The 51,428-nt window shown below is 42.2% G+C and carries 59 protein-coding genes and 1 rRNA gene (1 of these 60 running past the window's edge); 38 read left to right on the forward strand and 22 right to left on the reverse strand.

Features of this window, described 5'->3' with window-relative positions; genetic code table 11:
• On the forward strand, window positions 1-272 hold the 3' portion of the coding sequence (locus ACQKFO_RS11735; RefSeq protein ID WP_427598826.1) for a tripartite tricarboxylate transporter permease. 1,243 nt of this gene lie to the left of the window's left edge; 272 of the gene's 1,515 nt are visible here — the last part of the coding sequence; the start codon falls outside the window, past its left edge; its stop codon occupies window positions 270-272.
• Between the two features lie 47 nt (window positions 273-319).
• On the opposite strand, the gene ACQKFO_RS11740 is transcribed toward ACQKFO_RS11735, so the two are convergent.
• Window positions 320-1,009, reverse strand: coding sequence for a response regulator (locus tag ACQKFO_RS11740; RefSeq protein WP_427598828.1), 690 nt, complete (start codon window positions 1,007-1,009; stop codon window positions 320-322).
• 12 nt (window positions 1,010-1,021) lie between these two features.
• Entirely contained in the window at window positions 1,022-2,605 is a 1,584-nt protein-coding gene (locus ACQKFO_RS11745) for an ATP-binding protein (protein WP_427598829.1), read from the reverse strand.
• A gap of 157 nt (window positions 2,606-2,762) precedes the next feature.
• Between ACQKFO_RS11745 and ACQKFO_RS11750 the strand changes: the two genes are divergently transcribed.
• Both ACQKFO_RS11750 and ACQKFO_RS11755 read left to right on the forward strand, forming a co-directional pair.
• Window positions 2,763-3,176 (forward strand): ion channel, encoded by a 414-nt coding sequence (locus tag ACQKFO_RS11750; RefSeq protein WP_427598831.1) that lies wholly within the window; start codon window positions 2,763-2,765, stop codon window positions 3,174-3,176.
• 117 nt (window positions 3,177-3,293) lie between these two features.
• On the forward strand, window positions 3,294-3,701 hold the full coding sequence (locus tag ACQKFO_RS11755; RefSeq protein ID WP_427598833.1) for a YbaN family protein: 408 nt from the start codon (window positions 3,294-3,296) through the stop codon (window positions 3,699-3,701).
• Window positions 3,702-3,799: 98 nt separating this feature from the next.
• On the opposite strand, the gene ACQKFO_RS11760 is transcribed toward ACQKFO_RS11755, so the two are convergent.
• A complete protein-coding gene (locus ACQKFO_RS11760) occupies window positions 3,800-4,246 on the reverse strand; it encodes a hypothetical protein (RefSeq protein ID WP_427598834.1) in 447 nt (148 codons plus the stop codon).
• Between the two features lie 10 nt (window positions 4,247-4,256).
• On the reverse strand, window positions 4,257-4,595 hold the full coding sequence (locus ACQKFO_RS11765) for an ASCH domain-containing protein (protein ID WP_148968086.1): 339 nt from the start codon (window positions 4,593-4,595) through the stop codon (window positions 4,257-4,259).
• Between the two features lie 163 nt (window positions 4,596-4,758).
• Between ACQKFO_RS11765 and ACQKFO_RS11770 the strand changes: the two genes are divergently transcribed.
• The 4 genes from ACQKFO_RS11770 to ACQKFO_RS11785 all read left to right on the forward strand — a co-directional run bounded on the left by ACQKFO_RS11770 (window position 4,759) and on the right by ACQKFO_RS11785 (window position 7,421).
• Window positions 4,759-5,697, forward strand: a complete 939-nt coding sequence (locus tag ACQKFO_RS11770; RefSeq protein ID WP_427598835.1) for a DMT family transporter — start codon at window positions 4,759-4,761, stop codon at window positions 5,695-5,697.
• Between the two features lie 145 nt (window positions 5,698-5,842).
• On the forward strand, window positions 5,843-6,388 hold the full coding sequence (locus ACQKFO_RS11775) for a DUF3189 family protein (protein WP_427598836.1): 546 nt from the start codon (window positions 5,843-5,845) through the stop codon (window positions 6,386-6,388).
• A gap of 114 nt (window positions 6,389-6,502) precedes the next feature.
• Window positions 6,503-6,646 carry a hypothetical protein gene (locus ACQKFO_RS11780; protein WP_427598837.1) on the forward strand — a complete coding sequence of 48 codons (144 nt, stop codon included), beginning with the start codon at window positions 6,503-6,505 and terminating at the stop codon, window positions 6,644-6,646.
• Window positions 6,647-6,785: 139 nt separating this feature from the next.
• Window positions 6,786-7,421 carry an FMN-dependent NADH-azoreductase gene (locus tag ACQKFO_RS11785; RefSeq protein ID WP_427598838.1) on the forward strand — a complete coding sequence of 212 codons (636 nt, stop codon included), beginning with the start codon at window positions 6,786-6,788 and terminating at the stop codon, window positions 7,419-7,421.
• 41 nt (window positions 7,422-7,462) lie between these two features.
• On the opposite strand, the gene ACQKFO_RS11790 is transcribed toward ACQKFO_RS11785, so the two are convergent.
• The 4 genes from ACQKFO_RS11790 to ACQKFO_RS11805 form a co-directional block, all read right to left on the reverse strand.
• Complete coding sequence (locus ACQKFO_RS11790) at window positions 7,463-8,737, reverse strand: MFS transporter (protein WP_427598839.1); 1,275 nt, start codon at window positions 8,735-8,737, stop codon at window positions 7,463-7,465.
• Window positions 8,738-8,770: 33 nt separating this feature from the next.
• Window positions 8,771-10,069 carry an alkaline phosphatase family protein gene (locus tag ACQKFO_RS11795; RefSeq protein WP_427598914.1) on the reverse strand — a complete coding sequence of 433 codons (1,299 nt, stop codon included), beginning with the start codon at window positions 10,067-10,069 and terminating at the stop codon, window positions 8,771-8,773.
• Window positions 10,070-10,235: 166 nt separating this feature from the next.
• Window positions 10,236-11,027, reverse strand: coding sequence for a polymer-forming cytoskeletal protein (locus tag ACQKFO_RS11800; protein WP_427598841.1), 792 nt, complete (start codon window positions 11,025-11,027; stop codon window positions 10,236-10,238).
• Window positions 11,028-11,052: 25 nt separating this feature from the next.
• Window positions 11,053-11,688, reverse strand: a complete 636-nt coding sequence (locus tag ACQKFO_RS11805; protein WP_427598842.1) for a DUF4004 family protein — start codon at window positions 11,686-11,688, stop codon at window positions 11,053-11,055.
• A 219-nt stretch (window positions 11,689-11,907) separates the two neighbouring features.
• On the opposite strand from ACQKFO_RS11805, the gene ACQKFO_RS11810 reads away from it, so the two are divergent.
• Entirely contained in the window at window positions 11,908-13,959 is a 2,052-nt protein-coding gene (locus tag ACQKFO_RS11810; protein WP_427598843.1) for a catalase, read from the forward strand.
• A 369-nt stretch (window positions 13,960-14,328) separates the two neighbouring features.
• Complete coding sequence (locus ACQKFO_RS11815; protein WP_427598844.1) at window positions 14,329-16,458, forward strand: AAA family ATPase; 2,130 nt, start codon at window positions 14,329-14,331, stop codon at window positions 16,456-16,458.
• Window positions 16,459-16,597: 139 nt separating this feature from the next.
• Here the strand turns inward: ACQKFO_RS11815 and ACQKFO_RS11820 are convergent, their stop codons facing one another.
• Window positions 16,598-17,110, reverse strand: coding sequence for a CBO0543 family protein (locus ACQKFO_RS11820; RefSeq protein WP_427598845.1), 513 nt, complete (start codon window positions 17,108-17,110; stop codon window positions 16,598-16,600).
• Between the two features lie 115 nt (window positions 17,111-17,225).
• Entirely contained in the window at window positions 17,226-17,969 is a 744-nt protein-coding gene (locus tag ACQKFO_RS11825) for a Cof-type HAD-IIB family hydrolase (protein WP_427598846.1), read from the reverse strand.
• Between the two features lie 151 nt (window positions 17,970-18,120).
• Between ACQKFO_RS11825 and ACQKFO_RS11830 the strand changes: the two genes are divergently transcribed.
• Together ACQKFO_RS11830 and ACQKFO_RS11835 are read left to right on the forward strand one after the other, a co-directional pair.
• Window positions 18,121-19,890 (forward strand): ABC transporter ATP-binding protein, encoded by a 1,770-nt coding sequence (locus ACQKFO_RS11830; RefSeq protein WP_427598847.1) that lies wholly within the window; start codon window positions 18,121-18,123, stop codon window positions 19,888-19,890.
• Entirely contained in the window at window positions 19,887-20,204 is a 318-nt protein-coding gene (locus ACQKFO_RS11835) for an MGMT family protein (RefSeq protein ID WP_427598848.1), read from the forward strand. Before ACQKFO_RS11830 ends, ACQKFO_RS11835 begins: the two co-directional genes overlap by 4 nt.
• A 40-nt stretch (window positions 20,205-20,244) precedes the next feature.
• Here the strand turns inward: ACQKFO_RS11835 and ACQKFO_RS11840 are convergent, their stop codons facing one another.
• Window positions 20,245-21,867 carry an ABC1 kinase family protein gene (locus ACQKFO_RS11840; protein WP_427598850.1) on the reverse strand — a complete coding sequence of 541 codons (1,623 nt, stop codon included), beginning with the start codon at window positions 21,865-21,867 and terminating at the stop codon, window positions 20,245-20,247.
• A 497-nt stretch (window positions 21,868-22,364) separates the two neighbouring features.
• Here ACQKFO_RS11840 and ACQKFO_RS11845 point away from each other — a divergent pair, with 497 nt between their 5' ends.
• Window positions 22,365-22,865 carry a DoxX family protein gene (locus ACQKFO_RS11845; protein WP_427598851.1) on the forward strand — a complete coding sequence of 167 codons (501 nt, stop codon included), beginning with the start codon at window positions 22,365-22,367 and terminating at the stop codon, window positions 22,863-22,865.
• A 95-nt stretch (window positions 22,866-22,960) separates the two neighbouring features.
• Here the strand turns inward: ACQKFO_RS11845 and ACQKFO_RS11850 are convergent, their stop codons facing one another.
• The 3 genes from ACQKFO_RS11850 to ACQKFO_RS11860 all read right to left on the reverse strand — a co-directional run bounded on the left by ACQKFO_RS11850 (window position 22,961) and on the right by ACQKFO_RS11860 (window position 24,354).
• Window positions 22,961-23,146: a YfhD family protein gene (locus ACQKFO_RS11850; protein WP_044339722.1), complete on the reverse strand. Its 186-nt coding sequence runs from the start codon at window positions 23,144-23,146 to the stop codon at window positions 22,961-22,963.
• Window positions 23,147-23,251: 105 nt separating this feature from the next.
• Window positions 23,252-23,377: a YfhE family protein gene (locus tag ACQKFO_RS11855; RefSeq protein WP_079531092.1), complete on the reverse strand. Its 126-nt coding sequence runs from the start codon at window positions 23,375-23,377 to the stop codon at window positions 23,252-23,254.
• A gap of 71 nt (window positions 23,378-23,448) precedes the next feature.
• Window positions 23,449-24,354 (reverse strand): TIGR01777 family oxidoreductase, encoded by a 906-nt coding sequence (locus ACQKFO_RS11860; protein WP_427598852.1) that lies wholly within the window; start codon window positions 24,352-24,354, stop codon window positions 23,449-23,451.
• A gap of 90 nt (window positions 24,355-24,444) precedes the next feature.
• Here ACQKFO_RS11860 and recX point away from each other — a divergent pair, with 90 nt between their 5' ends.
• Both recX and ACQKFO_RS11870 read left to right on the forward strand, forming a co-directional pair.
• Entirely contained in the window at window positions 24,445-25,251 is an 807-nt protein-coding gene (gene recX / locus ACQKFO_RS11865; RefSeq protein WP_427598853.1) for a recombination regulator RecX, read from the forward strand.
• Window positions 25,252-25,305: 54 nt separating this feature from the next.
• Window positions 25,306-25,719, forward strand: a complete 414-nt coding sequence (locus tag ACQKFO_RS11870) for a hypothetical protein (RefSeq protein ID WP_427598854.1) — start codon at window positions 25,306-25,308, stop codon at window positions 25,717-25,719.
• A 43-nt stretch (window positions 25,720-25,762) separates the two neighbouring features.
• Here ACQKFO_RS11870 and ACQKFO_RS11875 read toward each other — a convergent pair whose 3' ends face one another.
• On the reverse strand, window positions 25,763-26,434 hold the full coding sequence (locus tag ACQKFO_RS11875) for an SDR family NAD(P)-dependent oxidoreductase (protein WP_427598855.1): 672 nt from the start codon (window positions 26,432-26,434) through the stop codon (window positions 25,763-25,765).
• 145 nt (window positions 26,435-26,579) lie between these two features.
• Here ACQKFO_RS11875 and ACQKFO_RS11880 point away from each other — a divergent pair, with 145 nt between their 5' ends.
• A complete protein-coding gene (locus ACQKFO_RS11880; protein ID WP_044339717.1) occupies window positions 26,580-26,906 on the forward strand; it encodes a YfhH family protein in 327 nt (108 codons plus the stop codon).
• A 38-nt stretch (window positions 26,907-26,944) separates the two neighbouring features.
• On the opposite strand, the gene ACQKFO_RS11885 is transcribed toward ACQKFO_RS11880, so the two are convergent.
• Window positions 26,945-27,103 carry a YpzG family protein gene (locus ACQKFO_RS11885; protein WP_082051311.1) on the reverse strand — a complete coding sequence of 53 codons (159 nt, stop codon included), beginning with the start codon at window positions 27,101-27,103 and terminating at the stop codon, window positions 26,945-26,947.
• A gap of 31 nt (window positions 27,104-27,134) precedes the next feature.
• Entirely contained in the window at window positions 27,135-27,299 is a 165-nt protein-coding gene (locus tag ACQKFO_RS11890; RefSeq protein ID WP_044339716.1) for a small, acid-soluble spore protein K, read from the reverse strand.
• Window positions 27,300-27,449: 150 nt separating this feature from the next.
• Here ACQKFO_RS11890 and ACQKFO_RS11895 point away from each other — a divergent pair, with 150 nt between their 5' ends.
• Entirely contained in the window at window positions 27,450-27,725 is a 276-nt protein-coding gene (locus tag ACQKFO_RS11895) for a YfhJ family protein (protein ID WP_034762572.1), read from the forward strand.
• 43 nt (window positions 27,726-27,768) lie between these two features.
• Here the strand turns inward: ACQKFO_RS11895 and ACQKFO_RS11900 are convergent, their stop codons facing one another.
• Complete coding sequence (locus ACQKFO_RS11900) at window positions 27,769-28,755, reverse strand: metal-dependent hydrolase (protein ID WP_427598856.1); 987 nt, start codon at window positions 28,753-28,755, stop codon at window positions 27,769-27,771.
• Between the two features lie 90 nt (window positions 28,756-28,845).
• Between ACQKFO_RS11900 and ACQKFO_RS11905 the strand changes: the two genes are divergently transcribed.
• Both ACQKFO_RS11905 and mutY read left to right on the forward strand, forming a co-directional pair.
• Window positions 28,846-29,154 (forward strand): hypothetical protein, encoded by a 309-nt coding sequence (locus ACQKFO_RS11905; RefSeq protein ID WP_427598857.1) that lies wholly within the window; start codon window positions 28,846-28,848, stop codon window positions 29,152-29,154.
• Between the two features lie 49 nt (window positions 29,155-29,203).
• A complete protein-coding gene (mutY, locus tag ACQKFO_RS11910) occupies window positions 29,204-30,310 on the forward strand; it encodes an A/G-specific adenine glycosylase (RefSeq protein ID WP_427598858.1) in 1,107 nt (368 codons plus the stop codon).
• A gap of 40 nt (window positions 30,311-30,350) precedes the next feature.
• Here mutY and ACQKFO_RS11915 read toward each other — a convergent pair whose 3' ends face one another.
• Window positions 30,351-30,575, reverse strand: a complete 225-nt coding sequence (locus ACQKFO_RS11915; protein ID WP_427598859.1) for a hypothetical protein — start codon at window positions 30,573-30,575, stop codon at window positions 30,351-30,353.
• Window positions 30,576-30,679: 104 nt separating this feature from the next.
• Here ACQKFO_RS11915 and fabL point away from each other — a divergent pair, with 104 nt between their 5' ends.
• From fabL to nikC, 10 genes are all read left to right on the forward strand, one after another.
• Window positions 30,680-31,423 (forward strand): enoyl-[acyl-carrier-protein] reductase FabL, encoded by a 744-nt coding sequence (gene fabL / locus ACQKFO_RS11920; RefSeq protein WP_427598860.1) that lies wholly within the window; start codon window positions 30,680-30,682, stop codon window positions 31,421-31,423.
• Between the two features lie 76 nt (window positions 31,424-31,499).
• Window positions 31,500-31,709: a gamma-type small acid-soluble spore protein gene (locus ACQKFO_RS11925; protein ID WP_324747581.1), complete on the forward strand. Its 210-nt coding sequence runs from the start codon at window positions 31,500-31,502 to the stop codon at window positions 31,707-31,709.
• 234 nt (window positions 31,710-31,943) lie between these two features.
• Window positions 31,944-32,204 (forward strand): YgaB family protein, encoded by a 261-nt coding sequence (locus tag ACQKFO_RS11930; RefSeq protein ID WP_427598915.1) that lies wholly within the window; start codon window positions 31,944-31,946, stop codon window positions 32,202-32,204.
• Between the two features lie 166 nt (window positions 32,205-32,370).
• Window positions 32,371-32,901 (forward strand): nucleoside tri-diphosphate phosphatase, encoded by a 531-nt coding sequence (gene ntdP / locus ACQKFO_RS11935; protein ID WP_113970149.1) that lies wholly within the window; start codon window positions 32,371-32,373, stop codon window positions 32,899-32,901.
• Between the two features lie 163 nt (window positions 32,902-33,064).
• Window positions 33,065-34,813: an ABC transporter ATP-binding protein gene (locus ACQKFO_RS11940; RefSeq protein WP_427598861.1), complete on the forward strand. Its 1,749-nt coding sequence runs from the start codon at window positions 33,065-33,067 to the stop codon at window positions 34,811-34,813.
• 316 nt (window positions 34,814-35,129) lie between these two features.
• A complete protein-coding gene (locus tag ACQKFO_RS11945; RefSeq protein WP_148968114.1) occupies window positions 35,130-36,146 on the forward strand; it encodes an ABC transporter ATP-binding protein in 1,017 nt (338 codons plus the stop codon).
• Window positions 36,121-37,086: an ABC transporter ATP-binding protein gene (locus ACQKFO_RS11950; RefSeq protein WP_427598862.1), complete on the forward strand. Its 966-nt coding sequence runs from the start codon at window positions 36,121-36,123 to the stop codon at window positions 37,084-37,086. The genes ACQKFO_RS11945 and ACQKFO_RS11950 overlap by 26 nt, the downstream gene beginning before the upstream one ends.
• 74 nt (window positions 37,087-37,160) lie before the next feature.
• On the forward strand, window positions 37,161-38,750 hold the full coding sequence (locus ACQKFO_RS11955) for an ABC transporter substrate-binding protein (protein WP_427598917.1): 1,590 nt from the start codon (window positions 37,161-37,163) through the stop codon (window positions 38,748-38,750).
• Between the two features lie 150 nt (window positions 38,751-38,900).
• Complete coding sequence (locus tag ACQKFO_RS11960; RefSeq protein ID WP_427598863.1) at window positions 38,901-39,905, forward strand: ABC transporter permease; 1,005 nt, start codon at window positions 38,901-38,903, stop codon at window positions 39,903-39,905.
• 28 nt (window positions 39,906-39,933) lie between these two features.
• Window positions 39,934-40,830 (forward strand): nickel transporter permease, encoded by an 897-nt coding sequence (gene nikC, locus ACQKFO_RS11965; RefSeq protein WP_044339707.1) that lies wholly within the window; start codon window positions 39,934-39,936, stop codon window positions 40,828-40,830.
• A gap of 49 nt (window positions 40,831-40,879) precedes the next feature.
• Here nikC and ACQKFO_RS11970 read toward each other — a convergent pair whose 3' ends face one another.
• Both ACQKFO_RS11970 and ACQKFO_RS11975 read right to left on the reverse strand, forming a co-directional pair.
• Entirely contained in the window at window positions 40,880-41,962 is a 1,083-nt protein-coding gene (locus tag ACQKFO_RS11970) for an FUSC family protein (protein ID WP_427598864.1), read from the reverse strand.
• Between the two features lie 274 nt (window positions 41,963-42,236).
• On the reverse strand, window positions 42,237-43,523 hold the full coding sequence (locus ACQKFO_RS11975; protein ID WP_427598866.1) for a glutamate-1-semialdehyde 2,1-aminomutase: 1,287 nt from the start codon (window positions 43,521-43,523) through the stop codon (window positions 42,237-42,239).
• A gap of 200 nt (window positions 43,524-43,723) precedes the next feature.
• Here ACQKFO_RS11975 and ACQKFO_RS11980 point away from each other — a divergent pair, with 200 nt between their 5' ends.
• The 8 genes from ACQKFO_RS11980 to perR all read left to right on the forward strand — a co-directional run bounded on the left by ACQKFO_RS11980 (window position 43,724) and on the right by perR (window position 49,641).
• Entirely contained in the window at window positions 43,724-44,734 is a 1,011-nt protein-coding gene (locus ACQKFO_RS11980; RefSeq protein WP_427598867.1) for an ABC transporter ATP-binding protein, read from the forward strand.
• Window positions 44,735-44,785: 51 nt separating this feature from the next.
• Window positions 44,786-45,577 carry an ABC transporter permease gene (locus ACQKFO_RS11985; protein WP_427598868.1) on the forward strand — a complete coding sequence of 264 codons (792 nt, stop codon included), beginning with the start codon at window positions 44,786-44,788 and terminating at the stop codon, window positions 45,575-45,577.
• A 3-nt stretch (window positions 45,578-45,580) separates the two neighbouring features.
• On the forward strand, window positions 45,581-46,366 hold the full coding sequence (locus ACQKFO_RS11990) for an ABC transporter permease (protein ID WP_427598870.1): 786 nt from the start codon (window positions 45,581-45,583) through the stop codon (window positions 46,364-46,366).
• 62 nt (window positions 46,367-46,428) lie between these two features.
• Entirely contained in the window at window positions 46,429-46,833 is a 405-nt protein-coding gene (locus ACQKFO_RS11995) for an ion channel (protein ID WP_148968122.1), read from the forward strand.
• A 71-nt stretch (window positions 46,834-46,904) separates the two neighbouring features.
• Window positions 46,905-47,369 (forward strand): thioredoxin-dependent thiol peroxidase, encoded by a 465-nt coding sequence (gene bcp / locus ACQKFO_RS12000; protein ID WP_427598871.1) that lies wholly within the window; start codon window positions 46,905-46,907, stop codon window positions 47,367-47,369.
• Between the two features lie 237 nt (window positions 47,370-47,606).
• A complete protein-coding gene (locus ACQKFO_RS12005) occupies window positions 47,607-48,557 on the forward strand; it encodes a D-2-hydroxyacid dehydrogenase (protein WP_427598872.1) in 951 nt (316 codons plus the stop codon).
• Window position 48,558: 1 nt separating this feature from the next.
• Window positions 48,559-49,107, forward strand: coding sequence for a cob(I)yrinic acid a,c-diamide adenosyltransferase (locus tag ACQKFO_RS12010; RefSeq protein ID WP_149157430.1), 549 nt, complete (start codon window positions 48,559-48,561; stop codon window positions 49,105-49,107).
• A gap of 93 nt (window positions 49,108-49,200) precedes the next feature.
• On the forward strand, window positions 49,201-49,641 hold the full coding sequence (gene perR, locus ACQKFO_RS12015) for a peroxide-responsive transcriptional repressor PerR (protein WP_425383239.1): 441 nt from the start codon (window positions 49,201-49,203) through the stop codon (window positions 49,639-49,641).
• Between the two features lie 81 nt (window positions 49,642-49,722).
• Here the strand turns inward: perR and ACQKFO_RS12020 are convergent, their stop codons facing one another.
• Entirely contained in the window at window positions 49,723-50,070 is a 348-nt protein-coding gene (locus ACQKFO_RS12020) for a YgzB family protein (RefSeq protein ID WP_148968126.1), read from the reverse strand.
• A gap of 154 nt (window positions 50,071-50,224) precedes the next feature.
• Here ACQKFO_RS12020 and ACQKFO_RS12025 point away from each other — a divergent pair, with 154 nt between their 5' ends.
• Together ACQKFO_RS12025 and ACQKFO_RS12030 are read left to right on the forward strand one after the other, a co-directional pair.
• Window positions 50,225-51,091 carry a nucleotidyltransferase-like protein gene (locus tag ACQKFO_RS12025; protein WP_427598873.1) on the forward strand — a complete coding sequence of 289 codons (867 nt, stop codon included), beginning with the start codon at window positions 50,225-50,227 and terminating at the stop codon, window positions 51,089-51,091.
• Between the two features lie 260 nt (window positions 51,092-51,351).
• Window positions 51,352-51,428, forward strand: a 16S ribosomal RNA gene (locus tag ACQKFO_RS12030); the annotation flags it as partial.

The following is a 51,428-nucleotide window of genomic DNA, read 5'->3' on the forward strand; positions in this document are numbered from 1 at the left end:
TTGTAGGATTTGGCGTGTTAGGCTATTTGTTGAAAATGTTCAAATTCCCTGCACCGCCATTTATTCTGGCGTTTATATTGGGGGGGATGATGGAGCAATCCTTCAGACAGGCGATGACGATCTCAAATGGATCTTATAGTGTGTTTTTTCAAAGTAATATCACCATCGGATTACTGATCGTTTCATTCCTTTCACTGGTTCTCCCTACCATTTTAGGATTTATGAGAAGAGGGAAGGCCATGGGAAGTCAGGATCTGAAGAAAGAAGCGTGATCAATAGAAAAGTAGTGAAGCCTCAATGCCTCACTGCTTTTCTCTTATTATTGAAAGAAATATTTTCTCTGAGGTCTCCCGACACCTCCATAGGTAAGCTCCACTTTGATTTTCTTTTGGGAAACAAGATACTCCAGATAGCGCCTGGCCGTTGTACGGGTCACGCCGACTTCCCCTGCCATTTCCTCAGCCGTATACCCCCGGTTGTGATCGGCTCCTATCCTTTTGAGTATGGATTCCAATGTAATCGTATCGATCCCTTTTGGGGGTTGTTGGACGGTTTGAATGTTACTCGTACTTTTCTTTCTATTAAATAAAGTGTCCACTTCATGTTGATTTTCTACTTGAGAATCATTCATTCTCTCTTTATACTGTTGATATTTTAATAGAGTATCCTGAAATCGGTTAAAGATAATGGGTTTCAGGATATAATCGAATGCCCCGCCACGGATGGCATTGGAGATATGCTCGGTTTCCTTTGCTGCTGTTACGAGAATGACATCTGTGCTGCGATAATGTTTTCTGATCTCCCATAGAAACTCACTGCCGGTTCCATCAGGAAAGTAGACGTCAAGTAAGATTAAATCAGGATTAACAACAGGTAAGACTTTCTTGGCTTCTGCGATGGTAGTGGCAATCCCGGCTACCTGAAAACTTTCCATTTGAGCGATGTACTGGCTGTTGATTTCTGCTGTTTGAATATCATCTTCTATAATGAATACGTTCCACTTACGCAATACTTTCTCCCCCTAATGTTGCTTTGGAATACTAATCGTAAACCAAGTGCCCCCAAGCTCACTATCTTCTACTGTAATGTAACCGTTCAGATGCTCCACACTTCTTTGCACCAGATGAAGACCGATGCCCCTGTCTTTACCGGCTTTTGTGGAATAGCCTCTTTCAAATACTGAGTTTATATCCTGAATTCCCGCACCACTGTCTTCTATTTCGAAAATGAAATCATCACCTAAATCAGTCATAAACAATTGAACCCGCCTGTTGTGTAGTGGCTGGGATAAGACTTCTTCAAAGGCATTATCAAGAATGTTCCCAATGATGGTAATCAATTTTTCCTGCTGCACATCTATAAGTGGCGTTGTGATTGAGCTATCAGGATGGATCGAGAACAAGACCTTCAACTCTTGAGACCGATTATACTTTCCAATGATCAGGCCTGCCAAGACAGGGTCAGGTACCGCTTTCAACAGAAATTGAATCAAGTCTTCATATCCAGAGGATTCCTCCTGTATGAGGGCTAATGCCTCTTCATGATGGTGAAGTTGAATGAGACCTGCAATCGTATTCAGTTTGTTTCTGTATTCATGTGTCTGTGAGCGCAATATGCCTGCATATTCTTGAACCTGAGAAAGTTCATTAGTGAGCTGATCGATTTCATCTTTTCTCCTGAAACTGGCTACCACCCCGACGATTTTTTCCTCTTCAAAAATAGGGAGCCTGTTGACGATGAGGTCATGATGATTTAATGAAATCTCATCATCGAGCTGGCTTTCCCGCGTTTTTAGAACATCCATCATTTTCGTATCGGGAATGACTTCTAGAATATGTCTCCCCCTATTGGAGGATTGATGATCAAGGGCCAGGATACTGTGGGCTTTAGCATTGATTTCCGTAATCGATCCATGTTGATCGATTGCAATGATTCCTTCCCGGACCGATTCGATGATGGCCCGCTTTTCCTTGAACTGCATGGCAATTTCAGCAGGTTCCAAACCGAAGATCGCTTTTTTGATTCCTTTCCCAATGAAAAATGAACCTATGACTCCAATTAATAGGATGACGGTGACGAGTATCAGTACCTTCGTACGATAGGGAATGACGATGTCACGGATACTGTCTTCAAGAAACCCGACTGACACTACCCCAATGATTTCGTTTTGGGCGTTTCTTATGGGGACCTTTCCTCTAACAGATGGTCCTAATGATCCCCTTGCATGAGAAACATATGATTCACCCCTTATCAGGGCTCTTTCATTGTCTCCACCGACCATCTTTTTCCCGAGACGTTCAGGCATGGGGTGAGAGTAGCGAACAGAGTCTCTATTGCCGACAACGATAAAGGTGGCCCCTGTTTCTTTTCGAATATCTTCTACAAGGGGCTGGATGATCTCTTCCGGCTGATTTGCATGAAAGGCCTCGATGACAGCCGGCATCTTGGATACAGATTGTGCCACCGCCAGTGCTTGTTTCCCTTTCAAGTCCGTTAATGTTTCGGACAACATCCTGAAAAAGATGATTGATAGGGATAAAATCAATAATGAAAGAAGTGCTAATACAATAATGATAATCTTGGATTGAAGTGAGAACTTTTTCATTGCAGGTTCCTTCTTTTCGGAAAATTCTATTATTACTAGAATAAAAGAGTTGATGGGTTTGCACAAGGGGAGATGAGAATCTACTATAGATGAGTTTTAAACATACAACACGTGGTATATGAAACATAGTACTTTTAAGAGGAGGATTCATAACGTTTTGGCAAGCATCGTTACAATCGGAGCCATCATTTTCATCCTGGTAAACTTGATCTATTTCTTTAAGGATAAGCATTTCAAATACAGTTATTTTAGTACAACTCTTTTTTATAAGTTGTTTTTCGTACTTTTCAGTATCATGATTGCATTTGCTGTACTCTATTATGTCCTGTCATTTGAGAATCCGATGCTGCGAGTCAGTTCACCCAGTGGCAAGCCGGTAGAGCATACGTTTCTCAATTATCTATATTATAGCGGGGTGACCATCCTGTCAGTAGGATACGGAGATTATATCCCGACAGGCCACATCCGGTTCTTTGCACTGCTTGAGGCAGCCATAGGATTGCTGCTTCCGACAGCCTATTTCATGAAGGTTTTGGAGTCGAAGGGAAAAGAGAATAAGGAGAATGAATAGAAGAGAGGATCTGACTTTGGTGTGAGCGTATACTTCACAAATGTCAGGTTCTTTTTGTTCCTTGCCAGCTTCTTTCCTCATGAATAGAATAGAGAGGAAATGAAAGGTTAAAAAGGAGTGGCCGTAATAAAGAAAATAAAGAAAATAAAGAAAATGCTTTATATATTATTAGGTATGTTATTTATGGGAATCGGGATTGTAGGCATCGTACTTCCTCTAATACCAACGACTCCACTTTTGTTGTTAGCATCCTTTTTCTTTGTAAGGGGATCCGAACGATTTGAGGTTTGGTTTAAAAGTACCAGTGTATATAAGAAGCATTTAGAAGGTTTTATTCGTCATAAATCCATGACACTGCGCCAGAAGGTTACGCTGCTGATTTTTTCAGACATCATGATTCTCATACCGTTGATTTTATCAGATAGTCTGATAGTGAAAGTAATCCTGAGTTTGATCATTGTGTATAAGTATTATTATTTTATTTTTAAGATAAGGACTGTAGCAGTTCGGGGGGATGGACGGTGATGTGGTCATGGAGACTAGTTAATTTATCTCCAAAAAATAGCGTGTATCAGGTACAAATGACATCCATTGTACCTGGTACACGCTATGAGTCAACTCCATTACATCCACAAATTCGGCTTCACGACCATAAACCATAGCATAGCCAGTAGAAGGATTAGATAAATCCAAACGGTCCGATTCAATTTCCCCACCAGCCATTCCCGGTCAGCGTCATCTTCTCCAAATTTCCGTAGTGTCGGTGAGAACGCTCTTGCGAGAAAGAACAGGGAGCAGAACATAATGACGAGGGTCATGATGATCCACGGTGTACTCCACATCCAAGGTCCGAGTAGCACCAGGAGGATTCCCGTTCCGACGAGCACATGTCCCGAATGCTTGGAAAGTTGGACCGTGAATCGGAACGTGTCCAAGTACGAAGGTAACACGGAATCAGAAGCGGTCCGTAGTTTTTTCATCATCGGCAATAGAATGAAAAATGGGCCGATGGAAGCCACGACGCTGATCACATGCAGGTAGATGAGCGTTCTGTATAATAAATAATCCATCCGTTGTACTCTATTCGTTCACTAATGTGAATTCGTGCACCCAGACTTTCATGCTCGGGTGCCATGGCATGCCTGGGTGATAAGAGAGAATGGCTTCTTTATATTCCTCAACAGTATTAAACCCTTCCTGCTTGGCATGATCATCTGTCAGCTCACCAAGTGATTGGGAGTAGACGCTTTCTACTATGTATTTCTTTCCTTGAAGCTCCATGATTTCTCCAATATCAGCGTATCGTCCGTTTCTGCGGGTCGCCGTTTTCTCACCCTTAATCACTTTCTCAACGTCCTCAGCTTTAGTTACCAGACGGTCGATCGTACACGTTTTTGGCGGTAGTTGTTGATTTGTCATTTTACAAAACCCCTTTCGACCTTTAACTATAGCATAGTCTGGGTTCAGGAAGATGGTCGATTACAAAAATTGTTTCACGATTCGAAGTTATTTCCTGGCAGGGAACTTCATGGGGTGCTATGATGGGTGAATACTAAATACAGAAAGAAGGCCTCAGGGAGAAGTGAAAAAGTGGCAAATATATTTGATACTTGTGTTCATCATGTTGATTTGGGGCTTTAATGTTCCTGCACTAAAGGTTTTGGTGAGTGAATTTACGCCGGTAACGATTACATCTCTTCGCATTTTCACGGCAGGGATTACGGTATTTATCGTTCTTGGTATCATGAGGAAAATAAGAAAACCAACGGCTAAAGAGTTCTTGTTCATTATCTCGGGTGGCTTGTTGAATGTGGTCAGTCATCATTACTTCTTATCGGTTGGTTTAACAGGGACGTCGTCGACAAACGGTGGTCTCATATTGGGAACCGGTCCTTTGTTGACGGCTTTAATGGCAACCATCATCCTGCGAAACCGGCCTACAGTGATTAAAATCATCGGGTTTCTGTCAGGAAGTGTCGGAGTTGCGATCATTGTGTTGTCAGGCGGAGAGGGATTAGGCGGACTGAAGACCGGGGATCTGTTTATCTTTATCTCCATCTTTTCTCAGGCCTTAAGCTTCATTATCATCAGCCGGGCAGCCAAAACACTGGACCCCCGATTACTTACGGGTTATATGATGGTGTTCGGTTCCATTGTCTTATTTGCCATTAGTCTGGTAACAGAGCCGGGAGCACTGAAAGAGTTAGGGAATGCCTCAAGCTCGATTTGGCTTCTATTCTTTGCGTCTGCCATTTTGGCAACGGCAGTAGGGCATATGATTTACAACCATTCAATCGGGAAAATCGGAGCCGCTGAAACATCGATTTTCCTGAATCTCAATACCTTTTTCTCCCTCGTAGGAGCAGCCATTTTTCTTAATGAAACAGTGACGATTTATCACCTGATCGGATTGGTGTTCATCGTGCTTGGAGTAGTATGCGGTTCAGGTACGCTTGAAGAGATCGTCATCAGAAGAAAACAAAAGAGATTCTTAAAAGAAAAACAGAGACATCAGATGTAGATGCCTCTGTTTTTTTGTTTTTCACCAAAGGATAATCGATCGGTAAACACAACGGAATTTAAAACTACGTGCAAACGGCATTGCGGATAGTCCTCTTTCTTTCTGCCCATACTGAAGAAAAAGTAATCTCCTGTGGGGTGGTTCGATGATTTACATTTACAATGACTTTGGCGGGACTCATACAACGTCTCTTGCAGCAGCATATCATCTGCATATTCTAAAGCCTTCAAACAGCCCATTAACTAAGAACGAAATCCTCAATATTCCTTACTTTAACCAGCTAACGAAAAAAGAGGCCGGACAAATCCTTTTTCGTGGGATGGACGAAGAGAATAACCCCGTGTATACGATAGGAAGGAGATCTTCAAAATACGTCGTTCCTGCACTAACTGATTTATGTACCATCCTCCTTAGAAGATATGGAGAAAGGGAGAAAGTCATCATTTCCAACACTTCGCCGACAGTACCTCCCCTCATGACAGCTGGTGGCTTCCTATCAAGGGAGCTGGGAATCGATTCGATAGGTGTGCCCCTTCTCGTGAAAGGGGCACAGCAATGCCATGATCTAATCTACCATCTCGTTGAGGAAACCAAACAAGTTTCCAAAGCTTCTCATGAGCAGGTAGTTGTGTTGGAAAATAAAGAATATCAATATAAAATTGGAAAAAAGCATATCTTATGGAAGATATAAATAATATAATAAGTAAATACTACTAGGTAAAAGGTTTGTCTTGGTGAAGTACAGGACGAACCGGTTAGAATCATACATAAAGGTTATACTACAGAAAAAACGGAGGTGTCGACATTGGAAGGTAAACCATTTCACTATGATGGCAGTCACCATTTCGCAACAGGGGAAGCACAAGAAAACACTCCATTTGAACTAACAGATGAAATGAGAAAGAATATCGGGGGAAACCCTTTTGAAACAGGCGGGGAAGATGAGTGAAAAATCACATGCCCCCGCCAAAAATCGGATGTTGTCTATCAGACAGCATTCTTTTTTTTATATGACCAAACCTGGGATAATTCCTTCTTTTTCACACAAAATAATAGAGTGGAAAATATGAGTAAAGGATGGATGAAGAATGGCAAAAGTACTTTATATTACGGCGCATCCCCATGATGATACTCAATCGTACAGCATGGCAGTAGCGAAAGCATTTGTGGATACATACAGAGAAGTGAATCCTGACGATCAAGTAGTCCACATTGATCTGTACCGTGAACATATTCCCCATATTGACGCTGATGTGTTTAGTGGATGGGGGAAGCTTCAAACAGGAAAAGGGTTTGAGGAGCTTTCATCAGAAGAAAAGTCGAAAGTGAATCGTCTGAATGAGTTATCAGAACAGTTTATTTCTGCAGATAAATATGTGTTCGTTACACCATTATGGAACTTCTCATTCCCACCGGTGATGAAAGCGTATATTGACTCTGTAGCGGTTGCCGGTAAATCGTTTAAGTATACGGAACAGGGACCGGTCGGATTACTGACAGATAAAAAAGCTATTCATATCCAGGCACGAGGTGGCATTTACTCAGAGGGACCTGCAGCCGGTATGGAAATGGGGCATCGTTATCTGGACATCATCATGCAGTTTTTCGGCGTACCTTCCTTCGAGGGGGTATTTGTGGAGGGGCATGCGGCGATGCCTGATAAAGCCCAAGAGATCAAAGAGAGTGCCATTGCAAGAGCGAAGGATGCCGCTCATACATTTTAAACAAAGGGAAGAGCCTGAACATATGCGTTCAGGCTCTTTTATTATACAATTGTAGGCTTCTCGATCTCATTTCCTTTTGGCTCAGGGACGAAGGCAAGAATCACAAGTCCTATGATAAAGAGGACGACGAGACTGAATACGCCGCTATTGGATTCACCTGTCACTTGGGCGGTGACGGCAACTAACAATGGTCCGAGGATCGAGGCGAATTTACCAAAGATATTATAGAAGCCAAAGAATTCATTGGCATTTTTCTTCGGAATTAATTTTGCAAAGTATGCCCGGCTCAATGCCTGGATTCCACCCTGAGAAGAAGCAACGAGCATAGCAAGGATCCAGAAATCCATTGTGGTCTCTAAGAAGTAAGCGTAAATGCAAACGATGATATAAACGAAAATCCCTACATACAACATCTTTTTCCCTGTGAATTTCTCTGCCAGCCTACCGTAAAGAATGGCAAAAGGTCCAGCCACCACCTGAGTCACAAACAGGATGATCAAGAGATTAGTGGATGTGATCCCTAGATCCGTTCCGTATGCAGTTGACATCGTGATGATGGTGCCGACTCCATCAATATAAAAGAAATAAGCAAGAAGAAAAAGAAATAGTGCACGGTATTTCCTGATTTCTTTCATCGTTTTACCGAGACGTTTAAAGCTATTGGCAACGGGGTTCTCTTCACGCTCGATAAAGAAGCGCTGATGGACATTTTTTATTAAGGGGATGGCAAAGAGTCCCCACCATAAAGCAGTAATGATGAACGCGATTTTACTGGCGATGGTAACGGAGAAAGGGAGTACCCCATTTTGAGATAATATGATGATGGCGATACTTATGATAAACGGAATCGTGCTCCCGATGTACCCGAATCCAAATCCACGGGATGACACCCTGTTCATTCGCTCTTCTGTCGTTACGTCGGTTAAAAAAGCATCATAGAAAACATTGGAGCCAGCTGAACCGACCGCTGCCACTGTATAAAAAATTAACAGAAGCAGCCACTGATCGCTTGGAACGAAAGCAAGCAGGGCAGTAAATGTAACACCGAGGGCAAAGAAGAAGGTAAAGAACTTCTTCTTGTAGCCTTCATAATCGGCAATCGTTCCAAGAATCGGGCCAATCATAGCGAGGATAAAGGTGGCGATCGCGATGGTGTACCCTAAATAAGCAGTGGAATTTGCCGCACTGACACCTGCGTTAGAAGCAGCAGCCTTATAAAATAGCGGAAATACGGCTGTCGAAATGATAATGGAATACGCTGAGTTTGCCCAATCATAAAAGATCCAGCTGCTTTCTTCTCTTGAGAAACGTTTCATTGTTTTTCCCCCTAAGGAAACAAAATCTCTTCTTTATATATCCAGCAAACCTTCAATCACTTTTCCATCTGTTGACCCCAGATTAAGGCCGAGCATGCGTGCCAGTGTTGGGCCTTCATCCACTAAATGCATATAAGGAATTTCAACATTTGACCGGATCCCTTTTCCGGAAGCCATGAAGATGGTGGAGTAGTCTTCTTTTTTAGGAGAGTATCCATGAGATCCATACGTATAACGCTTTTCCTTCACATCTTCCGGGGTGATGGTATGAATGAAGGATCCTGTTGAAGAGTCTTTAAAGTAAAAGCCGTGTCGTGCTTCAAGCATAAACGAACAATGTTCATCTGCTCCTATTCTACCTGCTTCTTCACCGGTGAGTATGTCTTCAATTCCGTTCGAAGGATTTCTTTGGAGTTCGTAAACAAGGGATCTGACAACCTCCATCGTTTTCTCATCCTTTGTGTACACGTAAGCCGATCCATCACATCCTTTGCAATATGCTTTCCAGTCGGTTACCTTTCCCCTGGCATTCACTGTGATTAACCCATGTTCCTTGAAAAGGACGTTCAATTGAATAGCCTTCGATTCATCCAATGCACTATGATCTCCAAGAGCGACAATGGTTGACTGTTCATAGATGCCGTTTTCCTTTAATGCCCGGATGATTTTCCCTAAACGGGCATCATGACGACGAATGGCAGCATGTGCTTCTTCTGAAGAAAAACCATGGTAATGACGTTGTGTATCAAGGTCGGTAAAGTGGACAAGCATTAGGTTGGGATTCTTTTTGATCGTTTCTACCGCCGATTCCAGAACGAAATCATCAAGCTCCGGTTGATTAAGGCCATTACGGATATGACCAAAGAGACGGTTCATGTGTAATTGATAGAGAGGACTGCCATTGAAAAGGGAAACAAGAATTTGGTTATGCCACGAGCGATTGGCGAAAACCTCCGGCATATTATAATCAATATCCCCTTTGGCTGTAACAGGCCAAAGAAGAGCGGCCGTGGTCATCCGGGCTTTCTTTGCTTCGTCATATAAGGTGGTACCCTTAATAGCGCTTCGATGCCAATGCCAATCAGGAGAAACACGACCCGGTTGAAGGAGAGTATTGTTTATAACCCCATGCCGATTAGGGTACTTACCTGTGACGATTGTTGCATGACAAGGATATGTCACAGAAGGGTAAATGGTCTCGACATTTTTGCAGAAGGACCCGTGAGAAAGTAATTCTTGAAAGTGGGGAAGACCTTTTAGAATCGGGTAATCCAAAGCAGACATGCAATCGAAAGAAATGACAATCAGGTGATCCGTAAGACGAGTCATAATGGCCTCCAGCTTTCGCGTAGGATTGTACTATATACCTATTAATATAGCAGAACATTCAGAATAAAAATATGAAATTTCGATTATGCATGTTAATGAATCGTAAAGACGGAGATTTAAATAAAAAACAGAGATGGTGAAACTCATCCCTGCTAAGAAATAATTTATATTAAATCTTCACTTTTTCATGGATTCTACTATTCTGCTTCACATCAAGAATTCCTGAATATTCAACCGTATCAATGTCACAATTCTCCCCGATCACAACATTTTTACCGCGGACCAGTTTTGCCTTTGTGTTCTCAAGGTACACCTCGTCACCTTCGATCAGTTCTGAAAATAAGTAATCTTCCTTTTGGAGAAAGAAGTTCACCACTTGTTTAATCAGTCCGTTCGAGTTTTGGTGTTTCACCGAAATCGTTTCGCCACCGATTTCTTTAATGGAGGATTCGTGATTGATTTCGATTTGAACCCGGTCAGCGTTGAGCAGCCCCTCGATATGGACAGAGCCGGAGGATGAGAAGGTTTCGACTTCACAATCCTTTTCTACACTCAAAGAACCGCTTGCTTTAATCGATCCCCCTTGAATCTTTCCTCCAACCTTGCATGAACCGCTCACCTTGAAAGTCTTAAAGATAAGGTCTTTCACTATTTTACTTGAACCACTTGTGTTCATTTCAACAGCCATCACCGAGCCTTCATATTTGGAGCTTCCACTTGTTGTGATCGTTTCTGCTTTTGTATCACCTTTTATGATAGAAGAACCACTCGTTTTAATGTATCCAGCTTTAACGTCACCTGAAATCGTCCCGGAACCTGAAATTTTAAGCTCGTGGCAGTCGATGTCGCCAGCGATTTTTCCACTTCCACTGATCTTTACTGCATCAAATCTTCCTCCGGCGGACGTTCCGGATCCACTGATCTTCAAGTCATGCAGTTCTTTCTTTTCCACTGTATTCATTCTTTTTTCCTCCATTTCAGGGAAGTTAAATCCCTTTTGTATTCGTCAACGTGATTTTCAATTCTTCCATTATCTGTTGTAGATCGAATCTCAATACGGTCTGTGCTGAATGGTCAACAAGCAATTCGGAATGAAGAGGAAGGAGAATCCATACATACTCCTCTTTTTTACGAAGTCCGACAAGTTCAAGGGAAGAATCTTTTAGTGGAGTGAACTTCTCATGAAGAAAAAGAAATAAGGTTTGCAGTTCTTCTCTTGGGACTTGTATCCTTTTCGCCTTCTCAATGATCAACATATTTAATAGATCAGGAAACTCAAATCCCTTTCTTGCCGGTAGAAGTGCTGTGCAGAAGGATAAGGTATGTTCCGACAGTATGTTGTACGTTGGTAATTCATCTGCACGGACTTCCATCCTGGTGGGATTTGGTGAAAAGAAATCGGATAGTTCATCCAGTGAATAGTCATCCTTCATCTCTTTGATTGTATCGATGCGTGAGAGCATTTTTTCCCTGGGAAAGAACGTTTCCTGACCAGTGAAGCTGGATTTCTTAATAAACCAACTCTCCGGAATAATGTTCTTTCGCTTCCAACGGTAAAGCTGGCCATACGAGATCCCGGTGAGTTCCAACAATTCCTTTTTAGAAATAAGATTCGTTTCCAATGAGGGATCACCTCTTTTCTGTAACAAAACATTGTTACGTTACTTGATGATTAGTTTAACAGAACATTGTTACGTTCGTAAAGAATAATTTGGAATATTTTCAAAAAAGGGCTTACTCGAAACTATCCAATATATGTTTAATTAAGAGGATCAAGGGTACTAAAGAAAGAGAAATGTTTTACATAGTAAACATTAATAACCGTTGAGAGGGATGAAAGAATGGGAGACGACCGTCGTACGAAAGTGAATGAGAAAAGCAAGGATGAACAGCTTGAGCAGTATCGCGTGGAGGACGAAGGTAAGCATCTTACAACCAATCAAGGATTGAAGGTATCAGAAGATGAGTTTTCTTTGAAGGCAGGAGAGCGCGGACCTACTTTAATGGAGGATTTCCACTTCCGTGAGAAGATGACTCACTTCGACCATGAGCGCATACCGGAACGGATTGTTCATGCACGGGGCTTCGCTGCACACGGAGAATTCGAACTCTATGACTCTATGAAAGAATACACCCGGGCTAAATTTCTTCAGGACACTTCAACGAAAACCCCTGTCTTTGTACGTTTTTCAACTGTGGCCGGATCTAAGGGTTCCGCAGAAACCGTACGTGATGCGCGTGGGTTTGCTACGAAATTTTATACGGAAGAAGGCAATTATGATCTTGTAGGAAACAATATTCCTGTGTTCTTCATTCAAGATGCGATTAAATTCCCGGATCTTGTTCATGCACTTAAACCGGAACCACATAATGAAATGCCTCAGGCAGCTTCTGCCCATGATACGTTCTGGGATTTTGTAGCGAATAACCAGGAGTCCGCTCATATGGTCATGTGGGCCATGTCAGATCGGGCGATTCCCCGCAGCCTGCGGATGATGGAAGGCTTCGGTGTTCATACATTCCGACTGGTGAACGCGGAGGGGAAGGCTCATTTTGTGAAATTCCATTGGAAGCCGGTACTTGGAACGCACTCTCTCGTTTGGGATGAGGCTCAGAAGATCAACGGTAAAGACCCGGATTTCCACCGCCGTGATTTGTTTGAATCAATCGAAAATGGCGATTATCCAGAGTACGAGCTGGGAGTTCAGCTCATTAAGGAAGAAGATGAGTTTAACTTTGACTTTGATGTTCTTGATCCTACCAAGCTATGGCCTGAAGAAGAAGTTCCTGTGAAAATCGTTGGGAAAATGACCCTTAATCGGAATGTGGACAATGTGTTTGCAGAAACGGAGCAAGCAGCTTTCCATCCTGGTTCCGTTGTTCCCGGGATTGATTTCTCTAATGATCCGTTATTACAGGGACGCTTATTCTCCTATACCGATACACAATTGATCAGACTCGGTGGACCTAACTTCCATGAGCTTCCTATTAACCGACCTGTGTGCCCATTCCACAATAATCAGCGTGATGGATATGGCCGTCAAACGATTAACAAGGGTCAGGTGAGCTACCATAACAACTCACTTGCTAAAAATACACCAGCACCTGCCAGTCAGGAAGAAGGAGGCTACACTCATTATCAGGAGAAGATGGAAGGGCGTAAAGTCCGGGCAAGAAGTGAAAGCTTCAAAGATCACTTCTCACAAGCCACCATGTTCTGGAATAGCATGAGTGAGCCTGAGAAAGAGCATATCATTCAAGCCTTCAGTTTCGAGCTTGGAAAAGTGAAGAGCAAATCGGTTCAACAGCAGGTAGTCGACATGTTTGCCAATGTAAGCATGGATCTGGCAAAAGGGTTTGCAGAAGCGATAAGCGCAAAAGTTCCTAGCGGAGAAGGTACAAAAGTAACCAAATCCTCTCCAGCTTTAAGCCAGGAAAATACGATCAAGAAACCTGCTACCCGTAAAGTAGGGGTCATCTTAGGAAACGGCTTTAAAGGGGAAGAGGTAAAAATGGTACTATCCGCTCTTAAAGAAGACGGCATCCAGCCTGAAATCATCAGTGACAAGCTGGGGACGAGAAAAGGGGATGACGGTACGGAGCTTGAAGTGGACCATACCTTCTTAACAGGGGAATCTGTATTATTTGATAGCCTTTACGTAGTAGGCGGAGAGAATGTAGATAAAAAGTTCTCTCAAGATACAACCTATTTTGTCAAAGAAGCGTATTCTCACTTCAAACCGATTGGTGCAACGCATGAAGGGATACACTGGTTGGAAGAAGCGGGTGTCAGCGGATCTGGTGTGGTAACTGGGGAAGACATGAAGTCATTTGCAAAAGAGTTCACAGTAGCCATTGCCGAACATCGTCATTGGGATCGCGAATTAGTATAATGTTTTAATAGGAAGATAGGGGAGTGATTCTCTCCCTTCTATTTGAGAAGTGTCAGATCTGAATATTCAGGTCTGGCTCTTTTTATATAATCCCAAGGTAAATCCTGCTATATATTCCAGATCAATCACTTGATCTACTTCGATACACCTACTATACTCTTCAATCAACAGGCAAGTCATTGAAAATGAAAAAATTCCAATAAGCAAAAATGTTGAAAGTCAAAAAAGGTCAAAGTATACTATGTTTGTAAGGTCAAAGAAAGTCAAAGTCAAACTTAGTGTAATCGAATATTTAAGACATTGACCTTATCCATAAAACAATCGAAAAAAATAATTTATATAAAAACAAACCATAGGAGGTCATGTTAAATGAAATGCCAAGTATGTCAACACAACCAAGCAACAGTTGAAGTGTATAAGCAAGTGAATGGTCGCAAGTCCAGTATGAAGATGTGTTCAGTTTGCTTTCAAAAGCAGCAAACACCTTCTGCAATCCATGGAGGATTTCCGTTTGATGAGTTGTTTAAAGGGATGAGCATGAGTGGAAACCCAAATCATGGCTTCCACAATCAGCAATCACCTCCACAAACCCAAGGTGGAAATGGAGGAAATGGCGTTCTCGATCAGTTTGGACGCAATGTGACAGGAGCAGCCAAAGCTGGATTGATTGATCCTGTTATCGGCCGGGACAAAGAAGTGGACCGCGTCATTGAAATATTAAATCGCCGTAATAAGAATAACCCGGTACTCATCGGTGAGCCCGGGGTTGGTAAAACGGCTATCGCTGAAGGGTTGGCCCTTAAAATCGTGGCAGGTGATGTTCCATCCAAATTACTAAATAAAGAAGTGTATGTAATGGATGTTGCTTCATTAACGGCGGGTACAGGCGTTCGTGGTTCTTTCGAAGAACGTTTAAAAGCCATCATCAGCGAACTTCAGAATCGACAAAATGTGATGTTATTTATTGATGAGATTCACCAATTAGTTGGCGCAGGTTCCGCAGAAGGCTCCATGGACGCAGGAAACATTCTAAAACCTGCTTTAGCCAGGGGGGAATTGCAAGTAATCGGGGCTACAACATTGAAGGAGTACCGCCAAATTGAAAAAGACGCAGCACTTGAGCGTCGTTTCCAGCCGGTCTTGGTAAATGAGCCGACACCTGAAGAAGCAATCGAGATCCTTAGAGGGTTAAAAGATAAATATGAAGACTATCATAGAGTCCAGTTTACAGACGAGGCCATCGAGGCTTGTGTGAAACTATCCCATCGATATATTCAGGATCGATTTTTACCGGATAAGGCCATTGATTTAATGGATGAAGCAGGTTCTAAAGTAAACCTTCAGTCCGAGGGTAAAGACAAGACTGCCCTTCTTAAAAAGTTGAACGATGTAAGAGAGAAGAAGGATCTGGCGACAAAAGAAGAGAACTATGAACAAGCTGCCATCCTTCGCGATCAAGAATCAGAATTAGAAAGACAGGTTAGTGAAGGTGGGTCAGACTCTAAAGCACTTGTAGAAAGAGAACTGATCCAGACGATCGTTGAATCGAAAACGGGTATTCCAGTTGGGAAGCTGCAAAGTGATGATCGGAAACGAATGAAAGCACTGGAAGAAAACCTGGCGGGTAAAGTAATCGGACAGGAAGAAGCAGTAAAGAAAGTGGCAAAAGCGATCCGCCGCAGCCGTGCAGGATTGAAAGCGAAGCATCGTCCAATCGGCACTTTCCTCTTTGTAGGACCAACAGGTGTAGGTAAAACAGAATTAACGAAAACACTGGCAGAAGAGTTATTCGGATCTAAAGATTCAATGCTTCGATTAGACATGAGTGAGTATATGGAAAAACACTCTGTTTCAAAACTGATCGGTTCACCTCCAGGCTATGTAGGCCATGAGGAATCCGGTCAATTGACTGAAAAGGTAAGAAGAAACCCTTATTCAATCATTCTCCTGGATGAAATCGAGAAAGCCCATCCGGATGTTCAGCACATGTTCCTGCAAATTCTTGAAGATGGACGCCTTACAGACAGTCAGGGAAGAACGGTCAGCTTTAAAGAGACTGTGATTATCATGACAAGTAACGCAGGTGTGACGGACAAGAAGGAAGCAGTGGTCGGTTTTAATACAGGGGGTACAGATGCGATTAAAGAAACGAATATTCTTCAATCACTCGGTGCCTACTTTAAGCCTGAGTTCCTGAACCGTTTTGACAGCATCATTGAATTTGAATCTCTTGACAAAGAAGAGCTTCTTCAAATTCTTGACCTTATGCTTGACGAGCTGAAGGTTGAACTTAAAGAACAGGGGATTACTGTAACCATCGAAGAAGATGCGAAGAGTAAACTCGTTGAACTTGGATATCATCCTGAATTCGGTGCACGCCCATTACGTCGTGTGATCCAGGAAAGAGTGGAAGATAAAATCGCTGATTTACTTCTTGATGTAGAAGGTGTGACGGACGTAGTCATTTCACTGGAAAACGACGAAATCATCGTCAAATAAGAAAAAGAAGCATCCTTTGAGGTGCTTCTTTTTCTATTCTTTCCTCTTCAAAAAAGTGATATATACTGCCATAGCTAAATAAACTCCTAAAACTATGACAATAAATACAGGGGTAGAAAAGGAAGTCATAATAATACCCTCACTTTAGATCTTGTAAAGATGGATGGAAAATGAATAATAGAATTGCAATGATAGGTAAGGAAATAATGATGGCGAGTAATGGCTTTTTGTGATGCAATCCTAAGATTGAAAACATGATGACATTGAAAATTGCAGACCATCCTAAATTCCAGCCATTTTCATAAAGGAACAGTCCTTTTTTATGAAAAAGGTATTCCAATAACGTGAAGTAAGCAATCCAGCAGGCAAGATACAGCCATTTCTTTTTTCTATATGGAAAATAACGAAGAAAGATCATGATGACGACAGGAATGATAAAAAAAGTGAATACAAGATCAATAAACGTATGATTCAGCCAATCTACCGTCACAGCTTTATATTCCCAAAGTGTGTGGTTATAAAAGATCACGTTATAGGAGAGATTGCAAATAATATAATATTGAACCGTTGGATAATACTCTCTCCAGCGTTTCCAATCAATAAAGAGCTTGGCAAAAATCAGATAAACAACCACTACCAGAATTAGATACATATTGAGTACAATCCTTGTTTTTTTTACTCAGTATGGACGTAACGTAAAAAGAATAGACATCCTGGACAGATTTAGTGCCTGATTCACATTGAATCAGGCACTTTAATTGGAGTATTTATTTCATTTCTGACAGTACTCTATCAATCGCCTGGGCAACACCATGATCTGTATTGATGCCAGTGACCCAGTCAGCGGCTTCTTTCACGGCTTCCTGTGCGTTCCCCATCGCAACTCCAAAACCGGATTCGCGAATCATGGCTATATCATTCATACTGTCCCCCACCGCCATGACTTGTTCCATGGACAGGTCCAGCCATTTGCAAACCTTCACTAAAGCGGCTGCCTTATTGACCCCTGCAGGATTGATTTCAATATTCGTCGGCGAAGAATTTGTGATTTCCAGTGCTTCATTTTTCACCAGCTCGTCCATCATGACTTTGCGGACGTCATCATCCTGAATATCGAAACCAAACTTCAACCAGTTATAAGTACCGATATCTTGATCAAAAGGCTTATTCGTATTGAATAGTCCTTGGGAAGTAGAAGACCAGAAGTAGACATCATGCTCTTCTTTTAATTTCCAAAGCTGTTTCACAAGATCAAGATCAAGTGGGATGCTGTCTACCAGATTGTATTCATGATCATAAATTTCCCCGCCGTTCACGGTTACCAGATAAGATGAACGGCCAAGCTCATCTGAAATGTCCCTGCATGTAAAAAGGGAGCGGCCGGTACTTAACACCACATGAATTCCCTTCTCCTTCGCACGCTGAATGGCTTGTGCATTTTCATGAGATACTTCTCCTTCGTGATTGACGAGTGTTCCATCCATATCCAGGGCAATTAATTTAATATCCATTATATCTATCACGTCCTTCTATTCATTCATATCCAGTGTAATATAATTCGTGCAAATCTTCTAGAAACCTGACTTGATGAAGGTAATATTTCCTAAGTACTGAACTTCATATTACAATAGAAAAGAGTATATATTTGAGAGGAAGAGAACAATGGAGTCTACATATGAAAAGGGTAAGTGGAAGCAGCTTATTACTTTAATAAAGGAAACCGATCCACCGAAAACCCTGTTTGGCGTTTCTTTATTCTTGAGCCTGCTTACAACGATTGCGGGACTTGCTATACCATTATTAACAAGTAAGTTGATCGATGACTTCAGTTTAGATTCGTTAAGCAAAGGGGTCATCATAGGGATGATTGCTGCATTTTTTGTTCAAGCGATTGCGGGAGGAGTGTCTGTTTACATATTGGCGAGGGTGGGGCAGCATGTCATAGCCTCCTTGAGAGAAAAGCTTTGGAGAAAATTGCTGGTTCTGCCCGTCCCTTATTATGATTCACATGAAACGGGTGACTCTGTCAGCCGTATGACCAGTGATACGGGAGTGATCAAAAACCTGATCACCGAGCACCTGACAGGCTTTATAACAGGTATCATTTCTGTAATAGGTGCCATCATCGTACTGTTTTATTTAGATTGGCCCCTTACCCTGGTGATGTTTTCAATCATACCACTGTCACTCTTGTTTCTTATTCCGATTGGCAAAAAGATGGCTGACATCTCAAGGGGATTGCAAACCGAGACTGCAAGCTTTTCGGCTATATTAACGAGAGTCCTTTCGGAAATCCGTCTCGTGAAGTCATCCAATGCGGAGGAGATTGAATTTCAGAAAGGACAAACAGGAATCAAGAAGCTTTATGTCCTCGGATTAAAGGAAGGAATCATACAAGCGTTAATGTCGCCGGTCGTTTCTTCTTTAATCATCATCGTTCTTGTCCTAATCATTGGGTTCGGGGGTATTCGAGTGACCTCTGGAGCCATGACGGCCGGGGAACTTGTTGCTTTCTTCATCTACCTCTTTCAGATAATCATGCCAATCACCCAGATCATCGTGTTCGTTACTCAGTTCCAGAAAACAGTGGGGGCAACAGAGAAAGTGTTATCGATTCTCAATTTAGACGAAGAAAACCTTGAGGAAGGAAGGTCCGTCCCTCAAACTGATCGTGCCCTGGTCCTTGATGGGGTGACTTTTGGGTATGAAGAGGGGGAGAGGGTGTTAAAGGATGTGACGATAAGGGCCGAAAAAGGGAAAGTGACGGCCATCGTTGGTCCGAGTGGGAGTGGGAAAACGACACTGTTTTCATTGATTGAGCAGTTCTACAAGCCCCAGCAAGGAGCCATTCTATTGGGGGAAGAGACGATCAGTTCATACTCGCTAAAATCATGGAGGGAACTTCTTGGCTACGTCTCCCAGGATAGTCCGATCTATTCGGGAACGATCGGGGACAATATCTCTTACGGGCTCCATGGAGATATATCAGAGGAAAAGATGATAGCTGCTTCAAAAATGGCCTATGCCCATGAATTTATTAAGGACCTCCCTAACGGTTATCAAACAGAAGTAGGAGAAAGAGGAATCAAGCTTTCAGGTGGTCAGCGACAACGTCTTGCCATTGCAAGAGCACTATTGAGGGACCCTGATATCCTCATGCTGGATGAAGCCACTTCAAGCCTTGATAGTCAATCGGAAATTGTCGTTCAGGAAGCGCTGAAGAACTTAATGAAGGGACGGACCACCCTCGTGATTGCCCATCGCTTATCCACCATCGTGGATGCCGATCAAATTGTCTTTTTAGAAAAAGGAAAGGTGACTGGAGTCGGGACACATGAGGAATTGTATTCATCACATACTTTATACCGCGACTTTGCAAGACAGCAGTTAAGGATAGGGGAGCATCCTGATGCGGGAAGTGAACTAACATGAAACCTTTTACTGAACGAGTGGTGAAAATCATACAGAGCATCCCCTCTGGAAAAGTGATGACGTACGGTCAAATCGCTTCTTTGGCAGGCAGTCCTAGAGCTGCCAGACAGGTCGTGCGGATTCTTCACTCCATGAGTGAAAAGTATAAACTTCCCTGGCACCGGGTTTTGAATAGCAAAGGGGAAATTGGTTTCCGTGATGAAGAGCATGTTATGATCCAAAGACTATGTTTGGAAGCTGAGGGGGTTCATTTCATTGGGAAGAATCGGATTAGGTTAGAGGAGTATCTGTATTTGTCTGAACACATACATTGATTGTAAAAAAGGTAACCTAAATTCAAGGTTACCTTTTTTGTTAATTCAGCTGTCCATTCCTGAGTCTCTTCAGCCAACGTTTTTGTTGGGAGCTGATAAACAAATAACCAACTAGACTTAATCCAGACACCACCAAACTACCTTGCCAAAGGAAATCGACATCGAATCCTAATCCTGTGAAGGCGCCAACGCCACCGAAGAGCAAAAGGATGAATGCCTGCTTCTTTTGGTTTTCAAATACCACAAACTGAAACTCATTTTGCTGGTGATGGTCCTTTTGTTCAAGCGCTTTTTCTGGTACATCCAACAACTGCCGGATTTTCTGAACGGTCTGAAAGAGAGGTTGTGCACTGACCCATTTCATAAGGAGCTCCCACTTGTTTGTGTTACTATCCTTTACCCAATCCATGAACGCGGGTTTGACGACATCAAGGATTTCTTCATCGGGACTCAATGTATGAACAATTCCTTCTATAGTTGCAAAAGACCTGCCTAAAAAGATGAAACGGGTAGGCACTTGTACAGGTAATGATTTCACCATATCATTTATTTCTTTCTTAACGGTAAGCAGATCCATCTGTTTGAACTGCTCCATATCGAGTGTGACAAATTCCTTGAGCACTGGTTCGATCGTTTTCGGGCTTGCATCAGGAAGCAAGAAACCTAATTGAGACAGCGCTTCGGCTGCTTTTCGGAAATTCTTTAGAAGGACTCCTTCCAGAAGATCTTGAAAGTGAGTGGAATCTCTCTTGGAAATTTCCCCGATCATTCCGTAATCCAGGAGAACGAAAGTACCATCCGGCTGAAGAAGTATATTCCCTGCATGTGGGTCGGCATGGAAAATTCCCGGCTCTAGCCATTGGGGAAGGAAGAGGCGAAACAATTCCTGAGCTAGCTTCTGCCCGTCCAATCCATACGACTTCAATGCTTTTTTGTCATTCAATCGAACTCCATCCACCCACTCCATCACCAATACTTTATCTGTGCAAAGTTCAGGATACATAGCAGGAATCTTCACATTAGAATGATCCTTGAACCGTTGTTTGAACGAAATAGCGGTGTTCATTTCTTTTGAAAAGTCGAGCTCTTGTTCGATGACTTGCTTTAATTCCTTATAAAGCATCTTGAAATCAATGAACCCTTTGGGAACTGGAGCAAATCGTCGGGCGAACCAAATAATGATGGCAAGGGAACGGAAATCCGTTTTCACCAGGGAAGGAATCTCAGGGCGCTGCACCTTTATAGCCGCTTGGGTACCATCTAACAGAGTCGCTTTGTAAACTTCTCCTATTGAAGCTGAAGCAACAGCTTCATGGTCTATTGCCTGTACCTTAGTAGTCACAGAGCTGTTCCATTCACGTTCCAGAACCTTTTCAATCTCCTTCCATGGTGAAGGAGGAACGTGATCGACCAAATCCTGTATTTGATTGATAAATCCTCTCGGAAGCAAATCCTCACGTATACTAAGAAGCTGTCCAACCTTGATCAAAACGCCATTTAACTCAAATAAAGTTTCTTTAAACTCTTTTCCAATGCGTTCCCAGAGCTTCTCTTTCTCCCATTGGGACTTACCGCGGATACGGTACCAATAGACTCTCACCACGATGGAAAGCGCCAGTGATAATACCTTCCACATTCTCCAAAGCTTCTTCTCTGATTTCATCGTTTCATCCCCCGTAACTGGACTGTCTAGTTCTATTATGTAATACGGATTAAGAAGAAGAAAGTTTCTCTGCTTTATCATTAAAAATGTTCATTTTTCGTTAGATTTTCATGGTAATATATTGAATAATATCAGAGAAAGGATTCTAACGATACCAAAGGATATGAATCATAGAATGAGCGGGATATAAAACCAATCATCGTGAAAGAAGTAACCAGTTAGTAGCTGAGAGAAATTCATCCCAAGAAGTTAAATCACAAAGAAGTGAATGTAATTATCAACTGTTTTTTTACCGATTTTGACACCTTTGTGAACTGCTCAAAAGCTTATTGCAATAAGGATGGAGAAGGAGTATATTATAAGTGTAAAGAACATGTGAAAAATTTCACAAACAAAACAGCTATCATATCAAAACCATCACAAACTTTGATCAACTGTTTTTTTAATCACAATTGTGAAATATTTCACAATACAAATCCAAAAGGAGATGATCCATCATGAGATGGTGGGAAAATCAAAAGGTGAGCATGGTTTGGACAGTGATTAGAATTTGGTTGGGCGTTCAGTGGCTGGAAGCGGGTTGGCATAAGGTGAACGATGGTTTTGATGCAAGCGGCTTCTTGCAAGGAGCATTGGCGAAGGCGACAGGTGATCATCCAGCCGTTCAAGGGTGGTACGCAGAGTTCCTAAAAGGGTTCGCAATACCGAATGTCGATTTATTCAATATCTTGATTCCATGGGGAGAAGTGCTCGTGGGAGTTGGCTTGATTGTCGGATTCATGACAATACCGGCATTACTCGCAGGTGCATTCATGAACCTGAATTTCTTATTAGCGGGAACAGTGAGCACGAATCCAGTTCTCTACACAGTTGCCATCATCCTTCTTTTTGCCGGCAGAGGGGCATTCTGTTGGGGAGCTGACCGTTGGGTAATACCATACCTGAAACATGTGGTTCTTCCTAAAGGCAAACAGCATAATAAGCCGATCGTGGTGTGATAGTACGTCTAATTAAAACCACCCATGCTGGTCTCACATGGGCGGTTTTTTTATGAATTCCTCTTGACCCAGCTTTTTTACCTACCGGGTTTGCTCTATTGGTTTTTCTTCACTCGTGCACGCTGGTTGGCAGCATTGGCGCGAGCTTGTGCTTCCATATCAGCCTGGTCGGCAAGTTCACGTGAGAACTCTTCGTCAACACCGTCAGATTTGAGCTGAGCGGGTGTTTGAGGCAAGCTGTTTTTGTTTCCTCGTTTACTATTTCCGCGTGATCTGCCCAATATGAACATCCCCTTTTCAGTTGGTTAAAAAATAAAGGTACAGACTAAGGAGTCTGTACCTTTATTCTTCTTCAAAGTAAGGGGTTTTAGTTAGGTAATAATTGTCTATCTATGGGCTTTGGAACTGAAGCCGCCTGCACGATCAGCTGCTTTAAATTCTCGTGAGTACGTTACTTCCTGCGCACTGGATAGAACCGATTTGTTTTTGTCTTTCTTTTTCTTATTATCCATTTGTATGTACATCCCTTCTTTTCAAGATTAACTTTATTTTTGCCTTGAAAAGAAAGGGGCATACATGTGATTTAATGATAAATGTCAATCAGTGCGCTTTTTAATTCAGGGTATTCAAATTGAAAACCGTTTTCTGAAAGGACACTCGGAAGTACTTTTTGGCCTTCTAGCACCAAGGCGCTCATTTCACCCATTGCTACTTTTAAAGCAAGGGAAGGGACAGGAATCCAGTGTGGCCTGCCAAGCACGGCTCCAAGGGTTTTCCCAAACTCTTTCATAGTAACGGGAGAAGGTGCTGTCACATTGACCGGTCCCGAGATGGATTCTGTTTCAGCAATGAAATGCACAGCTCTTGCGATGTCTTTTATATGGACCCACGACATCCATTGGTCCCCGGATCCAACCGTTCCTCCCACGAACATTTTATATGGAAGAGCGATTCGGGGGAGGGCGCCTTCGTCTTTCCCGAGAATAATTCCAAAGCGTGCATATGCAACCCGGATGTCCAGCTGATTCGCTTTGCCCGCTTCTTTTTCCCATATTTGAACGGTTTCTCCTAAAAAGTTGTCTGCCGTTTCCGTTGATGCTTCCGTATACGTATTCGTTTTGGAAGAAGGATAGTAGCCGATTGCACTTGCGTTGATAAGACACGACGGTTTTTCTTTCAATGCTTTAATAATGTTCATTACCTCTTGGGTTGAGTTTATTCGGCTATTGATGATTCGTTTCTTACGCTCATCCGTCCAGCGGCCGCTGTTGATGGATTCCCCTGCAAGGTTAATGAAGGCTTGGATTCCTTCGAGCTCTTCTTCGGGTTTCGCACCGTCGGATAGCCATTTTACATAGGTAACACCTGAACGATTGTTGTATTTATCCGGATTTCGAGTAAGTATCATGACTTCGTGATGGTGTTCGAGAAGTTCCTCCGTCAAAGCCTGACCGACAAAACCCGTACCACCTGTTATAGCGATCTTCATCATCATCCCTCCAATATACTTATTATTTTACCTATCTACAGAATAAAAAACATATGCTGAATGTGTTAGGATTACTATGAGGTGGAAAAATTGGGTAAGATTACGAAAATAACGAAGCAAGTAAAGAACGATGAGCGCTACAATTTATTTATAGATGGAAAATATGCCTTCAGTGTCGATGAAGCAGTATTGGCGAAGTTCCAGCTCAGAAAAGGATTGGAAGTCGATGAGCTTGAGGTTTCGGAGCTTCAGTACGAAGACGATGTGAAAAAAGCATTCAATAAAGCCATTCAGTATTTAGCCTATCGAATGCGTACGGAAAAAGAAATCAGGGACCACTTACAAGAAGGTGATCCTGAAGATGGCGTCATACAGGAAGTGATTCATAAATTAAATGATATTAAATACATCAATGATTTAGAATTCGCTCAAGCGTTTGTCGGGACTCACATGAATACCTCCGATAAGGGGCCGACCTGGATTCGGGGGGAATTAAGAAGAAAAGGGGTGGATGACCCTTATATCGAAGAGGCTCTTTCTGCATTCACAGAAGAGAAGCAGGTCGATAAAGCGGTCGGTCTCACCGAAAAACTTCTTCAAAAATACCGGAAAGATTCAAAGATGATCGCCAAGCAAAAAATTGAGCAGAATCTGATGCGAAAAGGATATCCGGGTTCTGTCATGAAAATTGTCTGGGAGACAGTAGAATCTGATCGGGATGACGATGAAAAATGGGATGCCGTCTATCACCAAGGGTTAAAGGCTCATAGAAAGCTGAGTTCAAAGTATGAGGGATACGAGTATGTCCAGAAAATGAAACAGACCTTGTATCGCAAAGGTTTCTCAATGGAGGACATCGATAGACTTTTGGAAGAATTAAAAGAAAATGAAGAATGATTTGATGTTTTCAAGATAGATTGAACTAAAGGGGTATGACAAGGGGGAGTTCGTGTGGAGATTTTCACGCTTCTGTTTGCTGGTTTAACACTTCTGCTGCTCATCGGTACGACTAAAAAATTCAAGCTTTACACAGGTGGAATTGTCGTGGGGGTGGCAGCACTATTTATCATTGGTGAAATCATCATTAAAGTCCAAACCGGCTTCTATACACTGGGGAAGCAAGAATGGTATAACCAAGGGTACGCCGAAACCATGGGAAAATGGGTGATGCCATTCTTTCTCATAGGGGTGGCGATCTTCCTCATCATTGTGAACATCCGGATGATCCAGCAGTTTCTAAAAAGAAAAGACGGTGTCCGCTGGGGGTGGATGGCATGTCTAGTGGTTATTGATGCCTTCGCTGTATTTTTAGTGCCTGTTTTATTATTTGTAGTGGCCTTTATGTTCTTCCCGTTTGCTCCATAATGGATAAGGCAGTCTTCCTTTAGGGAAGGCTGCCTTTTGAGGTTTATTTTTTTGATTCGATGACGATTTCGTCTTTTTCTTGGTATTCATTCACAATCAATTCCGCAACTTCACTAGGAGAGCGAAGTCTTGAAGGGTCACTGATATGATCGCTGTTTTCCCAGAATGGAGTATCCATTCCACCCATATATGCATTCACGATGCGAAGATTCGAGTCCTCGTACTCCTTCTGTAAACTTTCACCAAATCCTCTAAGGGCAAACTTGCTCGCTACATACAATGATTCGTTCTTTTTCCCTCTAAGGCCTGCTGTTGAAATAATGTTAATGATGGTGCTATTTTGTTCCAGTTGATTTAGCAGTACCTTGGTTAATCGGATGGGACCCAGTGCATTCGTTTCAAACATGCTTACTAATTCATCATCGCCTGAATCCTTGAACGGACCGAAATAGCCTACTCCAGCGTTATGTATGAGTAATTCAACAGTATGATCATGTAGATGATTTTTGCCGAATTGTTGAATGTCCTGAGTTGAACGGATATCTAACGTGTCAAATGAAACCTGTCCGCCTATGTTTTCAATTTCTGCTGTAGCTTCTTTTAAGCGGTCTTCCGTTCGGCCAAGAAGCAAGATATGATATCCTTGCTGGCTAAGCAGTTTTCCTAATTCTTTTCCAAGGCCAGAGCCTCCGCCTGTGATGATGGCTGTTTTCATGATGGTGTCATCCTTTCTGGTGAATTTGGTTAGATGATTGTCTTGGAATAAGGGGCCGTCTTATGCTTGTCGCCCTTTGCAAAGCCCCTCCGCTTTTCTTATTGTATCATTTTCTCTATACTACTATTAGTAGAGGTGATGAAGGATGGAACAAGAGAGAAGATATAGTGAGATGACGGAGCATGAGTTGAAGCAGGAAATTGCTTCGTTGAAAGAGAAGGCAAGAAAAGCTGAACAGCTGGGGATTGTGAATGAGTTTGCCGTTTTGGAGCGAAAGGCCCTTATGGCGCAGGCTTATCTAATGAATCCCGACAACTACAAGCCTGGGGGAATCTACGCGATAGAAGGAGATCCCGGTACATATTTCAGAGTGGACTACTTAAACGGGGTATTCGCCTGGGGATATCGCTTGGGTGGCGATGGAAAAGAAGAGGCTCTGCCCATCTCCCTTTTAGCTGAAGAAAAGAAATGATGAAGAGGTCCGTCATAGGGACGGACCTCGGAAGCAGTCTAGGAACGTTTGCGTGTCTGGTTCTCTAGAATGATTAAGTCTTGAGTTTGTGTGGTTTGTCCATTAGCTTGGGAATGGGCATGCTTCGGGTTGTAGAATGCCTTGTTAAATGGACTGCTGTACTTATTTCGGTAGAAGTTGTTTTTCATGTTTGCCATCGTAACTACCCCCTAAACAAATTTCACTTCATTAAAGTGAGTCGTGATCTCTTTCTCCAGAAGCTTTCATACGTTCTTGAGGATGGGTATTGATGGTGCCGTTAGCCCTTTTAGATGCAAATTCCGCTTTAGCTCTCGGTTCCCCTTCGAATTTATTGTTATTCATGTTAGGGAACCCTGTCGTTTTATTTCGCATAAAGTGCCTCCTAAAAGGTGATTTTTCTGACTCATACCGTGAAGAAGCAAAGGTTCACAACTAAGCTTAACCACGTACTAATAGTATGGGTGAAATGGTGTACATTATCATAAAACCGGGAACTAAATATATGGAAAAGGAGGAGACAAAATGGAGTCAACATTCCACGAATTAACACAATTGTTAATTGAAAAAAACAATAAACTTTCGTATGAAAAAGCAAGAACCTGGATCGAACTTGTTTGGGAAGATTTTGAAGCAACATACGCAAAAGCAGGTTACGATTATAAAGGGAAGGCAGTAACGGAAAAAGTCGTTCGCCAATGGGTCAATACATACGGAGAACAAATCCACGAATTTGCTGCACAAAACCCTAAATACAAACACCTGATCGACGATAAAGAAGATGATGATTTAGTGCATTAAAGTGATGAGGGACGGACCTTGAAAAGGTCCGTCCCTCACTGCTTTAATCGATTAAAATGTCGATGTCGACTTTTGAGCGGAGTTTTTCTTCGCTGAAGACCCATCCTGTGTAGGAGCTGACGATGGTCAGGTCTTTGTCGAGTTGTACCAGGGCGACAAATGGATAGTGTCCGTTATTTCTGTAGCGAAGATCGATGAAGCGAACTTCAAAGTGATCTTCGTATTCGTCCACTTCCCAGCGGAAAACAGGCGAAAAAGAAAGAAAAGCGGCCAGATTTTTATCTTTTTTAGCGGCATTGATTACTGAATTCTCTGGTATGGGTATCCGTTCAAATTTATCAAAAATCGTAATCGACCGTCTGAATGCCCGCGCGACATAGTAATGCTCCTTGGTTACGATTGCAAGTCGCCATTGGAAAAACCGGATCGTCGGCGAAACGATTATTTTCTCCGCTTTAGGGATTCTTCGCTTAACAGCATTTTTTACGGCTTTTTGAACCTGGAATCTTAATACATAATAAGCAAAAATTACGATGTACATGACCAAAAAGGTTTTTCCAGGCGGTAATCCGATGCCCCAAAGAATCAATCCTCCAATATGAATCCCGAAAATAATCGGGTCAAACGTGTTAATGACCCCTAAAGCGACCCATTTCGACGAGATCGGCCTGATGGCTTGTGTCCCATAGGCGTTGAAAATGTCGACAAATACATGGAGGAATACGGCCACAAATGTCCAAATCCATAAATGAAGCAAATCTGCCCCCGGGAAAAAAGGATAAAGACAAGCGACAATTAAAAGCGGCCACAGAAATACAGCTGGAATACTGTGGGTGATGCCTCGGTGATGACGTATATAAACGGCATTATTGCGTAATTTCAAAACGGTATCAATGTCTGGTATTTGAGAGCCGATGACTGCTGCAACGAGCACACTTTGAGAAGTGGCTGCACTTTCAGCAACAACGGGATCCAGTGTGGCTAAGCCCCCAAGAGCGAAACCCATGACGATATGAGTGCCTGTATCCAAAAAAAGTCCTCCCTTGGCTCGCATTTCTTTGTTTTCTTTATGACTTGTATTCATTTTGGAACATGATATGGTTAAAAGGAGTTTATTTCAATGAAAAACACTTTACACATTTACTTAGAATATGAAATAAAACAAAACTTCCAACCTCAATATAAGAAGATTATGAACAATATCGTAGAGTCATTACCACAATACGACGCTTGTAACATCCAATGGGAAAAGTCTGAAGCAGACTCTAATCGTTACATCGAACGGTTTATCGTCCCAACGGAATCCCATTTCCATGTTTTGAAACGTTTACGAACTTCCCGTCGTCATTTATTATTTGGATTATTGGACGAATGTATTTGTGGAGGGTTAAAAGAAATAAACCTTGTTGGCTTAAAAACACAGCCTTAATTATTTATTCCCTATTCAACGTAACATTTAACATCCTGGAGGTACAAAATTGACTGAAGAACCATTGAAACATTTACAAACCATCAACCGTGAGGAATTTCAGAAAGATTTACTATCATGGTTTTCAAGGGAACAGCGCGATCTTCCATGGAGGAAGGATCAAGATCCATATAAAGTGTGGGTATCTGAAATCATGCTTCAACAAACAAGAGTGGATACGGTCATACCTTATTTTAACCGATTCATCGAGAAATTTCCTACCATAGATGCTCTTGCCACTGCAGACGAAGAAGATGTCCTGAAAGCATGGGAAGGTCTCGGCTATTACTCGAGAGTCAGAAATCTTCAATCCGCTGTCAAAGAAGTGAGTGAAAAGTATGAGGGAATCGTCCCGGATACACCGAAAGAAATATCTTCTTTAAAAGGTGTGGGACCATACACAGCCGGGGCGATTTTGAGCATTGCCTACAGCAAACCCGAGCCTGCTGTCGACGGAAATGTCATGCGTGTATTTTCAAGGATCCTCTCTATTTGGCTTGATATTGCCAAGCCTGCTTCACGCAAGGTATTTGAACAAGCAGTCAGAAAATTGATTTCTGAAGAGAATCCATCGTATTTTAATCAAGCACTGATGGAACTTGGGGCACTGATTTGCACACCGACATCACCATCCTGCTTACTATGTCCTGTCCGGGAGCACTGTCAGGCATTCGAAGAAGGAGTGCAAACAGAACTCCCAATTAAATCCAAAAAGAAATCTGCACGTAAAATGAATATGGCGGCAGCCGTTCTGTTTACGGAAGATGATCGAGTGGTTATCCACAAACGCCCAAGTAAAGGACTGCTCGCTAATTTATGGGAATTCCCTAACTTTGAAGTGGGAGATTCAAGCGGCGGTCGAAAGCAATTGCTTGATTTAATGGAGGAAGAATACAAGGTGGATTGCTCATTGAAAGCAGGGGTTGTCACGAAAATCCAGCATATATTCTCTCACATAGTTTGGGATATTGAAGTATATGTTGGTTCTATTGACAGCACTACTCTTGATGCAACCGACCTGATTGCCGTTACGACCGAAGAATTAGAGAAATATGCCTTTCCTGTTTCCCATCAGAAAATTTGGAAGGAAACCGGGGCAGGAATAGTACAGAAATAAAAAAGAGCAGCCGGGTTGGTTGCTCTTTGTATATTGCATCTCAATCGAAACTAACCTTCGTGCCGTGAGTATAATCGGCTTCGCCACGATTCAATCCGCCGCGGTTTTCAATTTCCTCGACAATTTCTCGGTGAATCGATTGTCCTTCTGCGTTCAAATAGGGTACTATTTGTTGTAGTGAATGATGAAAGAAAGCGAGCTCGCTTTTTTGCCATTCATCTTTTGGAATCATTGAAAGCTCTGTCATATCTCTGCCTACATACATAACTCATTCCTCCATTAAACTGACGTGCACTTATTAGTGTGCATGTTCAAGGCATGATTATGCTTTACACCAAATGGAAAAATGAAATTGAAAGGATGATCAACATGAGTCAAAAAGTAGCATTAGTCACAGGAAGCAGCCGCGGACTTGGGCGGGAAATTGCGATTCAACTAGCAGAAAAAGGATACGATATCATCGTTAATTATGCACGAAGCAAAAAAGGTGCACTCGAAACGGCTGAACAGGTCGAGAAGTTGGGACGAAAAGCATTTGTCGTACGGGCAAATGTAGGAGACGTCGATAAGATCAAATCTATGTTCGAACAGATCAAAGAAGAGTTCGGCCGTTTGGATGTATTGGTGAGTAACGCAGCATCCGGGGTTCTTCGTCCAGTAATGGAACTTGAAGAATCTCATTGGGATTGGACGATGAACATTAACAGCAAGGCATTGCTATTCTGTGCCCAGGAAGCGGCAAAATTGATGGATAAGGGCGGACGGATCGTAAGCATAAGCTCATTGGGATCCATCCGTTATTTAGACAACTACACAACTGTGGGTGTTTCAAAAGCTGCAGTTGAAGCCTTAACGCGTTATCTTGCCGTTGAGCTTGCACCGCGTGACATAATCGTAAATGCAGTTTCCGGTGGGGCGATCGATACAGATGCACTCAAGCATTTCCCAAATCGTGAAGAGCTTCTGGAAGATGCCCGCAGTAAAACACCTGCAGGACGAATGGTGGAAATTGATGATCTTGTGAAGTCAGTGATGTTCCTTGTTTCAGACGATTCTTCCATGATCAGAGGTCAAACCATCATTGTCGATGGTGGTCGCTCCCTACTCGTTTAGTGGAATGTTTTCCCTGGAAAATATCGAATAGTCAAATCCACGCTTGGTTATCTTAATAAGCGTGGAGGTGATTACAATGGCAAAACAACCAAACAAAACTCAAGCTGGTACAAGCGTTCAACATGTTAAGCAACAAAACGCTCAAGCTGGTGCAACTCAGCAACAACAATACGGTACTGAGTTCGCTTCAGAAACAACAGCAGCACAACACGTGAAGCAACAAAACCAACAAGCAGAAGCTAACAAAGCAAAAGCTTCTGGTAAATACGGTCAACAACAACAGTAATCGAATTGTTCTTGACGGAAAAAGCACCCAATAACTTGGGTGCTTTTTCGTTTTTGAGGGACGGACCTCCCATGAATCCAATCATGTCAACGCCAATCAATCATCATCCTCTGAAAAGTGGAGGTCCGTCCCTCCATCGACAAAACTGGTGGGATTGTGACAGAAGTTGTCAAAGGGTTTGGAGGGTGAAAGGAGAATGTTTAGGAGAGCTTGTTTAGGGGAGTGGTGGAAGTGATGCAGCAACGGTTTAATGAGTTGGTAACAGAGCAGTTGGAGACGATGGATAAGTTGTTATATCTTCAGTCTGAGATCGAACGTTGTCAAGAGCTTGAAGAGGAGCTGCTTCAGCTTCAAGAGTTGACGAAGGTTGAATCTATAAAGAGAGAGATTGCTTCAAAGAAGATGGAACTTAAAGAGATTCAAAACATGTTTCAAAAACAAACCGATGAAGTGATTCGCTCCTATCAAAAGGAACAAAACAGCGTTACAACATAAAAAGATATGAATGATAAATCCCATTTTTGAACAGGAACCGGGCGATTCTTAAAGGATTTTTTCTTTAAGGATAGCCCTTTTGTTTTAAATTTTCTGAGGAAACGTTATAATGATAGAATAGATAAGTATATATAAGGGTAATTTTGAAATGAAAGAAGGGGATACGATGGCGGTTCCCACTGAAGGAAAATCAGTACAAATACATAGCTTTAAGCATGATGGCAACATTCACCGGATATGGAATGAGACGACGGTCCTGAAAGGAACGAGCAATCAGATAATCGGTGGAAATGATCGAACGATGGTGACGGAATCAGACGGAAGAACGTGGATGACCCGTGAACCGGCAATATGCTATTTTCATTCAGAGCTATGGTTTAACATTATTTGTATGATTCGTGAGGACGGTATTTATTATTATTGTAATTTAAGCTCACCATTTGTATATGATCATGAAGCAATCAAGTATATCGATTACGACTTGGATATTAAAGTGTTTCCTGATATGACATATACATTGCTGGATGAGGATGAGTATGAAGCTCATCGCAAGTTGTACGGGTACCCTGATGTGATCGATCACATCCTGAAGCGGAATGTCGACAAGCTTGTTCGCTGGATACGACAAAGAAAAGGGCCTTTTGCCCCTGACTTTATTGACATTTGGTACGAGCGTTATCTGACACACAGGGGTTAACACAGCTGGAAAACTGTATAGGCATTAAAGGGCTGACCCAGTAAGGAGCAACCCTTTTCATTTCCTGAAAGGACTTGGAGAGGAACAGTGCTGCGTTCCATACAGGGTCATCCCTTTTTATTGGGGCAAAATAAATACTCACATCTTAGAAAGGAGTAATCACTTGGATAGTATTAAACGCTACCTTCAATTTGTAAAACCTTATCGGTGGCAAATTATCGGTACATTAATCATAGGTATTATTAAATTTACCATCCCCTTACTAATTCCGATTTTAATCAAATATGTCATTGATGATATAGTGGGGGCTTCGGGCTTATCTACGGAAGAAAAGACCAATCAATTACTGATGATCATGGGGGTCATGCTTGCTCTATTCTTACTTGTAAGACCGCCTGTAGAGTATTATCGACAGTACTTTGCTCAGTGGACGGGAAACAAGATCTTGTATGACTTAAGGGACCATTTGTTTTCACATATCCAGCGACTCAGCTTTAAGTATTATTCGAATACAAGAGCAGGAGAAGTCATTTCCCGGGTCATCAATGATGTAGAGCAGACGAAGAATTTCGTGATCACCGGTCTGATGAACCTATGGCTGGATGCAGCTACCATTGTCATTGCCTTGTCCATCATGTTTACGATGGATGTTTCGCTAACACTTGTTTCTCTTATAGCGTTTCCTTTCTATGCTTTCTCCGTCCGTTATTTCTTTGGAAGACTAAGAGGGTTAACAAGAGACCGCTCACAAGCTTTGGCAGAGGTTCAAAGCCATTTGCACGAACGGGTCCAGGGAATGGCGGTCATCAAGAGTTTTGCTGTCGAAGACTATGAACAAAAACAGTTTCAGAATCAAAATAGCAATTTCTTAACGAAGGCCTTAAAGCAAACAAGCTGGAATGCGAAAGCGTTCGCGGTTGTGAATACCATTACGGATATTTCTCCGTTAATCATCATTGGATATGCGGGACTGCAAGTCATTAATGGAGATCTCACCATTGGGACAATGGCTGCCTTTATTGCATATATCGATCGACTCTATGGTCCGCTTAGACGACTGGTGAATTCTTCTACAACCTTGACTCAATCGATCGCTTCCATGGACCGTGTATTTGAGTTCATGGATGAGAAGTATGATATTGACGATGAACCTGGTGCGATTCCTTGTGAAAATGTGCGCGGAGATATTCATTTTAAAAATGTTTCCTTTCGCTATGAATCTAAAGAGGAAGAGGTACTGCGTAATCTCAACCTTGATATTAAAACGGGTGAAACCGTCGCACTGGTCGGCATGAGCGGTGGAGGGAAATCATCCTTCGTCAGTCTTATTCCCCGTTTTTATGATGTCACAGAGGGTGAAATTCTTTTAGATGGAACAGACATCAGAAGATTTCAGGTGAGGTCATTGCGGGACAATATCGGAATGGTGCTTCAGGATAATATTCTCTTTAGTGAATCGGTCAAGATGAATATTAAATTCGGTAATCCTGATGCGACGGATGAAGAAGTAATAGAAGCTGCCAAGGCGGCAAATGCACATGATTTCATCATGAAATTACCTCAAGGCTATGACACTAAAGTAGGGGAACGCGGTGTGAAACTATCTGGCGGACAGAAGCAACGTGTCGCGATTGCCAGGGTGTTCCTTAAAAATCCACCGATTCTCATTCTGGATGAAGCAACATCAGCCCTTGATCTGGAAAGCGAACACCTGATCCAGGAATCTCTTGAAATCCTGGCAAAAGATCGAACGACCTTCATAGTCGCTCATCGATTATCAACGATTACTCATGCTGACAGAATCATTCATATGGAGCATGGAGAAGTTGTCGAAATGGGCACACATGAAGAGCTGATGGCAAAACAGGGTCATTACTATAAACTCTTCCAAGTACAGCAGCTCGATCAATAAACTAAGAAAGTCATGACTTATCACGAAACGTGTGATAAAAGTCATGACTTTTTTTGTGTATCAAAAAAATATATCAAACTTATTTCAGGTGTATCATGAATAAAGTAGGACTAAATAACTTTATATGGAAGGAATGAAAAGGATAATTGGACATATATTGAATTGAATTAGGAATGAAAGAGCATAAACAATTTATGTAGAAAAATTCTGAAAATAGATTGCAACATTTGTAACATCTTGTATAATAAGAAACATATAAAATTTAGAAAATAAGCACTATTAAGAAAAGAGAGATAGTTTCAAGAGGAGGATTTGAATGAGCGAAGCGCGTCCTTTACTAAAAGTGGAAGATTTGAGGACCTCCTTTTTTACTGATGACGGAGAAGTTCCTGCAGTCGATGGAGTAAGCTTTCATGTGAATGAAGGGGAGGTGCTAGGCATCGTTGGGGAGAGTGGATGTGGTAAAAGTGTTACATCCCTATCCATCATGGGCCTGGTACCGAAACCACCGGGGAAAATAGTAGGTGGAAAGATTCTGTATAAAGATGAAGATCTGACACAAGCATCTGAAAAGCGAATGAGAGATATCCGGGGCAATGATATAGCGATGATCTTCCAAGAGCCAATGACATCTTTAAACCCTGTTTTTACTATAGGTGATCAATTAACGGAAGCAATACGAATACATACTAAGGTTGGAAAGAAACAAGCAAGAGATAAAGCGATTGAAATTATGAAGATGGTCGGTTTACCGAGATCTGAAGAGCTTATCAAGGAATACCCCCATCAGCTATCAGGCGGTATGAGACAAAGGGTCATGATTGCCATGGCCATGGTTTGTGATCCACGTGTGTTGATAGCAGACGAGCCGACTACCGCTCTTGATGTGACGATTCAGGCACAAATTTTGAAATTGATGAAACGATTAAATAAAGAATTGAATACAGCGGTCCTATTGATTACTCATGATTTAGGCGTTGTAGCTGAAACATGTGAACGAGTGGTCGTAATGTATTCAGGGAAAGTGGTGGAAGAGGGGAAAGTAGAAGAAATCTTCAAGAACCCTCAGCATCCTTACACAAAAGGATTGATTCAATCCGTACCGGATATGAGAATCAAGCAGCAGCGGCTGCACTCGATTCAGGGGAATGTTCCGAAACCGGGGTCCATTAAGACAGGATGCCGATTTGCAGCCCGCTGTGAATATGCCTTTGATCGTTGTTTAGTTGAAACACCGGAATTATATGAAACATCACAAGGACATTGCACACGATGCTTCCTGTTCGATGAAGTGGAGGAGGGAGTTTATGACGGAACCGTTGCTAAAGGTTGAGAATCTTAAGAAACACTTTCCGATTACAGGAGGAATTCTCGGACGACCTGTCAGTTCGGTAAAAGCAGTAGACGGGGTATCTTTTACCGTGAATAAAGGAGAGACCCTGGGAATCGTAGGGGAAAGCGGATGTGGCAAGTCGACGACCGGCAGGATGCTTATGAGACTCATCGATCCATCCGAAGGGAAAGTGACATTCGAAGATCGAGAGCTTACAAGTCTATCAAACTCAGAAATGAGGAAGATTCGCCGGGAGATGCAGATGGTCTTTCAGGATCCTTTTGCTTCCTTGAATCCAAGGCATACTGTTGAACAGATTCTCGAAGAACCATTAAAGGTCCATGGAATGGGTTCAGCGAAAGAAAGAAAAAAGAGGGTTCATGAACTACTCAATATTGTCGGGCTAAGCAGCTATCATGCGAAACGTTATCCACATCAATTCAGCGGTGGACAAAGGCAGCGGATTGGCATCGCGAGGGCCTTGATGACGAAACCCAAGCTCATAATAGCCGATGAGCCTGTTTCAGCTCTTGACGTATCCATTCAATCCCAGGTCCTGAACCTGATGCAGGATTTGCAAAAAGAGTTCGGACTCACCTATATCTTCATTGCTCATGATTTAGGTGTAGTTAGACATATAAGTGACCGGGTAGGCGTGATGTATCTCGGAAAAATGGTAGAGCTGAGTAATAGTGAACTACTCTATGAAAAACCGCTTCATCCATATACTCAGGCACTATTATCGGCAGTACCGGTACCGGATCCGGATTTCAAAAGAGAAACGATTCTCTTGCAGGGGGACATTCCGAGTCCGTCCAACCCGCCAAGTGGCTGTACATTTCACACCAGATGTCCACACGCAACGGATATCTGTAAACAGAAGGTACCGGAATTCAAGGAGCACCAACCAGGGCATTATGTAGCTTGTCATCTTTACTAGAAGGCAAGTCTCATAAGTATATAAACATTATTCAGGAGGGGATTTAGTTGAGAAAAAAAAGCTGGTCAATTTTAATGCTGCTCATCCTACTCGTATCATCTGTTCTTTACGGATGTGGAGGAAATGAAAGCTCTTCAGGCGAAGGCAGCGACAGTAAAGATAGCGGCGATCCAAAAGTATTGATCTTTGGTCGCGGGGGGGACTCGGTAGCACTTGATCCTGCTGCGGTTACAGATGGTGAATCATTTAAAGTAACAAAGAATATCTTCGAAACTTTAGTTGAATTTGGTGAACAGGATACAGAACCAAATCCAGGATTAGCTGAAGAGTGGAAGGTATCTGAAGACGGGTTAACGTATACTTTCACACTTCGTGAAGGTGTTAAATTCCAAGATGGTACAGATTTCAATGCTGACGCAGTCGTGAAGAACTTCGAGCGTTGGATGAATGGTAATGAAGAAGCATTCTACTACTATAAATCTATGTTTGGTGGATTTAAAGGTGATGAAGGTCACGTTATCAATGAAGTAAAAGCTGTTGATGAGAAAACTGTTGAGTTTGTCCTTAAACGTCCACAGGCTCCGTTCTTAAAGAACATTGCAATGAGCCCGTTTGCGATTGTAAGTCCTAAAGCTCTTGATGAGTTAGGTGACAAGTTAGGCGAAGCACCGACTGATGCAGGAACAGGTCCTTTCAAGTTCAAAGAGTGGAAGCGTAATGACAAAATCGTTTTAGTTAAGAATGAAGACTACTGGAAAAAAGATCTACCGAAATTAGATCAAGTTGTCTTCAAATCAATTCCTGAAAACTCTGCCCGTCTAAACGCGCTGGTTTCAGGTGAAATCGATCTTGCAGATGGTATCAATCCAAGTGATGCAGCTCAAGTTGAAGGTAACGACCAATTACAATTATTCGAACGTCCTTCTATGAACGTTGGATACTTGGGGTTAACATCGACTCGAAAACCTTTTGATAATCCAAAAGTACGCCAGGCAATTAACTATGCAATCAACAAGCAGGAAATCATCGACGCATTCTTCGAAGGAAGAGCAGAAGTAGCGAAAAACCCAATGCCTCCAGTTATTGGCGGTTACAATGACGCGCTTGAAGGATACGAATACAATCCTGAAAAAGCAAAAGAACTTCTTGCAGAAGCAGGACTTGAAGATGGATTTGAAATGGAATTATGGGCAATGCCAGTCCCACGTCCATACATGCCGGATGGACAAAAAGTAGCTGAAGCGATTCAGGCAGACCTTCAAGAAGTAGGAGTGAAAGCGAAAATCGTATCTTACGAGTGGGCGACATACTTAGAAAAAGCCCGTAACGGAGAAGCGGATGCGTTCTTACTTGGGTGGACTGGTGACAATGGTGATGCAGATAACTTCCTATATGTATTACTTGATAAAGACAATATCGGAAGCAATAACTACACTTACTACAGCAATGATGAGCTTCATGAATTATTAATTGCTGCTCAATCTGAAACAGATCAAGCAAAACGTGAAGAGATGTACAAACAGGCTCAGGAAATCATCCATGAAGATGCTCCTTGGGTACCGTTGGCTCACTCTACACCGTTATTAGCTGGTAGTGCGGCTGTGAAGAATTTCAAACCGCACCCAACTGGATCTGACTTCTTAGGTGCAGTAGACATGGAATAGTCCTAATAAGATTCAACCTAGGGGAGATAACTTTTTAGTCTCCCCTTTGTACATAGAAAAGCAGAGGCGGCTCGTTCAGCCCCGACAAGCATGAAATATTTAAGCAAGCTTCCAAGAATACTAGAATCTCCTTTCAGAGAGGTGAACAAAATGTTTCAATACACCATTCGAAGATTACTTCAATTAATACCCGTATTATTAGGGATGACCTTTATTGTATTCTTTATCATTCGGGCGATACCTGGAGACCCTGCCCAAGTGATCCTTGGTCAACAGGCTTCAAAAGAAGCCATAGAACAGCTAAGAACACAGTTAGGTCTTGATAATGCCTGGTATGTTCAATATTTTGAGTATCTTAAAGGCCTATTAACAGGTGATTTAGGCAGCTCTATTCGTACAAAAACAGAAGTTTCAAGTGAAATATGGCCATACTTGGCTGCGACAGCGGAATTGGCGATTGTAGCGATCGTCATTGCCGTGGTCATAGGGGTGAATGCAGGTATAATCAGTGCCTGGTTCCAGAACTCATGGTTTGATTATACTGCCATGATATTGGCTTTGGTCGGGGTGTCTATGCCGATCTTCTGGCTTGGTTTGATGGAACAGTGGATCTTCGGTATTCAACTTGACTGGCTTCCAACCACAGGAAGGGAAAACATTCGTAATCCAATCGATGCCATTACGAATCTCTATATTTTAGACACCATCATACAAGGACGTTTCGATCAATTAGGTGAAGTGATGAGGCATCTGATCCTTCCGGGTATTGCACTTGCCACGATTCCTATGGCGATCATTGCACGTATGACCCGTTCGAGTATGCTTGAAGTCATGCGTTCGGATTACATTCGAACTGCTCGTGCCAAAGGTCTGAAAATGTTCTGGGTTGTGTACAAGCATTCCCTTAAAAATGCCATCATTCCCGTATTGACGGTAATCGGTCTGCAAATGGGGCTCCTTTTAGGTGGAGCGATATTGACAGAGACGATCTTTGGATGGCCTGGAATTGGTCGCTATATTTATGAAGCGATCGGCTTCCGTGATTATCCTGTTGTACAGTCGGGCATTCTCGTAGTGGCAACGATCTTTGTCACAATTAACTTAATTGTCGATCTACTATATGCTGCTGTCGATCCGCGCATTAAATACAACTAACATCAATAGAAGAAAGAGGTGAACTCTCATGGCAGAATTAGCAGAACCGCAAAAAGAGCTTCATCCTTCCCTGCAGGAGGAAACGGTTTCTCCCTGGAAGGAAGCGTGGAAAAGCTTTCGAAAAAACAAAATCGCTTTAGTCGGATTTTTTATCGTGCTTTTCTTTGTCGTATTAGCCATTGCTGCACCAGTCATTGCCCCACAAGGGATCAATGAACAAGATTTATCGAAAAGACTGCAGGCTCCATCTTCTGAACATTGGCTCGGGACAGATGACTTTGGACGGGATATATTGTCCAGAATTATTTATGGGGCACGAATTTCATTATGGGTAGGCTTTTTTGCAGTAATCGGTTCAGCAGTAGTAGGAAGTCTACTGGGAATTGTGGCAGGCTATTATGGAAGATGGGTGGATACGATTATCTCACGAATCTTTGATATCATGCTTGCATTTCCAAGTATCCTTTTAGCGATAGCCGTTGTAGCTGCTCTTGGGCCATCCCTGAGAAATGCTCTAATTGCCATTGCGATTATCAATATCCCTAACTTTGGGCGACTCATCCGGTCACGGGTGTTGAGTGTAAAGCAGGAAGAGTACGTGATGGCTGCGAAAGCCATTGGGATGAAAGATAGCCGTATTCTATTGAGTCATATCCTTCCTAACAGTATGGCGCCGATCATTGTGCAAGGAACTCTTGCCATTGCGACTGCTATAATCGAAGCCGCGGCACTTGGCTTCCTTGGTTTAGGTGCACAAGCACCGCAACCCGAATGGGGGAAAATGCTGGCTGATGCACGTACGTTCATGCTGCAAGCCCCGTGGACAATGATCTTCCCGGGACTTGCCATCATGCTGACGGTACTGGGATTCAACTTGATGGGGGACGGACTTCGGGATGCCCTTGATCCTAAAATGAAAAACTAAATAGAACAAAAAAACGGAGCAAAGGAAATTACATCCTTTGCTCCGTTTTTTATTCTTCTTCTTCACCGATCATCACTTCATTGTCTTCTTTATGATACGATTGGAAGCTTGTAATGAGTTTTTCTAAGTGCTCTAAATGCTCATCGTATTCAAAGATAGCCGAGAAAATATGAAGCAGATGGAAATTATGAATATTATCATCTTTACTATGCTGTTTTACTTCCTGGATCATGATATTCATCAGTTCTTTTCGATGCATGCACACATCCTGCTGGGCTTCTGACTCAGTATGGGGATGCATTTTACCCAGGAACTTCAATAGAAGCTGTTCGTGGTAAGTAAGGAGACAATCAAGCTGTCCTTTGATCACGCCACGTAATTCATCGGGTAACTGGAAGATTTCATTTTCATACCGGTTTAATCGCTTCAAGATGTCAAAGCTTCGATTCGTTGATGAAATCATCTGACGGAAAATGACAAGCTTACGACTTTTAACGATCGAATTTTTCTTGAAATAATCCCGTTCTTCTCTATAGAGAAGGTACAATTGATCGACTTTTATAAGCTTTTCTTTAATACGCTCCAAGTCTTTTTTCAAGAGGTGGAACTCTGTTGCGTGTCTTGAACTTAATCGAATCCACTTTAAGATTTCTTCTGTAGAATCAGATATTTTATGATAAAGCTTCGTTTCGTATTTTGGCGGCAGGAAGATCAGATTAATAATGAACGATGAAAATACCCCGATCATAATGGTTGAGAAGCGGATGAATGCGAATTGGATAAAGTCTTGATCCGTCACTTCCATAATCGCGATCAACGTTACAAGAGCAAGGCCAATCGTGTTCTGAAGCTTCAATTTAAGAATGATGGCAATCGCTATGACAGCAGCGAGACCCACGATAAGAGGATTGCTGCCGAATAAAAGAACAAAAATAACGGCAATCCCGGCACCTATGAGGTTCGCTTGAATTTGTTCGATAATCGATAGATAAGAACGATAAATGGTGGGCTGGACGGCAAACACTGCCGCGATTCCAGCAAACACTGGAGACGGTATATTCAATAGCTGAGATACAAGTAAAGCTAATACAATCGCAATTCCCGTTTTAAGGATGCGAGCACCAAGTTTCATGGAATTAGGATCCTTTCTTGTGTAACTTTTTTATAAACAATACTGTACTATACATGTACTTACAAGCAATATCAATAGGGAAATTTAAATATGTTTCTACAAAATATGTACCTTTTTGAGGAAGTGAATAAACAAATTACAGCAATGGAATTCTTCTTCCAAATGAATAGATATGACAGGAAGAGGAGAGTTATTCATAACAAGTGAACAAAAAAGACTGCTCTGACAGGTTAGAATTCCTGTGGAGCAGCCTTTGATACGTTTATTAATTCAATTATAATTGAGCAAATGCACAATCGACAGCTTCGATCGTTTCCTCTATATCCTGTTCAGTATGGGCAGTTGTTAGGAACCATGCCTCATATTTAGATGGAGCAAGATTGATTCCCTGATTCAGCATCAGCTTAAAGAACCTGGCGAACATTTCTCCATCGGTTGCTTCCGCTTGCTCATAGTTCTCCACTTTTGCTGTAGTAAAGTAAAGAGTGAGAGCTCCTTTCAATCTGTTAATGGAGATCGGTGTGTTATGTTTTTCAGCTGCAGTAAGGATCCCTTTTTCAAGCATTTCCCCGAGTTTATCAAGTTTCTCATATACGCCTTCTTCTTTTAATACTTCAAGACAGGCGATTCCTGAAAGGATGGAAGCGGGATTTCCTGCCATTGTACCTGCTTGATAGGCAGGTCCTAACGGGGCGACCTGTTCCATGATTTCTTTCTTCCCGCCGTAAGCTCCGATTGGAAGACCGCCGCCGATGATTTTCCCCAGTGCCGTTAAGTCAGGCTTTACCTTTAACATATCCTGAGCTCCGCCGTACATGAATCGGAATGCCGTGATGACTTCATCATAAATGACAAGGGAACCGGCATTATGAGCAATGTCATTCACTTGCTCAAGAAACCCTTCTTTCGGTTCTACAATTCCGAAGTTCCCTACGATGGGTTCCACGAGCACTGCTGCAATTTGATCTCCCCATTTTTCCATTGCTGCTTTAAATGGTTCGATGTCGTTGAATGGAACCGTGATGACTTCCTGGGCGATGCTCTTAGGAACACCGGCAGAATCAGGAGTTCCTAATGTAGATGGTCCGGATCCAGCTGCAACCAGTACCAGATCTGAGTGACCGTGATAGCAGCCTGCGAATTTAATGACTTTGTCTTTCCCGGTGTATGCTCTTGCAACACGAATCGTTGTCATTACCGCTTCAGTCCCGGAGTTTACAAATCGAACCTTGTCCATGTAAGGCATTGCTTCTTTGATCATTTTGGCAAACTTCACTTCATGACGGGTAGGGGTTCCGTAAAGGACTCCGTTTTCCGCCGCTGTTTTGATCGCTTCTGTAATATGTGGGTGGGCGTGACCGGTAATGATAGGTCCATATGCTGCCAGATAATCGATGTATTTATTTCCGTCTACATCCCAGAAATATGCGCCTTGACCTCTTTCCATTGCAACCGGAGAGCCTCCGCCCACTGCTTTGTATGAGCGTGAAGGGCTATTCACTCCTCCTACGATATGTTCCAATGCTTCTGTATGTAAAGTTTCTGATTCAGTATATTTCATGTTTTCCTCCTATATATGTGTATTTAGCTATCTACTACTCTTCTATTGTAGTACGGTCATTTCCACTTTAGCAAATAGGGAATCATTGGGCCCACTAATTTTCAAGCAGACTGTTCAAATGGAAACAGATCTGTGTGGTACACTATTCTTTGTTTGTAAAAGAAGGACCGAAACTTTTTTTGAAATTAGGAGGACGCAATATGAATGCAATTGAAGTAAATCACTTGCGTAAGGAATTCAAGGCTTTTTCCAGTCGTTCCGGATTAAAAGGGGCATTCAGGGATTTGTTTACGCGTAATTATAAAATCGTTCCTGCGGTGAACGATATTTCATTCAATGTGAAGCAGGGTGAGATGGTCGGGTACATCGGTGAAAATGGAGCCGGAAAATCCACTACCATCAAGATGCTGACTGGGATTTTGACGCCGACCGGGGGAGAGCTGAACGTCAATGGAATGAATCCTCATCGTGACCGGGAGAAATTCGTTCAGACGATCGGGGTCGTGTTTGGGCAGCGTTCCCAGCTCTGGTGGGATATTGCGGTTCAGGAATCCTTCCAGCTCTTAAAGAAAGTGTACAAAGTCCCTGATCAACAATATAAAGCACATATGGATCATGTGATTGAAACGCTGGATATCGCGTCGCTACTGGACAAGCCGGTCCGTAAATTATCACTGGGGCAGCGAATGAGATGTGAATTGGCAGCTGCTCTTGTCCATAATCCACCTTTACTTTTCTTGGATGAACCTACAATTGGACTGGATGTTCTGGTGAAACTTAAAATCCGCCAATTTTTAAAAGAAATAAACGAGAAGTACAATACTACGATTCTTCTAACCACCCATGATTTAACCGACATCGAAGCTCTTTGTGAACGAGTCGTGATGTTGGATGAAGGGAAAATCATTTATGACGGGGCTCTGAGTCAGCTCAAGGAAAATTGGGGAGATCAAAAGGAAGTCGTGTTTCAATTTCTGGACGACACGTCTCTGTCCGCTCTATCCGATCTTACTAAGAATCAAAACATCTCCTGGTCTTTTGATGAAAAAAAGCAAAGCTATTCAGCAGTAATTGAAGCGGATGATGAAGTCATCTCACAACTGATAACGAAAATCGTTGCGAGTTTCAAAGTGAAAGACATGAAGATTGAAGAAACGACTACGGAGGAAATCATACGGAACATCTATGAAAAAGGGGCTGTGACGAGATGAGTGTGGGATTAAAAGCTACCGGTTCAGCTCCAGTGTGTCTGGGAGGGTATCATGGCTAAGTATATAGAAATGATTCGCATCCGCTTCCTCATGATGCTGGCGTACCGAACTAATTATTACAGTGGAATATTAATTTACAGTATCAATATTGGAGCTTACTATTTCTTATGGCAGGCCATCTACGGAGGAAAAAGTGATATTGAAGGATTATCGATCATTCAGATGACGACTTATGTGGCCGTATCGTGGATGGCGAGGGCCTTTTACTTTAATAATATCGACCGTGAAATCGCTCAGGAAATCAAGGAGGGGAAAGTGGCGGTTGAATTTATCAGGCCCTATAACTATCTGGGGATGAAGACGATGCAGGGGCTCGGAGAAGGAATCTTCAGACTGTTGTTTTTCTCGTTCCCGGGAATGATTATTGTCAGCCTCATCTTCCCGCTGCAATTCGGGACAGGGTTTGATACATTGGGCTTATTTGCGATTTCAATCGTGTTTAGCTTCATTATCAATACACAAATCAATTTACTGACGGGTATCACGACCTTTTTCTTATTTAATAATGATGGCCTCATACGGGCGAAACGGGTGGTCATTGATTTGTTTTCCGGCTTATTGCTGCCGATTCATTTTTTTCCCCTTTGGGCGCAGAATGTGATGGGATACTTACCGTTCCAGAGTATAAGTTATGTTCCCAGCATGATTTTTACCAATGGCTTTACGACTTCTGAATCATTCAACGCAATTCTTATGCAGGGCGTATGGTCATTGATTCTTCTCATACCAATTAAGATACTCTGGGTCATGGCAAAAAAACAAATGATTATTCAAGGAGGGTGACGGATGTTTTATGTAAAGATGTTTTTCCAATATGTCGCCCAATATATGAAAATCAGGCTGCAATACAGGGCCGACCTGGTAGTAGAGATTCTTTCTGATTTACTGTTTCAGGCTGTTAACCTCGTATTTATCCTGGTCGTGTTTGGCCATACTCAGCTTCTGAGCGGATGGACAAGAGACGAAATTATTTTCATATATGGTTTCTTCCTGGTCCCGTTTGCACTATTCAGTTCGTTCTTCAACATTTGGGACTTTAACGACCGTTATGTGGTGAAGGGGGAGTTCGACCGGATCCTGACCCGTCCCATACACAGCTTGTTTCAAATCATTTTAGAGCGAATGGAACTGGAGTCGCTGTTCGGAGTGATTACAGGAATGGCGGTTATGTTCTACGCCGGGGGAAGACTGGATATTACCTTTGAATGGTATGAACCCGTTTTATTTATCCTCTTTGTAATCGGGGGAGCCCTTGTATATGCAGGAATCTTCATCGCCCTTGCAAGTATCGGATTCTGGTCGGATGCGAAAACGTCGATCATGCCGATGATGTACAATATCGGTAACTATGGAAGATACCCCGTTGATATCTATAATAATGTGATTCGTTTCGTGTTAACGTGGATTCTTCCATTCGCGTTCGTTGGAGTCTATCCATCTGCCTTTTTCCTGGAAAAGACGGAATGGTACCCATATTCGTTTCTGACTCCATTTGTGGGCATCGGGTTTTTCATCTTCTCAATCGTGTTATGGAATGAAGGAGTGAAACGATACAGAGGTGCAGGTAACTAGAATGAATCTGAAGTATTAAGCGTACATATAGGAAGACAAGCAGAAAAAAAGAGGGTATGTACATGCTTTATATCATTGGATTTTTCATTCTGTTCTGCATGGTGATGAGTTTAAGGGCCTTGTTTTATCCTTCAAGGTGGAAAGAGCATCATGTTTCACTTCATCATTTTCTCTTTTTGGGAATGAGCTATATCACGATCATGATCGGATTCGGTCTTCTGTTCACACTCTTTGAGCTTGAAGGGATTCCGATTCTCGTTGAAGGAGGGGAACCCTTAACAGGGAACTTTCTAGATCATTTTTTCACTACGATGTATTTCAGTGGCATCACCCTTTTCTCGGTAGGGTACGGGGACGTAACCCCTGTTGGTATAGGGAGGGGGATTGCCCTCATTGAATCATGGCTCGGTTACACCATACCTGCCGCCTTTGTCGTGAAGTCATTTTTAAACTACGAAAACAAATAGCATATGGTTTGAGTTTTTCCCTCCTATTGGGTACGCTAAAGTTAGAAAATATTCAATGGAGGGGAACATATATGACAGTGGGTCAAAAAGCACCGGAATTTGAATTACTTGCAAGTAATGGAGAAAAGGTGAAGCTTTCAGATTATCAGGGGAAAAACGTGGTCCTATATTTCTATCCTAAGGACATGACCCCAGGTTGTACGACAGAAGCATGTGATTTCAGAGATCAGCACGAAAACTTTGAGGGTTTGGATGCTGTTATCTTAGGAGTGAGTCCGGATCCTGTTGAGAAGCATGAAAAATTTGTAGACAAGCATGGATTGCCATTCCTACTTCTTGTAGACGAAGAACACAAGGTGGCAGAGGAATACGGCGTATGGAAGCTGAAGAAAAATTTCGGGAAAGAATATATGGGGATCGAGCGTTCCACCTTCATTATTGATAAAGAAGGAAACCTTTCAAAGGAATGGAGAAAAGTTAAAGTGAAGGGACATGTGGATGAGGCTCTTCAATATATTCAAGAGAATCTTTCCTAAGCCTATTTCTAAGCCTATTTCTAAGCCTATTTTAACTGAGTCGAGGCTTTTGTCCATTCACAAAACGTGTAAGGACATATAGTAAGAGTAGGGCAACCTCCTCAAATAAGTCAGTCTCATCCGTGTAAGGATCGACCAGGTCGATCCTCTTTTTTTTTGCATATTAGGATGCTGAAAATAGGGTGATCTTGAACAAATATGGTAAAATATTGTGAAATAGGGATGGGGGGCAGCTACATGAAAATCATCTTCACATTTCAACCTAAGGAACCATTTGTCTCAGACTTAAAGGATAGTTTCCCTGAGGTTGAGTTTCTTTTTTATAAAAAAATGAAAGAAGCAGAGAAAAAACTTCCGGAAGCAGAAGTGATCGTCACTATGGGGGAAGATTTGACCGACTTTCACATTGAAAAGAGCAAGAAATGCAAATGGATCATGGTCACCTCGGCAGGCCTTGAGAAGATGCCGTTTAAAGCTATCAAAAAACGAGGTATCCTGGTGACAAATGCAAGGGGAATTCATAAAGTTCCTATGGCTGAGTTTACAATCGGATTGATGCTTCAGCATGCAAAGCAGCTTCAAGCAGTATGGAAACAGGAAAAGGATAACGTGTGGAGCAGGAGGCTTCCAACCTCGGAACTTCATGAAGCGTCACTCCTTATACTGGGAGCGGGAGCAATTGGAGGAGAAATCGCACGATTGGCAAAAGCGTTTCACATGGAAGTGAAGGGTGTGAACTCTACCGGCTTTCCTGCAGAACATTTTGACAGTATGTTCACCCTGAAGACATTTCAGACGGAGCTCTCAAATGCCGATTACATTCTATCCGTTCTGCCCAGCACTGAGAAAACGAAGCATATACTGCAGGTTGAGCATTTTGAACAAATGAAGGACACGGCTGTTTTCATCAATATAGGTCGAGGGGATCTAGTGGAGGAATCCGTTCTCCTTGAAGTAAGTGAAAAGAATTTAATACAACAGATGTACCTTGATGTATTTGAAAAGGAACCATTACCAGAGGATCACCCGTTCTGGCATAATGAAGGCATAACGGTGACGCCTCATCTTTCCAGCATCACAAAAAAATACATGCCAAGAGCACTTGAAATATTTAAAAAGAATTTAACTACATATCTTAAGAATAGTGAAAACTATATTAACGTGATCGATGCAGAGAGGGGATATTAGGATGAAAATTTATACAAAAACCGGAGATAAGGGAACGACATCATTGGTATATGGAACCAGAGTGTCAAAAAAAGATCAGCGGGTTGAGGCATACGGGACATGCGATGAAGCGAATTCCATGATCGGTTTAGGTCTAAGCTACCTTAAAGCTGAATACTTTGATGGAAAAGAAAAGTTTGAGGAGTTCTTTCATAAGGTGCAAACGATTCTCTTTCATGTTGGCGCGGAACTGGCAACGCCTGCAGGAAAAGAAGTGAAGTGGAAGCTTGAACAATCACATATTAAAGAACTGGAAGAGCAAATAGACTTTCTTGATGGTGCCCTCACGCCCCTTAGCAATTTCATCCTTCCGGGAGGTCAGCCTGCCGGAGCTGCACTTCATACAGCCAGAACAATCGTGAGAAGAGCCGAAAGAGAAGCGGTTGGGATTGATGAAGACATTAATCCGTTGGTCCTTTCTTATTTGAACAGACTTTCTGACTACCTATTCGTCGCAGGGCGATATATTAACCAACAGCTTGGGGAACAAGAGAAAAACTTACATGAGTAACTAGGGAGAAAGATTGACAAAAGGGACCGTTGATTAGTACACTATTTATAAAGATTATAAAATAATAATTCTTATGAAAAGAGGTGCATGACGATGTCTGAAGAAGGACAATTAAAGGAAGCGATTTCGACATTGAAGGAAACGGGAGTCCGTATTACTCCTCAACGTCATGCGATATTAGAGTATCTCATTGATTCAATGGCCCATCCAACTGCTGATGACATATATAAAGCACTCGAAGGAAAATTCCCGAACATGAGTGTCGCTACTGTCTACAATAACTTACGCGTATTCCGTGAAGTAGGGTTAGTGAAAGAGTTGACCTACGGTGATGCTTCCAGTCGCTTCGATTTTGTGACAACGGATCATTACCATGTCATCTGTGATGGCTGCGGGAAAATCGTTGACTTCCATTATCCTGGACTGGATGAAGTTGAACAATTGGCTTCCCACGTAACAGGTTTCAAGGTGAATAACCACCGAATGGAAATCTACGGAACATGTTCTGACTGCTCTACAAAGGAAACCCACTAGATAAGGATGGTCCTAATATCAGGGCCATTCTTTTTTAATGCAAAAAAAAGACCTTCAGCAGAAGGTCTTTTCTCATTCGGGTTATCTTTTCTTTTTATTATAGTCCTCATCAAACTCTTCGCCTTCCAAGTTCGGATCAAGAGTCAATGGTTCATTACAATACATACACATATCTACTCGTCCAAGGACTTTTGTGACCTTCCCGCAATTAGGACATGTAACTTGAACAGCCTTAGTTGATAGCATCCCGATCCAGAAATAGACAACCGTGCTTCCGATGATTGCCAGAAAACCCAGCAGCATGAATGTTGTCATAACCCATGGATGTTCTCTAAAATATATACCTACGTACATAATTATAAATCCGATGAAAACCAAACTTAAGGCAAACGTACGGATTTTATTAATTTTACTCGAATATTTAGCCATTTGTTTGTCCCTCCTAAAAAAATACTATACCATAATTGTAGTAAGAAGAGGGATACGAAACCGTTTTGTCGAAAAATGACTATATTCAGAGAAGGAAATCGCCTTTGAATGTCGAAATAGTAACCAACCAATGAGTGATGTGGAGGAGTATGAAATGGAAGACATTTTACGACCGCTATACCAAGAGCGTACAAGTCACCCCAATACTTTAGGAGCGCTTTTAATAGAACAAAGCAAGAAGTCCAGTCCGTTGACGGATACTTTTGATATTGTCCTTTTTCTAGTGGTGAAAGAAGCTGAAGAGCCAGTATTCATTAAACACTATTCTTATAAAGAACAGAAGGCAGCCTTACATATCGTAACGGAAGCTAAGCTGAATGAGTGGATATTACTAGGGTCCAACCGAAAAGTGATCGATTGGCTATTTAATGGTAAGATGCTGTTCGACCGCAACGAATATATTCATAATCTTAAAACAGAATTAAGAGATTTCCCGTTTTATGGTAGAAAGATAAAGATGGGGATGGAATTTGCCAAGTTGATTCGTCGATACATGGACGGTAAAGAATTCTTTGAAAGCAAGCATTATTTAGATGCCTATAATCATATCGTCCATTCCTTACACCATCTGGCCAGGCTTGCGGTTATCGAAAACGGATTTCATCCTGAGGTGACGGTATGGAACCAGGTAAAACAAATAGAGCCTGAAATCTACAAGTTGTATGAAGAACTCGTAACAAGTGATGAGGAGATCGATAAACGACTTGAGCTACTGTTTCTGGCAAGTGAGTTTCTCATTCACTCAAGAACGAAGGTTTCAACGGAACATCTATTAAGCATACTGGACCAGAAAGAACATTGGACGTTCCAGGATCTTCTCAATCATTCAGAGTCCAAACATTATTCTGTGGATTTAAGCATGCTCATTGAATATCTGACAGATAAAGGATTCGTTGAAATTGTTAATGTAGAGACAAAGGGACAGGGGATTTATCACCGTTATTATCGAGCAGTAAAATAATTATAGTAAAATATTAATTATTCGTTGACTTCAATATGAAACCTTGTTATATTAGTAAATGTCGCTGCTGAACGACGACAACGAGCGGTCAGTGGCGACTTAAATAATCTTAAAAAGTTGTTGACATTAACTCCATAACTTGGTAAGATAAAAAAGTCGCTTAAACGAAGTGATTGCACATTGAACCTTGAAAACTGAACAAAACAAGACAATACGTCAACGTTAATTCTAGATTTATTTTTAAAGAGCTATTCAAACTTTTATCGGAGAGTTTGATCCTGGCTCAGGACGAACGCTGGCGGCGTGCCTAATACATGCAAGTCGAGCGGATTGATGG

It is taken from the genome of Rossellomorea sp. NPDC071047, assembly GCF_050270195.1.
GTDB lineage: Bacteria > Bacillota > Bacilli > Bacillales > Bacillaceae_B > Rossellomorea.

Coding starts and splice junctions, on each gene's coding strand:
- ACQKFO_RS11745 (WP_427598829.1), bottom strand. CDS start 2,605: ATGAAAAAGTTCTCACTTCAATCCAAGATTATCATTATTGTATTAGCA.
- ACQKFO_RS11760 (WP_427598834.1), bottom strand. CDS start 4,246: ATGGATTATTTATTATACAGAACGCTCATCTACCTGCATGTGATCAGC.
- ACQKFO_RS11765 (WP_148968086.1), bottom strand. CDS start 4,595: ATGACAAATCAACAACTACCGCCAAAAACGTGTACGATCGACCGTCTG.
- ACQKFO_RS11775 (WP_427598836.1), top strand. CDS start 5,843: ATGATTTACATTTACAATGACTTTGGCGGGACTCATACAACGTCTCTT.
- ACQKFO_RS11785 (WP_427598838.1), top strand. CDS start 6,786: ATGGCAAAAGTACTTTATATTACGGCGCATCCCCATGATGATACTCAA.
- ACQKFO_RS11790 (WP_427598839.1), bottom strand. CDS start 8,737: ATGAAACGTTTCTCAAGAGAAGAAAGCAGCTGGATCTTTTATGATTGG.
- ACQKFO_RS11800 (WP_427598841.1), bottom strand. CDS start 11,027: ATGAATACAGTGGAAAAGAAAGAACTGCATGACTTGAAGATCAGTGGA.
- ACQKFO_RS11810 (WP_427598843.1), top strand. CDS start 11,908: ATGGGAGACGACCGTCGTACGAAAGTGAATGAGAAAAGCAAGGATGAA.
- ACQKFO_RS11815 (WP_427598844.1), top strand. CDS start 14,329: ATGAAATGCCAAGTATGTCAACACAACCAAGCAACAGTTGAAGTGTAT.
- ACQKFO_RS11820 (WP_427598845.1), bottom strand. CDS start 17,110: ATGTATCTAATTCTGGTAGTGGTTGTTTATCTGATTTTTGCCAAGCTC.
- ACQKFO_RS11825 (WP_427598846.1), bottom strand. CDS start 17,969: ATGGATATTAAATTAATTGCCCTGGATATGGATGGAACACTCGTCAAT.
- ACQKFO_RS11830 (WP_427598847.1), top strand. CDS start 18,121: ATGGAGTCTACATATGAAAAGGGTAAGTGGAAGCAGCTTATTACTTTA.
- ACQKFO_RS11835 (WP_427598848.1), top strand. CDS start 19,887: ATGAAACCTTTTACTGAACGAGTGGTGAAAATCATACAGAGCATCCCC.
- ACQKFO_RS11840 (WP_427598850.1), bottom strand. CDS start 21,867: ATGAAATCAGAGAAGAAGCTTTGGAGAATGTGGAAGGTATTATCACTG.
- ACQKFO_RS11845 (WP_427598851.1), top strand. CDS start 22,365: ATGAGATGGTGGGAAAATCAAAAGGTGAGCATGGTTTGGACAGTGATT.
- ACQKFO_RS11855 (WP_079531092.1), bottom strand. CDS start 23,377: ATGGATAATAAGAAAAAGAAAGACAAAAACAAATCGGTTCTATCCAGT.
- ACQKFO_RS11860 (WP_427598852.1), bottom strand. CDS start 24,354: ATGAAGATCGCTATAACAGGTGGTACGGGTTTTGTCGGTCAGGCTTTG.
- ACQKFO_RS11875 (WP_427598855.1), bottom strand. CDS start 26,434: ATGAAAACAGCCATCATCACAGGCGGAGGCTCTGGCCTTGGAAAAGAA.
- ACQKFO_RS11880 (WP_044339717.1), top strand. CDS start 26,580: ATGGAACAAGAGAGAAGATATAGTGAGATGACGGAGCATGAGTTGAAG.
- ACQKFO_RS11885 (WP_082051311.1), bottom strand. CDS start 27,103: ATGGCAAACATGAAAAACAACTTCTACCGAAATAAGTACAGCAGTCCA.
- ACQKFO_RS11890 (WP_044339716.1), bottom strand. CDS start 27,299: ATGCGAAATAAAACGACAGGGTTCCCTAACATGAATAACAATAAATTC.
- ACQKFO_RS11895 (WP_034762572.1), top strand. CDS start 27,450: ATGGAGTCAACATTCCACGAATTAACACAATTGTTAATTGAAAAAAAC.
- ACQKFO_RS11905 (WP_427598857.1), top strand. CDS start 28,846: ATGAAAAACACTTTACACATTTACTTAGAATATGAAATAAAACAAAAC.
- ACQKFO_RS11915 (WP_427598859.1), bottom strand. CDS start 30,575: ATGTATGTAGGCAGAGATATGACAGAGCTTTCAATGATTCCAAAAGAT.
- fabL (WP_427598860.1), top strand. CDS start 30,680: ATGAGTCAAAAAGTAGCATTAGTCACAGGAAGCAGCCGCGGACTTGGG.
- ACQKFO_RS11925 (WP_324747581.1), top strand. CDS start 31,500: ATGGCAAAACAACCAAACAAAACTCAAGCTGGTACAAGCGTTCAACAT.
- ACQKFO_RS11930 (WP_427598915.1), top strand. CDS start 31,944: ATGCAGCAACGGTTTAATGAGTTGGTAACAGAGCAGTTGGAGACGATG.
- ntdP (WP_113970149.1), top strand. CDS start 32,371: ATGGCGGTTCCCACTGAAGGAAAATCAGTACAAATACATAGCTTTAAG.
- ACQKFO_RS11945 (WP_148968114.1), top strand. CDS start 35,130: ATGAGCGAAGCGCGTCCTTTACTAAAAGTGGAAGATTTGAGGACCTCC.
- ACQKFO_RS11950 (WP_427598862.1), top strand. CDS start 36,121: ATGACGGAACCGTTGCTAAAGGTTGAGAATCTTAAGAAACACTTTCCG.
- ACQKFO_RS11955 (WP_427598917.1), top strand. CDS start 37,161: ATGCTGCTCATCCTACTCGTATCATCTGTTCTTTACGGATGTGGAGGA.
- ACQKFO_RS11960 (WP_427598863.1), top strand. CDS start 38,901: ATGTTTCAATACACCATTCGAAGATTACTTCAATTAATACCCGTATTA.
- nikC (WP_044339707.1), top strand. CDS start 39,934: ATGGCAGAATTAGCAGAACCGCAAAAAGAGCTTCATCCTTCCCTGCAG.
- ACQKFO_RS11970 (WP_427598864.1), bottom strand. CDS start 41,962: ATGAAACTTGGTGCTCGCATCCTTAAAACGGGAATTGCGATTGTATTA.
- ACQKFO_RS11975 (WP_427598866.1), bottom strand. CDS start 43,523: ATGAAATATACTGAATCAGAAACTTTACATACAGAAGCATTGGAACAT.
- ACQKFO_RS11980 (WP_427598867.1), top strand. CDS start 43,724: ATGAATGCAATTGAAGTAAATCACTTGCGTAAGGAATTCAAGGCTTTT.
- ACQKFO_RS11985 (WP_427598868.1), top strand. CDS start 44,786: ATGGCTAAGTATATAGAAATGATTCGCATCCGCTTCCTCATGATGCTG.
- ACQKFO_RS11990 (WP_427598870.1), top strand. CDS start 45,581: ATGTTTTATGTAAAGATGTTTTTCCAATATGTCGCCCAATATATGAAA.
- ACQKFO_RS11995 (WP_148968122.1), top strand. CDS start 46,429: ATGCTTTATATCATTGGATTTTTCATTCTGTTCTGCATGGTGATGAGT.
- bcp (WP_427598871.1), top strand. CDS start 46,905: ATGACAGTGGGTCAAAAAGCACCGGAATTTGAATTACTTGCAAGTAAT.
- ACQKFO_RS12005 (WP_427598872.1), top strand. CDS start 47,607: ATGAAAATCATCTTCACATTTCAACCTAAGGAACCATTTGTCTCAGAC.
- ACQKFO_RS12010 (WP_149157430.1), top strand. CDS start 48,559: ATGAAAATTTATACAAAAACCGGAGATAAGGGAACGACATCATTGGTA.
- perR (WP_425383239.1), top strand. CDS start 49,201: ATGTCTGAAGAAGGACAATTAAAGGAAGCGATTTCGACATTGAAGGAA.
- ACQKFO_RS12020 (WP_148968126.1), bottom strand. CDS start 50,070: ATGGCTAAATATTCGAGTAAAATTAATAAAATCCGTACGTTTGCCTTA.
- ACQKFO_RS12025 (WP_427598873.1), top strand. CDS start 50,225: ATGGAAGACATTTTACGACCGCTATACCAAGAGCGTACAAGTCACCCC.